The sequence below is a fragment of the Enterobacter cloacae complex sp. S3 genome, assembly GCF_014930495.1.
GTDB classification, from domain to species: Bacteria; Pseudomonadota; Gammaproteobacteria; order Enterobacterales; family Enterobacteriaceae; genus Enterobacter; species Enterobacter asburiae_B.
Window position 1 is genome coordinate 1 of record NZ_JADBRD010000011.1, and the last position, 57,397, is coordinate 57,397.

A 57,397-nucleotide genomic window follows, 5' to 3' on the forward strand; every position below is an offset into this window, starting at 1 on the left:
GTCCGTTCCGCCACTTATTAAGACATTAAGCCTGCCTTGTTGGCAGGCTTAATGGCAAAAAACTTTAGGGGCGTAGCTCAGTTGGTAGAGCACCGGTCTCCAAAACCGGGTGTCGCGAGTTCGAGTCTCTCCGCCCCTGCCATATAGAATCCTTTGCTTCGGCAAAGGATTTTTTTTGCCTGAAACACGGCAGATAATTCTCTTCTTAATTTCAGCCAGCATCCCTGCTGGCTGATGCATCAATCCATTACATTGATTTTTAAAAGATCTTTTATCTGAGATTGCTTATCACTGTTTTGCAGCCAAATTGCATACAGCGGCCTGGTAAGCGTGGTGGAATCCATCACGGTGTGCAGCCCTGCTTTAGTGTCTGCCCAGCGAACAGGTAACCAGGTACAACCTTTTAGCAGAGGCAGCTGCTGACAGGCGATCTCTGCCGAGCTGGTCGTTAACTGCGGAACATCATCAGGTGCAATCAGTCCCGTCTCGTGCTGCTGAAAATCCGGTCCCCATTCCAGGCGTAAATAGGTCAGGTCTGCCTTCATCATCGAAGGTTCGGACGCATAAAGTGCCAGGCCAAACTGGCCCACAATCTGGCTGCTAAATTCGTCCATCTTGGGGGCTTCGGTTGTGATCAGAAGATCAAGCTGGCGTTCATGAAGTTGCTTAACCAGCGACTGCCGTTGCGCAATCCTGGCTTCAAATTGCAGGTGGCCATGTGAATGATACAGCCGGGTAAGCCACTGACTTAGCATGCATTCCCACAGAGAAGCGCTGGCTCCTATCGAGAACTCATTATGCCTCGAAGTATGTGCCACCTCTTTACGTGCCGCCTGCCAGGTATTCATGAGCGTTTCTGCGTACGGCAGCAGTTTCTCACCGGCAGGCGTTAAGCGAATATTGTTGCGATGGCGGGTAAAAAGATTCACACCCAGTTGATTTTCCAGCTGTCGAATACGAAAACTGACTGCTGACTGCGTCAGGTAAAGGGCTTCAGCTGCTCGCCCAAAGTGACGTGTTCTGCTCACTTCAAGGAAAGTTTTAAGCAATTCCGTATCCACATCTTTCTCCGCAAAATTATTTGTCGTTATGATTTAAATGTTTTGTTTTACGCTCTGTCAAGCGTAACTAATACTCCGCGCCATAAATAGCTCGGCCAAAGAATTAGGAGCGTGTAGGATGGCGGAAAGCTTTACGACGACTAATCGTTTTTTCGACAATAAACATTATCCGCGCGGGTTCTCTCGTCACGGCGATTTCACCATCAAAGAAGCTCAACTGCTTGAGCGCCATGGTTATGCCTTTAACGAGCTGGATCTGGGTAAGCGTGAACCTGCAACCGAAGACGAAAAACAGTTTGTTTCTGTTTGCCGTGGTGAGCGTGAGCCGGAGTCAGAAGCGGAACGTGTATGGATCAAGTACATGGCGCGAATTAAGCGTCCAAAGCGCTTCCATACGCTGTCTGGCGGCAAGCCGCAGATGGAAGGTGCAGAAGACTACACCGAGTCTGATGACTAAAATGAAGAGAAGGGGCTACGGCCCCTTTTTTTATGCCAGCAATTTCTGCAAATGCAGCAGCAAACGATCGATAGCGCGGTAGCTCAGCGCCTCCTGCAAATGTTTCCTCTCAATGTCATTGCACCCCTCTACGTCAGCAATGGTTCTGGCCACCTTCAGCAAACGCTGCCACGCACGTATGGACAGCCCGAACCGCGTTAACGTCTCCTCCAGCCATCCCGCATCCTCAACATTAAGTGAACAAAACTGCCGGATCCCGGCATTATCCAGCCGTGCATTCAGCCTGTTCTGACGAGCGTACTGCCGTGTCTGGGCTGCAATCACCCGTTCGCGTACCTCCGCTGAGCTTTCACCCGTTATGCCCGTTTGCCTGAGCAGACCCGGCGGGGGAAGGGGAATTTCGAGGGATAAATCGAAACGGTCGAGGAACGGGCCGGATAACTTACCCAGATAGCGCAACGTTTGCTCTGGTGTACAGCGGTTATGGTTGCCCTGGTAGTGACCCGTCGGGCTGGGATTCATCGCCGCGACCAGCTGAAACTGTGCGGGATAGCTTATTTTGGCTCTGGTGCGTGAGATATGTATCTCACCGGATTCAATGGGCTCCCTCAGTGCATCCAGCACACGGCGCTCAAATTCAGGCAGTTCATCAAGAAACAGAATGCCATTGTGTGCCAGCGAGATCTCTCCCGGCCCCGGAATCGCCCCGCCGCCGACCATTGCCGTCAGTGAAGCGCTATGATGCGGGGAACGAAAAGGACGACGGCGCCACTGTTTTTGCAACGACGTCGAATTGATAAGGCTATATATGGCGGCACTTTCCAGCGCTTCATGATTATTGAGCGGTGGAAGTAACCCACTCAACCTGCTTGCCAGCATGGTTTTACCCGTACCTGGCGGCCCAATTAACAGAAGATTGTGTCCACCTGCAGCCGTAATCTCCAGCGCCCGTTTCCCTTGCTCCTGTCCCATAATCTCGCTGAGATCCTCTGGTGCATCCGCTATAACATCATCACACTCCTCCGGCTCGGACAGTTCATGCCGCCCTTCCAGCCAGGCACAAACTTCCTGTAAATGCCCGGCGATGAGACACCCCTTCTCGGCGATAAGACTCACTTCTGATGCGTTTTCATTGGCGACAATGATTTGCCGCCCTGCTCGTATGGCTTCAAGGGCTCCCGATATCGCACCGGGAACGCCTCTTAACGCGCCTGTGAGCGCGAGTTCGCCAACGAACTCATACGAGCCTAGCCGTGTCGTATTAAGCTGCTCAGAAGCCGCGAGAAGGGCAATTGCGATAGGTAAATCGTATCGTCCCCCCTCTTTAGGCAAATCGGCGGGGGCAAGGTTGATGGTGATCTTCTTCGCGGGGAAGGTATAACCGCTATTTATTATTGCGCTGCGAACGCGATCCCTGGCCTCTTTAACCGTCGTTTCAGGTAACCCGACAAGCGTGAGTCCGGGTAGCCCATTGCTCAAATGAACCTCGACGGAAATAAGCGGTGCCTTTACCCCGAGAGCCGCACGCGTATAAACAACTGACAGTGACATTTGCACTACCTCCTGGTGTGACTATGCCAGCGCCTGTTTTGTCTGTTTAGCGTCATTTTGCGAATTTACGCCGCCTGTTCAGAGATTTTAAACACACAATGAAACCCTTGCATAACCGTGGAAGCCTTCTCGTAGAATGTAAAAAGCCCCGTTTTGACGCTAAGACCGACAGTAAAAAATGAAAAATATTCATTTTCTAATTTCCGTATATAAAACAACGGTTTTAAGAAATATGATTCGCGGCCTAATCAAATCCGTCATAAATAAATCTTGTGTTTGATTTAAAAACTGTGATAACTCTTTAGGTATTCCTTCGAACAAGATGCAAAAAGAACTGAAAATGACAGCCCTTCTACGAGTGATTAGCCTGGTCGTGATTAGCGTGGTGGTGATTATTATCCCACCGTGCGGGGCTGCACTTGGACGAGGAAAGGCTTAGAAATCAAGCCTTAACGAACTAAGACCCCCGCACCGAAAGGTCCGGGGGTTTTTTTATGACTAAAAAACGTAAATGAGGAGCAGAGAATGACGACTAGCACAAAATTCTGTTTCTCCCGATTTATGACGGGGAACTAACTATGAATGGGGCACAGTGGGTAGTACATGCGTTGCGCGCGCAGGGAGTCGAAACCGTATTCGGTTATCCGGGTGGCGCAATTATGCCGATTTACGATGCACTGTATGACGGCGGCGTGGAACATCTCTTGTGCCGACACGAGCAGGGCGCAGCGATGGCAGCCATTGGCTACGCCCGCGCGACCGGTAAAACCGGCGTGTGTATGGCGACTTCAGGCCCGGGCGCAACGAACCTGATCACCGGCCTGGCTGACGCGCTGCTGGATTCCGTTCCCGTTGTCGCCATCACCGGGCAGGTGGCGTCGCCGTTCATCGGTACCGATGCTTTCCAGGAAGTTGACGTCCTCGGTTTATCGCTGGCCTGCACCAAACACAGCTTCCTCGTCCAGTCTCTGGAAGAGCTGCCGCGCGTAATGGCAGAAGCGTTCGACGTGGCAAACTCCGGTCGTCCCGGTCCGGTTCTGGTTGATATCCCGAAAGATATCCAGGTGGCTCTCGGCGATCTGGAACCGCACTTCTCTACCGTTGAAAGCGACGATGCCTTTCCGGAAGCGGAAGTTGAAGAGGCCCGTCAGATGCTGGCCCAGGCGAAACAGCCGATGATGTACGTCGGCGGTGGCGTAGGCATGGCGCAGGCCGTTCCAGCCCTGCGCGAATTTATCGCAACAACGCAGATGCCAGCGACCTGCACGTTGAAAGGTCTCGGTGCTGTCGACGCGGATTACCCCTACTATCTGGGCATGCTGGGGATGCACGGCACCAAAGCGGCAAACCTGGCGGTGCAGGAGTGCGATCTGCTCATCGCCGTAGGTGCCCGTTTTGACGACCGCGTCACCGGCAAGCTGAATACCTTTGCGCCGAACGCCAAAGTCATCCATATGGATATCGACCCTGCGGAGATGAACAAGCTGCGTCAGGCGCACGTCGCCTTGCAGGGCGATCTCAACGCGCTGTTACCGGCATTGCAGCAGCCGCTGGATATCAACGCATGGCGTCAGCATACCGCTGATATGCGCGCCGAGCACGCCTGGCGTTACGACCACCCCGGCGAGGCCATCTACGCGCCGCTGCTGTTGAAGCAGTTGTCCGACCGTAAACCGGCTGACAGCGTCGTCACCACCGACGTAGGCCAGCACCAGATGTGGTCCGCGCAGCACATGACCTACACCCGTCCGGAAAACTTCATCACCTCCAGCGGGTTAGGGACGATGGGCTTCGGTCTGCCGGCAGCCGTTGGCGCGCAGGTTGCCCGCCCGAACGATACCGTTATCTGTATCTCCGGTGACGGCTCCTTCATGATGAACGTTCAGGAGCTCGGCACCGTTAAGCGCAAGCAGTTGCCGCTGAAGATCGTGTTGCTCGACAACCAGCGTTTAGGAATGGTTCGCCAGTGGCAACAGCTGTTCTTCCAGGAGCGCTACAGCGAAACGACTCTCACCGATAACCCCGATTTCCTCACCCTGGCCAGCGCCTTCGGCATCCCTGGTCAGCACATCACCCGTAAAGATCAGGTTGAAGCGGCGCTCGACACCATGCTGAACAGCGATGGGCCTTACCTGCTTCATGTCTCAATCGACGAACTCGAGAACGTCTGGCCGTTGGTACCGCCTGGTGCCAGTAACTCACAAATGATGGAGAAATTATCATGATGCAGCATCAGGTCGCCGTACAGGCTCGCTTCAACCCGGAAACCTTAGAACGCGTTTTGCGTGTGGTGCGTCATCGTGGTTTTCAGATTTGCTCTATGAATATGGAGACGGCCACTGACGCCCGGAATATCAGTATCGAATTAACCGTTGCCAGCCCAAGGTCGGTCGACTTACTGTTTAGTCAGTTATCAAAGCTGGTAGACGTTGCCCATGTTGCCATCTGCCAGAGCACAACCACATCACAACAAATCCGCGCTTAAGCGTGACAGGACGAAAAAATGACGACAAAAAAAGCTGATTACATTTGGTTCAACGGTGAGATGGTTCGCTGGGAGGACGCGAAGGTCCACGTGATGTCCCACGCGCTGCACTACGGTACCTCCGTATTTGAAGGCATCCGCTGCTACGATTCTCACAAAGGGCCAGTGGTGTTCCGCCATCGCGAACACATGCAGCGTCTGCATGACTCAGCCAAAATTTATCGTTTCCCGGTTTCTCAAAGCGTCGATGAGCTGATGGAAGCCTGCCGCGACGTTATCCGTAAAAACAACCTGACCAGCGCCTATATTCGTCCGCTGGTGTTCGTGGGCGACGTCGGCATGGGCGTGAACCCGCCAGCCGGCTATACCACAGATGTGATCATTGCCGCGTTCCCGTGGGGTGCCTACCTGGGTGCAGAAGCCCTGGAGCAGGGGATCGACGCAATGGTCTCTTCCTGGAACCGCGTGGCGCCAAACACTATTCCGACCGCCGCGAAAGCAGGCGGTAACTATCTCTCCTCATTGCTGGTCGGTAGCGAAGCGCGCCGCCACGGCTATCAGGAAGGTATCGCCCTCGACGTAAATGGCTACATCTCAGAAGGTGCGGGTGAAAACCTGTTTGAAGTGAAAGACGGCATTCTGTTCACGCCGCCGTTCACCTCGTCCGCACTGCCGGGCATCACCCGTGACGCCATCATCAAGCTGGCGAAAGATCTGGGTATCGAAGTGCGCGAGCAGGTGCTGTCCCGCGAATCCCTGTATCTGGCGGATGAAGTGTTCATGTCCGGTACGGCGGCTGAAATCACGCCGGTACGCAGCGTGGACGGTATCCAGGTGGGCGAAGGCCGCTGCGGTCCGGTCACCAAACGTATTCAGCAAGCGTTCTTCGGCCTCTTCACCGGCGAGACAGAAGATAAATACGGCTGGTTGGATCAGGTTAATCACTAAGCATAAATTTGGGACGGCACGCACCGTCCCATTAAATAGTCAGACGGGAGTCAATAAAGCATGCCTAAGTATCGTTCAGCCACCACCACCCACGGCCGTAATATGGCGGGAGCCCGCGCGCTGTGGCGCGCCACCGGAATGACCGACGCCGATTTCGGCAAGCCGATTATCGCCGTGGTGAACTCCTTCACCCAGTTTGTACCGGGCCACGTGCACCTGCGCGATCTCGGTAAGCTGGTTGCCGAGCAAATCGAAGCCTCCGGCGGCGTGGCGAAAGAGTTCAACACCATTGCGGTGGATGACGGTATCGCGATGGGGCACGGGGGCATGCTCTATTCACTGCCGTCGCGCGAGCTGATCGCCGACTCCGTAGAGTATATGGTTAACGCCCACTGCGCCGATGCGATGGTCTGCATCTCCAACTGCGACAAAATCACCCCGGGGATGCTGATGGCCTCCCTGCGCCTGAACATTCCGGTGATCTTCGTCTCCGGCGGCCCGATGGAAGCGGGGAAAACCAAGCTCTCCGACAAAATCATCAAGCTCGACCTGGTTGATGCGATGATCCAGGGCGCGGACCCGAAAGTCTCTGACGAGCAGAGCGACCAGGTGGAACGCTCCGCGTGTCCGACCTGCGGCTCCTGTTCCGGTATGTTCACCGCCAACTCCATGAACTGCCTGACCGAAGCGCTGGGCCTTTCTCAGCCGGGCAACGGTTCGCTGCTGGCGACCCACGCCGACCGTAAGCAGCTGTTCCTCAACGCCGGTAAGCGCATCGTTGAGCTGACCAAACGCTACTACGAGCAGGACGACGCCAGCGCGCTGCCGCGCAACATTGCCAGTAAAGCCGCGTTCGAAAACGCCATGACGCTGGATATCGCCATGGGCGGCTCTACCAACACCGTTCTGCACCTGCTGGCTGCCGCGCAGGAAGCCGAAATCGACTTCACCATGAGCGACATCGACAAGCTGTCCCGCAAAGTCCCGCAGCTGTGTAAGGTCGCGCCGAGTACCCAGAAGTACCATATGGAAGACGTACACCGCGCGGGCGGCGTGCTGGGCATTTTGGGCGAGCTGGATCGCGCCGGGCTGCTGAACCGTGACGTGAAAAACGTGCTTGGCCTGACGCTGCCTGAGTCGCTGGACCAGTACGACGTCATGCTGACCAAAGACGACGCGGTGAAAAAGATGTTCCGCGCCGGCCCTGCCGGGATTCGCACCACCCAGGCGTTCTCGCAGGATTGCCGCTGGGACACTCTGGACGACGACCGCGCCGAAGGCTGCATCCGCTCGCTGGAACATGCCTATAGCAAAGACGGCGGTCTGGCCGTGCTGTACGGTAACTTCGCGGAAAACGGCTGCATCGTGAAAACCGCAGGCGTGGACGACAGCATCCTGAAATTCACCGGTCCGGCGAAGGTATACGAAAGCCAGGATGAAGCGGTAGACGCCATCCTCGGCGGCAAAGTGGTGGAAGGCGACGTGGTTGTTATTCGCTACGAAGGACCGAAAGGCGGTCCCGGCATGCAGGAGATGCTCTACCCAACCACCTTCCTGAAATCTATGGGACTCGGTAAAGCGTGTGCGCTGATCACCGACGGGCGTTTCTCCGGCGGTACTTCCGGCCTCTCTATCGGCCACGTTTCGCCGGAAGCGGCAAGCGGCGGCAACATCGCCATCATCGAAGACGGCGACCTGATCGAAATCGACATTCCGAATCGCGGCATTCAGCTGAAGCTGAGCGACCAGGAAATTGCGGCCCGTCGTGAAGCGCAGGAAGCCCGCGGCGATAAAGCCTGGACGCCGAAAGACCGCCAGCGTGAAGTCTCCTTCGCCCTGCGCGCCTACGCGAGCCTTGCCACCAGTGCAGATAAAGGCGCGGTGCGCGATAAATCTAAACTTGGGGGCTAATGATGGCCGAGTCACAACCCTTATCCGCCGCCCCTGAGGGGGCGGAATACCTGAGAGCGGTGCTACGCGCGCCGGTCTATGAAGCCGTGCAGGTCACGCCCCTGCAGAAAATGGAAAAACTCTCTTCGCGCCTCGACAACGTCATTCTGGTGAAGCGCGAAGATCGTCAGCCGGTGCACAGCTTTAAGCTGCGCGGCGCCTACGCGATGATGGCCGGGCTGACCGATGAGCAGAAAGCGCGCGGCGTCATTACCGCGTCTGCGGGCAACCACGCCCAGGGCGTGGCGTTCTCGTCTGCTCGTCTGGGGCTGAAAGCGCTGATCGTGATGCCGGTTGCTACCGCAGATATCAAAGTCGACGCGGTGCGCGGTTTCGGCGGCGAAGTGCTGCTCCACGGGGCTAACTTTGACGAAGCCAAAGCCAAAGCGATCGAGCTGGCGCAGCAGCAGGGTTTCACCTGGGTGCCGCCGTTCGACCACCCGATGGTGATTGCCGGGCAGGGCACGCTGGCGCTGGAACTGCTGCAGCAGGATGCCCATCTCGACCGCGTCTTCGTCCCGGTAGGCGGCGGTGGCCTGGCCGCAGGCGTGGCGGTGCTGATCAAACAGCTGATGCCGCAGATCAAAGTCATTGCCGTTGAAGCGGAAGACTCTGCCTGCCTGAAAGCGGCGCTGGATGCGGGTCATCCGGTAGATCTGCCGCGCGTCGGGCTGTTTGCCGAGGGCGTGGCGGTGAAGCGCATTGGGGATGAAACCTTCCGCCTGTGTCAGGAGTATCTCGACGATATCGTCACGGTTGATAGCGACGCCATCTGCGCGGCGATGAAGGATCTGTTCGAGGATGTGCGTGCGGTGGCGGAACCGTCAGGCGCGCTGGCGCTGGCGGGAATGAAGAAATACATCGCGCAGCACAACATTCGCGGCGAGCGGCTGGCGCACGTGCTGTCTGGTGCGAACGTGAACTTCCACGGTCTGCGCTACGTTTCCGAGCGCTGCGAGCTGGGTGAACAGCGGGAAGCGCTGCTGGCGGTGACGATTCCTGAAGAGAAGGGCAGCTTCCTGAAGTTCTGCCAGCTGCTGGGTGGCCGTTCGGTGACGGAGTTCAACTACCGTTTTGCCGATGCCAAAGACGCCTGCATTTTTGTCGGCGTGCGTCTGAGCCGCGGCGTGGAGGAGCGCAAAGAGATCCTCAGCCTGCTGCATGAGGGCGGCTACAGCGTGGTCGATCTCTCTGACGACGAGATGGCGAAGCTGCACGTGCGCTACATGGTCGGCGGGCGTCCATCGAAGCCGCTCAGGGAACGTCTGTTCAGCTTCGAGTTCCCGGAATCGCCGGGCGCGCTGCTCAAGTTCCTGCACACGCTGGGCACGCACTGGAACATCTCTCTGTTCCACTACCGCAGCCACGGCACCGACTATGGCCGTGTGCTGGCGGCGTTCGAACTGGGCGAGCACGAGCCGGATTTCGAAACGCGGCTGAACGAGCTGGGCTATGAGTGTCACGACGAAACCCATAACCCGGCCTTCCGCTTCTTCCTGGCGGGCTAAGGGCTAAGCTGCGGGTAGGCTGGGTAAGCGCAGCGCCACCCGGCTTTAGTGGTTCGGCAATATCTGCCAGAACGCATCAATAAGCGGCTCATGCAGCCGCTTTTTTTGTGCGCACACGCCAAGCTCAAACGGCGTCTTCTCGTCGCTGCGCTCCAGAATCATCACGCGATTGCGCACCGGTTCGGGGCTGTTTTCCAGCACCACTTCCGGCAGCAGCGCCACGCCGCAGCCCAGCGCCACCATCGACACCATCGCCTCATGGCCGCTGACCGTGGCGTAAATCGACGGGTTGCTGATTTTCTGACGGCGGAACCACAGCTCGATACGGCGGCGCACCGGCCCCTGATCGGCCATGATAAACGGCACCGTCGACCAGTCCGGTTTTTCCACCGACACCTGGTTACGCACCGGGCAGGGCAGCGCCGGGGCAATCAGCACCACCGCCAGATTCTCCAGCATTGAGAATGCCACCGCGCCCGGCAGGGTTTCGGGTTTCCCGGCAATGGCGAGATCCGCTTCGCCCGTCACCACTTTTTCCATTGCGTCGGAGGCGTCGCCGGTGGTGAGCTTAATTTCAACCGACGGATGCGCCGCGCGGAAGCGGTCGAGAATCGGCGGCAAATGGCTATAGGCGGCGGTGACGGAGCAGAAAATATGCAGTTCGCCGGAAAGTGACGGCCCCTGCTGGTCAATCGAGTGCCGCAGCTGCTGGTACTGCAACAGCGTCTGCTGGGCAAAAATGCGCAGTTCTTCACCCGCTTCCGTGAGGGTGACGGTGCGGTTGTCGCGCACGAACAGCGGCTGGCCGAGGTCTTCCTCAAGGCGCTGGATCTGGCGTGAAAGCGTGGAGGGGCTAACGTGCATCGCCCGAGCGCTGCGGCCAAAATGGCGGCTTTCCGCCAGGTGCAGGAACATTTTCAGATCGCGTAAATCCACCGATTCCACTCCCTCTTTTTACATTGCTAAAATTGCAACATGACGTTGTGAATATATCAATTTCCGCAATAAATTTCCTGTTGTAATGTGGGTACATTCTCGCTGAAACGCGAACCGAACAATAAGACACACAACATCACGAGGTATCACCCATGGCTAACTACTTTAATACACTGAACTTGCGCCAGCAGCTGGCGCAGCTGGGCAAATGCCGCTTCATGGCGCGCGATGAATTTGCCGATGGCGCGAGCTACCTTCAGGGTAAAAAAGTGGTCATCGTCGGCTGTGGCGCACAGGGTCTGAACCAGGGCCTGAACATGCGTGACTCCGGTCTGGATATCTCCTACGCCCTGCGCAAAGAAGCGATTGCCGAGAAGCGTGCTTCCTGGCGTAAAGCGACCGAAAACGGCTTCAAAGTGGGCACCTACGAAGAGCTGATCCCGCAGGCGGATCTGGTGGTTAACCTGACCCCGGACAAACAGCACTCTGACGTAGTGCGTTCCGTACAGCCGCTGATGAAAGACGGCGCCGCGCTGGGTTACTCCCACGGCTTCAACATCGTTGAAGTGGGCGAGCAGATCCGCAAAGACATCACCGTGGTGATGGTGGCACCGAAATGTCCGGGTACGGAAGTACGCGAAGAGTACAAACGTGGCTTCGGCGTGCCGACGCTTATCGCAGTTCACCCGGAAAACGATCCGAAAGGCGAAGGCATGGCGATTGCCAAAGCGTGGGCAGCGGCGACCGGCGGCCACCGTGCGGGCGTTCTGGAATCGTCCTTCGTTGCCGAAGTGAAATCTGACCTGATGGGCGAGCAGACCATTCTGTGCGGCATGCTGCAGGCCGGTTCTCTGCTGTGCTTTGACAAGCTGGTGGAAGAAGGCACCGACCCGGCCTACGCGGAAAAACTGATCCAGTTCGGCTGGGAAACCATCACCGAAGCGCTGAAGCAGGGCGGTATTACGCTGATGATGGACCGTCTGTCCAACCCGGCAAAACTGCGTGCTTACGCGCTGTCTGAACAGCTGAAAACCATCATGGCACCGCTTTTCCAGAAACACATGGACGACATCATCTCCGGCGAATTCTCTTCCGGCATGATGGCGGACTGGGCGAACGACGATAAAAACCTGCTGACCTGGCGTGAAGAGACCGGTAAAACCGCGTTCGAAACCGCGCCACAGTACGAAGGTAAAATCGGCGAGCAGGAGTACTTCGATAAAGGCGTATTGATGATCGCGATGGTGAAAGCAGGCGTTGAGCTGGCGTTCGAAACCATGGTGGATTCCGGCATCATCGAAGAGTCCGCGTACTACGAATCTCTGCACGAGCTGCCGCTGATCGCGAACACCATCGCCCGTAAGCGTCTGTACGAAATGAACGTGGTGATCTCTGATACCGCAGAATACGGTAACTACCTGTTCTCTTACGCCTGCGTACCGCTGCTGAAAGAGTTTATGACCACTCTGCAGACGGGCGATCTGGGTAAAGCGATTGCGGAAGGTGCCGTGGATAACGCGCAGCTGCGTGATGTGAACGAAGCGATTCGCAGCCACCAGATCGAGAAAGTGGGTCACAAACTGCGTGGCTACATGACCGATATGAAGCGTATCGCGGTAGCGGGTTAACACCTGGTGCGGGCTGATGCCCTCACCCCGCCCCTCTCCCACTGGGAGAGGGTGAAACATTCAAGGCCTTCTCTTAGAGAAGGCCTTGCTGTTTATTTCCGATACAGTACTTTAATAATGTGGTAGCCGAACTGCGTGTGCAGCGGGCCGGTTGGCTCCAGCACCGGGCAGGAGAACACCACTTTATCGAACGCCGGAACCATCTGGCCCTGGCGGAACTCACCCAGATCGCCGCCGCGTTTGCCTGACGGGCAGATGGAGTGCTTCTTCGCCAGCTTGCCGAAGTCGGCACCGTTTTTAATCTGCTCCAGAAGATCTAAAGCCAGTTTCTCTTCTTTAACGAGGATGTGCACTGCTGCTGCTGTTTTTGCCATGATCGTGCCTTGAATAGGTTGAAATAAATCGGGGCGCAATATACCACGCGTCAGCGGCGATAAAGCACCTTAATGATATGGTAGCCAAATTTGGTTTTTACCGGGCCGTAGGGCTTCAGGAGAGGGCAGCTAAAGACCGCCCGATCGAACGGGCCGACCATCGCACCTTGTTGAAACTCGCCGAGATCCCCGCCATTGCGCCCGGACGGGCATTTAGAGTAACGCTTCGCCAGATGATCAAAGCTGATGCCGCGCTCCAGCTTGGCCAGGATCTCCTGGGCCAGTTTCTCTTCTTTTACCAGAATATGCAGGGCTGCTGCGGTCTTTTTCATGGTTCTGCTCTACGGGTTAAACGCGATTTCTCCACTTTATCATTAGCCGGTAAATCTGCGCCCGGCTTTCTGCTACAATCCACACCCCGTTCGAAGATTGAGCAACACTCCCATGCGTTTAAACCCTGGACAACAACAAGCGGTCGAATTCGTTACTGGACCATGCCTGGTGCTGGCAGGGGCCGGTTCGGGTAAAACCCGCGTGATCACCAACAAAATCGCCCATTTGATCCACAATTGCGGATATCAGGCGCGACACATTGCGGCGGTCACCTTTACCAATAAAGCGGCGCGCGAGATGAAAGAGCGCGTCGGCCAGACGCTGGGCCGTAAAGAGGCGCGCGGCCTGATGATCTCCACCTTCCACACGCTGGGGCTGGATATCATCAAACGCGAGTATGCGGCGCTGGGAATGAAGTCCAACTTCTCGCTTTTTGACGATACCGATCAGGTGGCGCTGCTCAAAGAGCTCACCGAGGGGCTGATCGAAGATGACAAAGTGCTGTTGCAGCAGCTGATCTCGACGATCTCGAACTGGAAAAACGATCTGATGACGCCGGCCCAGGCCGCGGCGATCGCCAAAGGCGAACGGGATCGGATTTTCGCCCACTGCTACGGTCTGTACGATGCGCATATGAAAGCGTGCAACGTGCTGGACTTTGACGATCTGATCCTGCTGCCCACGCTGCTGCTGCAGCGCAATGAAGAGGTGCGCGAGCGCTGGCAGAATAAAATCCGCTACCTGCTGGTGGATGAATATCAGGACACCAACACCAGCCAGTACGAGCTGGTGAAGCTGCTGGTGGGGCAGCGCGCGCGTTTCACCGTGGTAGGCGATGACGACCAGTCAATTTACTCCTGGCGCGGTGCACGCCCACAAAACCTGGTGCTGCTGAGCAAAGATTTCCCTGCCCTGCAGGTGATTAAGCTGGAGCAGAACTACCGCTCCTCCGGGCGTATCCTGAAGGCGGCAAACATCCTGATTGCCAATAACCCGCACGTATTTGAGAAGCGTCTCTTCTCCGAACTGGGCTACGGCACGGAGCTGAAAGTGCTCAGCGCCAACAATGAGGATCATGAAGCGGAGCGCGTGACGGGCGAACTCATCGCTCACCACTTCGTCAACAAAACCGAATATAAGGATTACGCGATCCTCTATCGCGGCAATCACCAGTCGCGCGTCTTTGAAAAGATGCTGATGCAGAACCGCATTCCGTACAAAATTTCGGGCGGCACGTCGTTCTTCTCACGGCCAGAAATCAAAGATCTGCTGGCCTATCTGCGGGTGCTAACTAACCCGGATGACGACAGCGCGTTTCTGCGCATCGTGAATACGCCTAAACGCGAGATTGGTCCGGCGACGCTGCAAAAGCTCGGCGAGTGGGCGATGACCCGCAACAAAAGTATGTTTACCGCCAGCTTCGACATGGGGCTGAGCCAGACGTTAACCGGACGCGGGTATGACTCGTTAACCCGCTTCACCCACTGGCTTGGCGAAGTGCAGCGTCTTGCGGAGCGCGAGCCGGTGGCGGCAGTGCGCGATCTCATTCACGGCATCGACTATGAGTCCTGGCTGTATGAAACCTCAGCCAGCCCGAAGGCGGCTGAGATGCGCATGAAAAACGTTAACCAGCTCTTCAGCTGGATGACCGAAATGCTGGAGGGCTCTGAAATCGACGAGCCGATGACCCTGACGCAGGTGGTCACTCGCTTTACCCTGCGCGACATGATGGAGCGCGGCGAGAGCGAAGAAGAGGCCGATCAGGTTCAGCTGATGACGCTGCATGCGTCAAAAGGGCTGGAGTTCCCGTATGTGTATCTGGTCGGCATGGAAGAGGGATTGTTGCCGCACCAGAGCAGCATTGATGAAGACAACGTCGACGAGGAGCGCCGTCTGGCCTACGTGGGGATCACCCGCGCGCAGAAAGAGCTGACGTTCACGCTGTGTAAAGAGCGCCGCCAGTACGGTGAACTGGTTCGCCCGGAGCCGAGTCGTTTCCTGCTGGAACTTCCGCAGGATGACGTGATCTGGGAACAGGAGCGCAAAGTGATTACCGCAGAAGAGCGGATGCACAAGGGTCAGGCTAACGTGGCGAACATCCGCGCTATGCTGGCAAAAGCCAAAGAGAAAGGATGAGTTCGAAGGGGTTGTAGGCCGGGTAAGGCGAAGCCGCCACCCGGCACTGTTCAGCGTATTACTTTACCTCAAGCACCCAGTGCACGTAGCTCTGCCACTGGCACTCCTGCTCGATCATCTCTGCCCCTAACGGGTGACGATCAATCCATTTCTCCGGCAGCGCCAGCGAAAGCTTCTCGTCATCGGCCACCAGATTAATGGCAGGCAGCAAATCATCGCGGCGGCGGCTGGCAAACAGGATCGCCAGACGCAGCAGGCGGCACAGATGCTCGGCCACGCGAGGCGGTACGGCGTTTTGCTGATGCAATGAGGAGAGATCGACGGCGTTGGTCTGGTTCAGCAGCAGCGTGGCCAGCAATTTTTTCTGCGCAGGCGTATAGCCCGGTAAATCCAGGTTTCGCACCAGATACGCTGCATGAGCCGGTGCCTGCTTAAAATCAATGCTCAGCCCCACTTCATGTAGCGCACAGGCGCTCAGCAGTAAATCCCGGCTCAGATGGTCAAGATCCCAGACGTTAGCAACCTGATCGGCGAAGCGTGACGCCAGCTGCGATACGCGTCCTGCCTGATCGATATCAACCAGAAAACGACGCTGAACGTTGCGCAGGGTACGGCTGCGGATATCCTGATCGACCGACAGATGTAACATCCCGTAGACCAGACCTTCGCGCAGCGCGCCGCCGGCCAGGGTCATACACTGGATGTTCAGCTCGGTGAAAATGGCGATAAGAATGGCCAGCCCGCTCGGGAAGACCAGCGCGCGTTCCAGCGTCAGGCCTTCAATTTCCAGCTCTTCCAGGCGTCCGCACTGAATGGCGCGCTGTTTCAGCTGCTGAAGTTTGGCAAGCGTAATCCGCTCGTCCATTCCCTGCGCCATCATGATTTCCTGCAGAGCCTGCACGGTACCCGAGGCACCCACGCAGACTTTCCAGCCGTGATAGCGCAGCTCGTCCATCACCGGGCGTAACACCTCGCGCGCGGCGTTTTCTGCCTCGTCGAAGTTCTCTTTCGCCAGGTTCCGATCGGTAAAGTAGCGCTCAAGCCAGGTCACGCAGCCCATCGACAGGCTGAACAGCGACGTTGCCTGCGCGCCGGTGCCGGTCACAAGCTCGGTACTGGCACCGCCGATATCCACCACCAGACGGCGATCGTCACCTCCCGTGGTGTGCGCAACGCCCTGGTAAATCAGGCGAGCTTCTTCTTCACCGCTGATAACCTGTACCGGACAACCCAGAATTTCCTGCGCTCTGGCAATGAAATCCACGGCGTTAACCGCCAGGCGGAGTGTCGCAGTGGCGACCACGGTGATTTGGGCGTGCGGGATATCCTGCAGACGTTCGGCAAAGAGCCGCAGACACTGCCAGCCACGTTCCATGGCTTCAGGGGAGAGGTGATTATCGCTGCTCAGGCCCGCCGCGAGGCGGACCTTGCGCTTGATGCGCGTCAGCGTTTGTATGCTTCCCGCCACCTCGCGCACAACCAGCATATGAAAACTATTCGAACCGAGATCAATTGCCGCATAAAGCGAGGTGGAGCTGAGCATATTTTCTTAACCTGAACGACGACGATTACGCGGCGCGCCACCTGAACGACGCGGACCATTGCCGGAGCGTGGGCGGGTTAGACGCTTAGGCGGCGGCAGTTCGCTTAACAGCGCTTCCGGATTGTATTTGCTCTGCGGGATAGAGTGACCGATATACGTCTCAATGGCTGGAAGATTCAGCGCATACTCTTCACACGCAAGGCTAATCGAGTGACCGCTTGCGCCCGCACGACCGGTACGACCGATGCGGTGTACGTAGTCTTCGCAGTCGTCTGGCAGATCATAGTTAAAGACGTGCGTCACGGCCGGAATGTGCAGACCACGAGCGGCAACGTCGGTTGCGACCAGAATATCGAGATCGCCACGGGTAAACTCTTCAAGAATACGCAGGCGTTTTTTCTGCGCCACGTCGCCGGTCAGCAGACCAACACGGTGACCGTCTGCAGCCAGATGGCCCCAGATGTCTTCACAACGGTGTTTGGTGTTCGCGAAGATAATGGCGCGATCTGGCCACTCTTCTTCGATCAGCGTTTGCAGCAGACGCATTTTCTCTTCATTGGAAGGGTAGAAGAGCTCTTCTTTAATGCGGTGACCCGTTTTCTGCTCCGGTTCCACTTCTACATATTCGGCGTTGTTCATCTGTTCGAACGCCAGCTCGCGTACGCGATAAGAAAGGGTAGCGGAGAACAGCATGTTCAGACGCTGATTGGCCGGCGGCATGCGGCGGAACAGCCAGCGAATGTCTTTAATGAAGCCCAGATCGTACATGCGGTCAGCTTCATCGAGCACCACAACCTGGATTGCGCCGAGGTTAATGTGGTTCTGTTTGGCGTAATCGATAAGACGGCCGGTGGTACCGATCAGGATATCCACACCGCTTTCCAGCACTTTCAGCTGCTTTTCGTAGCCGTCGCCGCCATAGGCCAGGCCAAGCTTAAGTCCGGTAGACTGCGCCAGGGGTTCAGCGTCTGCGTGGATCTGTACCGCCAGTTCTCGCGTCGGTGCCATAATTAGCGCGCGCGGCTGGTTAACTTTGCGGTCTGCAATCGCTGGGTGAGAAAGTAAATAATGAAACGTTGACGTTAAAAACGCCATCGTTTTGCCGGTACCGGTTTGCGCCTGCCCGGCAACATCGCGACCGGCCAGCGTCAGCGGCAGCGCGAGGGCCTGAATGGGCGTGCAGTTATGAAACCCTTTATTTTCAAGGGCTTCAATCACCTTCGGGTGCAGCGCGAAGTCGGAAAACTTCTGTTCTGTTAAATGTGTTTTGCTCATAGTGTGGTAGAATATCAGCTTACTATTGCTTTACGAAAGCGTATCCGGTGAAATAAAGTCAACCTTTAGTTGGTTAATGCGACATCAACACGTCGTTGGTGGAGACAAAACCAACGTACCAGGCTTATTCCTGTGGAGTTATATATGAGCGATAAAATTATTCACCTGACTGACGACAGTTTTGACACGGACGTACTTAAGGCTGACGGGCTGATCCTCGTCGATTTCTGGGCTGAATGGTGTGGTCCTTGCAAAATGATCGCCCCGATTCTGGATGAGATCGCTGACGAATATCAGGGCAAACTGACCGTTGCCAAGCTGAACATCGACCAGAACCCGGGCACCGCACCAAAATACGGTATCCGTGGCATCCCAACCCTTCTGCTGTTCAAAAACGGCGAAGTGGCAGCGACCAAAGTGGGCGCGCTGTCCAAAGGTCAACTGAAAGAGTTCCTGGACGCTAATCTGGCGTAAGGTTTCTCCGCTGTGCGTTCAGGGCTCCCGGCTAAATGATGTGGAACTCTGGACGCCCGGCTGAAGTCGTGCTAAGTTAGCTATGACTTCGTTTTAAACATATCTTGTTGTTTGAATCTTGTTTTACCCGATACTTCCCGTTGTTAACATGAACAGTGCGTGAAGTGGCTAAATTCCGGGCTTGTCACTCAATCCGTCTTGTCGTTTCAGTTCTGCGTTCTTTCCCTGTGACCAGACAGCGAACAGACATGAGTTGATGGCCGCTAAACAGGCATGGATGACCCTGCCATACCATTCACAACATTAAGTTCGAGAATCACCCCGAGTTTAAGAACCCACACCATTATGAATCTTACCGAATTAAAGAATACGCCGGTTTCTGAGCTGATCACTCTCGGCGAAAATATGGGACTGGAAAACCAGGCCCGTATGCGCAAGCAGGACATCATTTTCGCCATCCTGAAGCAGCACGCTAAGAGTGGCGAAGATATCTTTGGCGACGGTGTGCTGGAGATATTGCAAGACGGATTTGGTTTCCTCCGCTCTGCAGACAGCTCCTACCTCGCCGGCCCTGACGACATCTATGTATCCCCCAGCCAAATCCGCCGTTTCAACCTCCGCACTGGTGACACCATTTCAGGTAAGATTCGTCCTCCTAAAGAGGGTGAACGCTACTTTGCGCTGTTGAAAGTCAATGAAGTTAACTTCGACAAACCGGAAAACTCGCGTAATAAGATCCTCTTTGAGAACTTAACGCCGCTGCACGCGAACTCTCGCCTGCGCATGGAGCGTGGTAACGGTTCAACTGAAGACTTAACCGCGCGTGTTCTGGATCTGGCATCACCAATTGGTCGCGGCCAGCGTGGTCTGATTGTGGCACCGCCGAAGGCGGGTAAAACCATGCTACTGCAGAACATCGCGCAGAGCATCGCTTATAACCACCCAGACTGCGTGCTGATGGTGCTGCTGATCGACGAACGTCCGGAAGAAGTGACCGAGATGCAGCGTCTGGTTAAAGGTGAAGTGGTTGCTTCTACCTTCGACGAACCGGCATCTCGCCACGTTCAGGTTGCGGAAATGGTTATCGAGAAGGCGAAACGCCTGGTTGAGCACAAGAAAGACGTGATCATCCTGCTTGACTCCATCACCCGTCTGGCGCGTGCCTACAACACCGTCGTTCCGGCGTCAGGTAAAGTACTGACCGGTGGTGTGGATGCTAACGCCCTGCATCGCCCGAAACGCTTCTTCGGTGCCGCACGTAACGTGGAAGAGGGCGGCAGCCTGACCATCATCGCCACGGCGCTGATCGATACCGGTTCTAAAATGGACGAAGTAATTTACGAAGAATTTAAAGGTACAGGTAACATGGAACTGCACCTTTCTCGTAAAATCGCTGAAAAACGCGTCTTCCCGGCTATCGACTACAACCGTTCCGGTACCCGTAAAGAAGAGCTGCTCACCACGCAGGAAGAGCTGCAGAAAATGTGGATCCTGCGCAAAATCATCCATCCAATGGGTGAAATTGACGCGATGGAGTTCCTCATTAACAAACTGGCGATGACCAAAACCAACGACGATTTCTTCGACATGATGAAACGCTCGTAACGCAAATAAAGCCAGCGAACGCCACGTTTTTACGTGGCGTTTTTCTTTTATGGACTATACGCTAGTACCATCTACTCCCAATTTTGACCGGTCGGTGCGACAATAGGGTCGTTTGTGCAGCTAAAGAAATAATTGATTGAAAAATATACAAAGGGAGTAGTGAGAAGCCATCTTTATTACTTCTGAGGCTGTGGCTTCATGGTTATACTTCCGGGACTAACATTTGTTGAGAGCAATCCATTGTGAATCTATTCACCGCCGTTACTGAACTGATCAGTATTTTTTTATTCACAACCTGTTTTTTGTTCATTGCGCGCAAGGTGGCAAAACGAATAGGGTTGGTGGATAAGCCAAATTTTCGTAAACGCCATCAGGGACTTATTCCTTTAGTCGGCGGGATTTCTGTTTACGCAGGGATTTGCTTCACGTTTGGTATTGCCGATTATTATATCCCGCATGCCGCCCTCTACATCGCCTGCGCCGGTGTTCTGGTGTTAGTCGGGGCCCTTGATGACCGGTTCGATATTGCGGTGAAAATACGCGCTACCGTTCAGGCGGCGATTGGCGTGGTGATGATGGTAGTGGGCGGACTGTATCTGCGAAGCCTCGGCTATGTATTTGGCCCCTGGGAGCTAGTCCTGGGTCCATTTGGCTTCTTCCTGACGCTCTTTGCCGTCTGGGCGGCAATCAATGCTTTCAACATGGTGGATGGCATTGACGGCCTGCTCGGTGGGTTGTCATCCGTCTCGTTCGCCGCTATCGGCATTATTTTATGGTTTGATGGTCAGTACAGTCTGGCAATGTGGTGTTTTGCCATGATTGCCGCCATTCTGCCTTATATTCTCTTAAATCTCGGTGTGCTGGGCCGTCGCTATAAAGTCTTTATGGGTGACGCGGGCAGTACGCTGATTGGTTTTACGGTTATCTGGATCCTGCTTGAAACCACACAGGGCCAAACCCATCCGATAAGCCCCGTAACCGCGCTGTGGATTATTGCCATTCCATTAATGGATATGGTGGCGATTATGTATCGCCGCCTGCGCAAGGGGATGAGTCCTTTCTCTCCTGACCGCCAACATATTCATCATCTCATCATGCGTGCGGGTTTTACTTCTCGTCAGGCGTTTGTGCTGATTACTCTGGCCGCCGCTATTTTGGCCGCGATTGGTGTAGCTGCAGAATATTCTCATATTATTCCTGAGTGGGTTATGTTGGCATTATTCTTGCTGGCATTTTTCCTGTACGGCTACTGCATTAAGCGCGCATGGAAAGTAGCGCGATTTATTAAACGTCTTAAACGCAGGATGCGTCGTAACAGTGGCAAAAACACAACATTAACTAAGTAAAACCGGGACTATGATGACTCAACCGTTGGCGGGAGCGAAATCAGTGGTAACTGAGAATGAACTGGATATTCGGGGTTTGTTTCGCGTGTTATGGGCAGGCAAACTTTGGATTGCGGGGATCGCGCTGGGGTTTGCACTGTTAGCGCTGGCCTATACGTTCTTTGCAAAACAAGAGTGGAGCGCCACGGCAATCACAGACAAGCCAACGGTTAACATGCTCGGGGGATACTATTCCCAGCAGCAATTCCTGCGTAACCTGGACATCAAAGCCAGTCTTGCAACGCCAGACCAGGCTTCCGTTATGGATGAAGCCTATAAAGAGTTTGTGATGCAGCTGGCTTCGTGGGATACCCGCCGCGATTTCTGGTCCCAGACGGATTACTACAAGCAGCGCCGGGTTGATAATACAAAAGCCGACGCCGCCCTGCTGGACGATCTGATTAACAATATTCAGTTTATGCCGGGCGACGCGCTGCGTAACGTGAATGACAGCGTCAAGCTGATTGCAGAAACCGCGCCGGATGCCAACAACCTGTTGCGTCAGTACGTCGCGTTTGCCAGCCAGCGTGCCGCAAGCCATCTTAACGAAGAGCTTAAAGGTGCCTGGGCGGCTCGTACCATCCAGATGAAAGCCCAGGTGAAACGTCAGGAAGAGGTGGCGAATACCATTTTCGGTCGCCGTGTGCATAACATTGAGCAGGCGCTGAAAATTGCAGAACAGCGCAATATTTCCCGTACTGAGACTGACGTGCCGGCCGATGAGCTGCCTGATTCAGAGATGTTCCTCCTTGGTCGCCCTATGTTGCAGGCGCGTCTGGAAAACCTCCAGGCCGTCGGTCCTGATTTTGACCTCGATTACGATCAAAATCGCGCGATGCTCAATACGCTTAATGTCGGTCCATCTCTGGACCCGCGTTTTCAGACCTATCGTTATTTGCGAACGCCTGAAGAACCTGTAAAACGCGATAGTCCGCGTCGTGCATTCCTGATGATTATGTGGGGGATTGTAGGCGCACTGACGGGCGCTGGCGTGGCGTTAACGCGTCGTCGCAAAAACTAAGAACGCCGTCTACGATGAAGGCTGCGGCCTTCATCGCCTAATCGAAGAGAATCGATGTGAAAGTACTAACCGTATTTGGCACCAGGCCGGAGGCCATTAAGATGGCACCTCTGGTTCATGCGCTGGCCTGCGATCCTGATATTGAAGCGAAAGTGTGCGTCACTGCCCAACACCGTGAGATGCTCGATCAGGTTTTAACGCTCTTCTCCATCGTCCCGGATTACGACCTTAATATTATGAAACCGGGGCAAGGATTAACGGAAATAACCTGTCGCATTCTGCAAGAGCTAAAGCCGATCCTGGAGTCATTCAAGCCTGACGTGGTGCTGGTTCACGGTGACACCACCACAACCGTGGCGACAAGCCTGGCCGCGTTTTACCAGCGAATTCCCGTGGGGCATGTTGAGGCGGGTCTGCGTACCGGCAATCTTTATTCGCCGTGGCCGGAGGAGGCCAACCGCACGTTAACGGGTCATCTGGCGATGTACCACTTTGCGCCAACGGAAAACTCCCGTCAGAACCTGCTGCGTGAAAATATCGCCGATAACAAAATCTTTGTGACCGGCAATACGGTCATTGACGCGTTAATTTGGGTACGTGACCGCGTCCTGGCAAATAGCGAGCTTCAGAAAGAGCTCGCTGCCCGCTATCCGTTCCTTCACAACGGTAAAAAAACCATTCTGGTTACTGGCCACCGTCGCGAAAGCTTTGGCCGGGGTTTCGAGCAAATCTGTCACGCGCTGGCTGAAATCGCCGCGCAGAACGATGATGTGCAAATTGTCTATCCAGTACACCTTAACCCTAACGTCAGCGAGCCGGTTAACCGGATCCTGGGCCATGTCGAAAATGTCCTTCTGATTGAACCTCAGGACTACATGCCGTTTGTCTGGCTGATGAACCACGCCTGGCTGATCCTCACCGATTCCGGCGGAATTCAGGAAGAAGCGCCATCCCTCGGCAAACCGGTGCTGGTGATGCGTGAAACGACCGAACGTCCGGAAGCCGTCAAAGCCGGTACGGTGCGGCTGGTCGGCACCAACGCGCAGCTCATCGTCGAAGAGGTCACGCGCCTGCTGCATGACGATGAAGCGTATCAGGCGATGAGCCGGGCCCATAATCCGTACGGAGACGGGCAGGCTTGTGGCCGTATTTTGCAAGCACTTAAACACAATCGGGTATCGCTATGAGTTTTACTACCATCTCGGTCATTGGTCTTGGCTACATTGGCTTGCCTACTGCGGCCGCGTTTGCCTCTCGTCAGAAACAGGTTGTCGGTGTGGATATCAACGCACGGGCGGTAGAAACCATTAACCGTGGCGAGATTCATATTGTGGAGCCCGATCTTGACCGCGTGGTGAAAGAGGCGGTGGAGGGGGGCTTCCTGCGTGCCAGCACGACGCCAGTTGAAGCGGATGCCTACCTGATTGCCGTCCCCACTCCATTTAAAGGCGACCACGAGCCCGACATGGCGTTCGTCGAGGCGGCGGCAAAATCCATCGCGCCTGTGCTGAAGAAAGGGGCGCTGGTGATCCTGGAATCAACATCTCCGGTCGGCGCTACCGAGCAGATGGCACAGTGGCTGGCCGACGCGCGCCCTGATTTAAGCTTCCCGCAGCAGGCGGGTGAACAGGCGGATATCAACATCGCTTACTGTCCGGAGCGCGTGTTACCGGGTCAGGTGATGGTCGAACTGATTAAAAACGACCGCGTCATTGGCGGTATGACGCCCGTCTGTTCCGAACGTGCCAGCGCGCTGTACAAGATTTTCCTGGAAGGTGAATGCGTGGTGACCAACTCCCGCACCGCCGAGATGTGCAAGCTGACGGAGAACAGCTTCCGCGACGTCAATATCGCCTTTGCGAACGAACTGTCGCTGATCTGTGCCGATCAGGGGATTAACGTCTGGGAGCTGATTAGTCTGGCGAATCGCCATCCGCGCGTGAACATTCTCCAGCCAGGTCCGGGCGTGGGCGGACACTGTATCGCCGTCGACCCGTGGTTTATCGTGGCGCAAAATCCGGCGCAGGCGCGTCTGATTCGCACCGCGCGTGAAGTGAACGACAGCAAGCCTCACTGGGTGCTCAATCAGGTTAAAGCGACGGTAGCGGATTGTCTGGCAGAGAGCGGCAAGCGCGCCAGCGAGCTGAAAATTGCCTGCTTTGGTCTGGCATTCAAACCCAATATTGACGATCTGCGTGAAAGCCCGGCGATGGAAATTGCCGAGATGATTGCCGAATGGCACAAGGGTGAAACGCTGGTGGTTGAGCCGAATATCCATGAATTACCGGCAAAACTGGCGGGGCACTGCACGCTGACGGCGCTGGACGACGCGCTGGCGACGGCGGACGTGCTGGTGCTGCTGGTAGATCATAAAGAGTTTAAAGCGACGTCCGGCGATGCCGTTCGTCAGCAGTATATTGTGGATACCAAAGGTGTCTGGCGTTGAACAGCCTGAATGGGGTGCTCGAGTCCCTGCAGTGGGAGAGTGCCTTTTTCGGCCTGCCGTCGGCCATCGTGCGTCTGCGCGATGACGCGCCGGTGCTGGCTGAACCGGATTTTATCGCCTGGCAACGGGTGCAGGCTAAGATCCCGACGGAGCGTGCCGATCTGCTTGATGCGCTGCAGCAACACGGCTTTCAGCTGGTTGAAGGTGAGGTAGACCTTTCCATTACCCTTACCCGGCACGATGCGTCCGGCGCGGAAATTGCAACAGAGCAGGACATCCCCGCGCTGCGTCAGATGGCGGCCCAGGCATTTGCTCAGAGCCGCTTTCGTGCGCCCTGGTATGCACCTGACGATAGCGGACGTTTCTATGCCCAGTGGATAGAAAATGCGGTCAAAGGCACCTTTGACCACGTCTGCCTGGTTTTTCGTGCAGGGGACGGTCAAATCCAGGGGTTCGTCTCGCTGCGTAAGCTCAACGAGCGCGAGGCGCGTATCGGCTTATTAGCCGGGCGCGGCATGGGTGAGAAACTCATGCAGGCGGCGCTGCACTGGGCGCAACAGCAACAGCTTGTGACGCTGCGGGTCGCGACCCAACTGGGCAACACCGCCGCGCTTAAACGTTATATTGCGAGTGGTGCCAACATCGACGCCACCGCCTACTGGTTATACAGGTGACAAGATGATTCCATTTAACGCACCACCCGTTGTCGGAACTGAACTCGACTATATGCAGTCTGCCATGGGCAGCGGCAAACTCTGTGGTGACGGCGGTTTTACCCGTCGCTGTCAGCAGTGGATGGAACAGCGTTTTCGCAGCGCCAAAGTGCTGCTGACCCCATCCTGTACGGCATCGCTGGAAATGGCGGCACTGTTGCTGGATATCCAGCCCGGTGATGAAGTGATTATGCCGAGCTATACCTTCGTTTCCACCGCGAACGCCTTTGTCCTACGCGGAGCGAAAATCGTCTTTGTGGATATCCGTCCGGATACCATGAACATTGATGAGACGCTGATTGAAGCGGCGATCACCGACAAAACGCGCGCGATCGTGCCGGTTCACTACGCGGGCGTGGCCTGTGAAATGGACACCATCATGGCCATCGCCAAAAAACATAATCTGTTCGTGGTGGAAGATGCCGCGCAGGGCGTGATGTCCACCTACAAGGGACGCGCGCTGGGCACGATCGGCCACATTGGCTGCTTTAGCTTCCACGAAACCAAAAACTACACGGCGGGTGGAGAAGGTGGCGCGACGCTGATTAACGACCGGGCTCTCGTGGAGCGTGCGGAAGTGATCCGCGAAAAAGGCACCAACCGCAGCCAGTTCTTCCGGGGACAGGTAGATAAATACACCTGGCGCGATATCGGCTCCAGCTATCTGATGGCGGATCTGCAGGCGGCGTATCTGTGGGCGCAGCTGGAAGCGGCGGAACGTATCAACCTTCAGCGTCTTTCCCTGTGGCAAACGTATTACGATGCGCTTGAGCCTCTGGCCAAAGCCGGGCGTATTGAGCTGCCGACCATCCCGGCAGATTGCGTCCACAACGCGCATATGTTCTACATCAAGCTGCGCGATAACGACGACCGCAGCGAGCTCATCGCCTGGCTGAAAGAGGCCGAAATTATGGCGGTGTTCCACTACATCCCGCTGCACTCCAGCCCGGCCGGCGAAGCGTTTGGCACGTTCGCGGGTGAAGATCGTTACACCACCAAAGAAAGTGAGCGTTTGCTTCGCCTGCCACTGTTCTACAACCTCGCGCCTGTTAACCAGCGTACGGTAATTAATACCCTTCTGAGTTATTTCGGCTGATATGTCTCTGGCAAAAGCATCGGTGTGGACCGCCGCGTCCACGCTTGTAAAAATTGGCGCCGGGCTGCTGGTCGTCAAGCTGTTGGCCGTCTCATTTGGCCCCTCTGGTGTCGGGCTGGCAGGTAATTTCCGCCAGCTCGTTACCGTCCTTGGCGTGCTGGCCGGTGCCGGTATCTTCAACGGCGTCACCAAATACGTTGCGCAGTATCATGATGATGCGGCTCAGCTGCGCAGAGTGGTGGGTACCTCTTCGGCGATGGTCACGGGTTTTTCGACCCTGATGGCGATTGTCTTTCTGCTGGCGGCGGCGCCCATCAGCCAGGGATTGTTCGGTCATACCCATTATCAGGGGCTGGTGCGTCTGGTCGCGTTGGTTCAGATGGGTATTGCCTGGGCTAACCTGCTGCTGGCGCTGATGAAAGGTTTTCGTGATGCCGCCGGGAACGCGCTTGCCTTAATCCTGGGCAGCGTCATCGGCGTGATTGCCTATTACTTTTGCTATCGCCTGGGCGGCTATGAGGGCGCACTGCTGGGGCTGGCCCTGGTCCCGGCACTGGTTGTTGTGCCTGCGGCATTTATGCTGATGCGTCGGGGCGTCATCCCTCTGAGCTTCCTGAAACCGCAATGGGACACGATGCTTGCCAGCCAGCTGGGTAAATTTACCCTGATGGCGCTCATCACCTCCGTTACGCTGCCGGTAGCCTACGTGATGATGCGAAATTTGCTGGCGGCGCATTATAGCTGGGATGAAGTGGGGATCTGGCAGGGCGTAAGCAGTATTTCCGACGCCTATCTCCAGTTTATTACGGCTTCCTTTAGCGTTTACCTGCTGCCAACCTTATCGCGTCTGACGTCCAGACAGGATATTACCCGTGAGATTTTCCGATCGCTGCGCTTTGTGCTGCCAGCCGTCGCGGCGGCCAGCTTTACCGTCTGGTTACTGCGCGATGTCGCCATCTGGCTGCTGTTCTCGGCGAAGTTCACCGCCATGCGCGATCTCTTTGCCTGGCAGCTGGTGGGTGATGTGCTGAAAGTGGGTGCTTACGTTTTTGGCTATCTGGTGATTGCAAAAGCGTCCCTGCGGATGTATATCCTGGCGGAAATTAGCCAGTTTGCGTTACTGACAGCATTTTCACACTGGCTGATACCCGCGCACGGTGCGCTGGGGGCGGCTCAGGCCTACATGGCAACCTATATCGTTTATTTCGCCGCCTGTTGCGGCGTATTTTTATTGTGGCGTAAACGCGCATGACTGCACTGATTCACATCCTGGGATCGGATATCCCACACCATAACCAGACCGTTTTGCGGTTCTTCAACGACGAGCTCGCATCGGGTAATCCTGATGCGCGTGAGTTTATGGTTGCAGGTCAGGATAAGGGCCTGAGCGAGGCGTTTCCGGCGCTGACGATTCGCTTCTGGCCGGATAAGGCCGCGCTGGCGAAGGCGGTCGTTGCCAGAGCCAAGGCGGATCGTAAGCAACGTTTCTTTTTCCACGGGCAGTTCAATACCGGCCTGTGGCTGGCACTGCTCAGCGGGGGGATTAAACCCTCCCAGTGCAGCTGGCATATCTGGGGAGCCGATCTCTACGAAGTCTCCCGCGGCTGGAAATTCCGTCTTTTCTATCCACTGCGCCGCATGGCGCAGGGGCGCGTGGGCTGTGTGTTTGCCACCCGTGGCGATCTCAACTATTTTGCTAAACAGCACCCGAACGTGCGCGGAGAACTGCTCTATTTCCCAACCCGCATGGATCCGGCGCTGAACGCCATGGCGAATGACGCGGTGCGTGAAGGCAAGCTAACGATCCTGGTGGGGAATTCCGGCGATCGCAGTAACGAACACGTCGCAGCGCTCAGGGCGGTGCATCAGCAGTTCGGCGACACGGTGAACGTGGTGGTGCCGATGGGCTATCCCGCCAACAACGACGCCTATATTGCTGAGGTTCGCCAGCAGGGACTTGCGCTGTTTAGCGCAGAAAATTTGCACATCCTCAGCGATAGGCTGGAATTTGATGAGTATCTTGCGCTGCTGAGAAAATGCGATCTTGGCTATTTCATCTTCGCCCGACAGCAGGGAATCGGCACGCTGTGTCTGCTGATTCAGGCGGGTGTACCGTGCGTGCTCAACCGCGACAACCCGTTCTGGCAGGACATGGCCGAGCAGCATATTCCGGTGCTGTTTACCTCAGACACGCTGAATGTCGAGGTGGTACGGGAAGCCCAACGCCAGCTCACGCTGGTGGATAAAAATAGCATCGATTTTTTCAGCCCGAATTACCTCACGCCGTGGCATCGCGCGCTGCGTATCGCTTCAGGAGACAAAGCATGAGTCAGTTGCAATTCAGCGGCTTACTGGTTGTCTGGCTTCTGAGCGCCCTGTTTATCGCCACGCTTACCTGGTTTGAATTCCGCCGGGTGCGGTTCAACTTTAACGTATTCTTCTCGTTACTGTTTCTGCTGACCTTCTTTTTCGGCTTCCCGCTGACCAGCATTCTGGTCTTCCGTTTTGACGTGAGCGTCGCACCGCCGGAAATCCTGCTCCAGGCGCTTCTGGCGGCGACCTGCTTCTATGCCGTCTACTACGTCACCTATAAAACGCGTCTGCGTTCAGCGCAGGCTGCAGTCCCGCGTCGGCCGCTTTTTACCATGAATCGGGTGGAAACCCACCTGACGTGGGTGATGCTGATGACCATCGCCCTGGTCAGCGTCGGTATCTTCTTCATGCATAACGGCTTTCTGCTGTTTAAGCTCCACTCCTACAGCCAGATTTTTTCGGCCGAAGTCTCGGGCGTGGCGCTTAAGCGTTTCTTCTATTTCTTCATCCCGGCGATGCTGGTGGTCTTTTTCCTGCGTCAGGACAGCAAAGCGTGGCTGTTCTTTCTGGTCAGCACCGTCGCGTTTGGCATTCTGACCTACATGATTGTTGGCGGCACGCGCGCGAACATCATCATCGCCTTCGCCATCTTCCTGTTTATCGGCATCATCCGCGGCTGGATCTCGCTGTGGATGCTGGTTGCAGCAGGCGTGTTTGGCATTGTCGGGATGTTCTGGCTGGCGCTGAAGCGCTACGGGATGAACGTGGCGGGCGATGAGGCGTTTTACACGTTCCTCTACCTGACGCGCGATACGTTCTCGCCGTGGGAAAACCTGGCATTGCTGCTGCAAAACTACGACAAGATTGATTTCCAGGGGCTGGCGCCGATTGTTCGAGACTTCTACGTCTTTATCCCTTCCTGGCTATGGCCGGACCGGCCCGGCGTGGTGCTTAACACGGCGAATTACTTTACCTGGGAAGTGCTGAACAACCATTCCGGTCTGGCAATCTCGCCAACGCTGATTGGTTCCCTGGTGGTGATGGGGGGGGCGTGGTTCATTCTGCCCGGGGCGGTTGCCGTGGGGCTGATTATCAAGTGGTTCGACTGGCTTTACCTGCGCGGCAACGAAGAGACCAACCGCTATAAAGCCGCCATTTTGCACAGTTTCTGCTTTGGTGCCATTTTCAATATGATCGTTCTGGCGCGCGAAGGGCTGGACTCGTTCGTTTCGCGCGTGGTGTTCTTCATGGTCGTTTTCGGCCTCTGCCTGTTGCTGGCCAAACTGTTGTACTGGCTGTTTGACAGCGCAGGTCTTGTGCACAAGCGCGAACGGCAGGGCAGCACAACGCTGTCGCAAGTCTGAGTAAGGATAGTAATGACTGATAAAATTTCTGCACCGCGCTACGCGCTACGTGGCCTGCAGCTTATTGGCTGGCGCGACATGCAGCACGCGCTGGACTTTCTGTTCGCCGACGGCCAGATGAAATCCGGTACGCTGGTGGCCATCAACGCGGAAAAAATGCTGGCGGTTGAGGATAATGCGGAAGTCAAAAGCCTGATTGAAGCGGCTGAATTTAAATACGCGGACGGGATCAGCGTGGTCCGCTCTATCCGTAAAAAGTATCCTGACGCTAATGTATCCCGCGTGGCGGGGGCCGATCTCTGGGAGCAGCTTATGGCCCGCGCAGGTGCGCAGGGTACGCCCGTGTTCCTGATTGGCGGAAAGCCGGAGATACTGGCCCAGACGGAGGAGAAACTGCGTCGTCAATGGATTGTTAATATTGTCGGCAGCCAGGATGGTTACTTCAAACCGGAAGATCGGCAGGCTCTGTTTGAGCGCGTTCGTGACAGCGGGGCGAAAATTGTCACCGTGGCGATGGGCTCCCCGCGCCAGGAGATCCTGATGCGCGACTGCCGTCTGGTCTGTCCTGATGCCCTCTACATGGGCGTCGGCGGCACGTACGACGTCTTTACCGGCCACGTTAAGCGTGCGCCAAAGGTCTGGCAAAATCTGGGGCTGGAGTGGCTGTACCGCCTGCTATCGCAACCGACGCGCATTAAACGACAGATCCGTCTGCTTCGCTACCTCGCCTGGCATTACACCGGGAAAATGTAATCAAAATGTAGCGCGATATGCTATTCGCGCTGCAACTCGCCTGCAAAACTGCTGATAATCTGTGCAATGCATTCATTTTTTTAATGCATCGTTTGCCATTTGGCAGATTTTAGGAAACCATTCGCTCCGTATTTTAGTACCCCTAAAAAACAATACCCGGTATTAAGCCGGGAAACAGCAAACACAATCGAGGATCTATGGCAGAGAAACAACCGGAGCTACAGCGTGGGCTGGAAGCTCGTCATATTGAACTGATAGCGCTGGGCGGCACTATCGGCGTGGGCCTGTTTATGGGCTCCGCAAGCACGCTCAAATGGGCAGGCCCTTCCGTATTACTGGCGTATATTATCGCCGGGCTGTTTGTTTTCTTCATTATGCGTTCCATGGGCGAAATGCTCTTCCTGGAGCCGGTAACCGGCTCGTTCGCCGTTTACGCGCATCGCTATATGAGCCCCTTCTTCGGCTACCTGACGGCCTGGTCATACTGGTTTATGTGGATGGCGGTGGGCATCTCAGAGATCACCGCGATAGGGGTCTACGTCCAGTTCTGGTTCCCGGACATGGTCCAGTGGATACCCGCGCTCATTGCCGTGGGGCTGGTGGCGCTGGCAAACCTGGCCGCCGTGCGCCTTTACGGTGAAATTGAGTTCTGGTTCGCAATGATCAAAGTCACCACGATTATCGTGATGATTGTCGTCGGCCTGGGCGTGATTTTCTTCGGCTTTGGCAACGGTGGACACGCTATCGGCTTTGGCAACCTGACCGAAAACGGCGGCTTCTTCGCCGGCGGCTGGAAGGGCTTCCTGACGGCGCTGTGTATCGTTGTGGCCTCGTATCAGGGCGTGGAGCTGATCGGTATTACCGCCGGTGAAGCGAAAAACCCGCAGGTCACGCTGCGTAGCGCGGTGGGCAAAGTGCTGTGGCGTATCCTGATTTTCTATGTGGGCGCGATCTTCGTCATCGTGACCATCTTCCCGTGGAACGAAATTGGCACGACGGGTAGCCCGTTTGTATTAACCTTCGCCAAAATTGGTATCACGGCGGCGGCGGGTATCATCAACTTTGTGGTCCTGACGGCAGCGCTGTCAGGCTGTAACAGCGGGATGTACAGCTGCGGGCGTATGCTCTATGCGCTTTCGAAGAATAACCAGCTGCCTGCGGCGATGAGTAAAGTTTCACGTGCCGGCGTACCGGTGGCGGGTGTGGCGGTCTCCATTGTAATCCTGCTGATTGGCTCTTGCCTGAATTACATCATTCCTAACCCGCAGCGCGTGTTCGTTTACGTCTACAGCGCCAGCGTACTGCCGGGCATGGTGCCGTGGTTTGTTATCCTCATCAGCCAGCTGCGTTTCCGTCATGCGCATAAAAAAGCGATTGAAAGCCATCCGTTCCGCTCAATTCTGTTCCCCTATGCGAACTATTTGACGATGGCGTTCCTGATTTGCGTATTAATCGGCATGTACTTTAATGAAGATACCCGCATGTCGCTGTTTGTCGGGATGATCTTCCTGGCGGCTGTAACGGCTGCATATAAGCTTTTTGGCCTGGGTCGCCGCGGCACCACGCAGAAAGTGGAGGAATAAGCGGCAAAATGTGCAAACCATAACCAAACGCGCATTTTTTTCAAAAAAGCACTAGACAGCGGGGACGGAGGTACGTAATATCCAGCCCCGCAACGGCGCTAAGCGCCCGTAGCTCAGCTGGATAGAGCGCTGCCCTCCGGAGGCAGAGGTCTCAGGTTCGAATCCTGTCGGGCGCGCCATTTTAGTCCCGGCGCTAGAGCTGCGGTGGTCTGAGAAGTAGTCAGTACCGCGTGAAAGAATACAGTGGTGGCTATAGCTCAGTTGGTAGAGCCCTGGATTGTGATTCCAGTTGTCGTGGGTTCGAATCCCATTAGCCACCCCATTATTTGAAAGAGTTGTGAATTGCGAAGGTGGCGGAATTGGTAGACGCGCTAGCTTCAGGTGTTAGTGTCCTTTGGATGTGGGGGTTCGAGTCCCCCCCCTCGCACCACGACTTTTTAAATGAATTGAACTAAAAATTCAAAAAGCAGTACATCGGCGAGTAGCGCAGCTTGGTAGCGCAACTGGTTTGGGACCAGTGGGTCGGAGGTTCGAATCCTCTCTCGCCGACCAATTTTGAACCCCGCTTCGGCGGGGTTTTTTGTTTTCTGCGAGCTCTCATTCCTGTAGTCATGCCCCGACAGCGCCCTTTTTCTTTGTCGCAATTCAGCGACATGCAACTCATTGAAAATTAAATAAATAACTATTTATGGGTTTTGCTGTCTCCTCCTGGCGACATATTCCCGCCTTTTCCCGATACGTTGTAGAGCCTAAGACGGTGCCAGGCAGCATAATTTCCTTTTATCTTAAAATGTTGCGTCATGTAAAAGTTCTGGGTGTCATGTTGGCACGTTACGTGCAATAATATGCGTGTAGATGCTCATTCCATCTCTTATGTTCGCCTTAGTGCCTCATAAACTCAGGAATGACGCAGAGCCATTTACGGTGCTTATCGTCCACTGACAGATGTCGCTTCGGCCTCATCAGACACCATGGACACAACGTTGAGTGAAGCACCAAATATGTTGTCTTACAGACCTGTTTTAACGCCTGCTTTTATAGCAGGCGTTTTTTTATGCCTTATTCCCGATACAGGCGCATGATCAGGGCAACCATCAGCAGGGCCGATGCCGAGACAGCATAGAGCGCCTGTACGGAGCCAAACCCTGAAGCTACCGCCGCTGCAATGCCGGTGAAAAGAGAGGCGCTGAGCGTTTGCCAGCGCCAGGCTTTACCGCTGGCCGAAGCGGTTTGCGTGAGAGGAAAACTACTGAGTACCCCAAACGTGCCCGCTGCGAAGAGAACATTCGAGGCCAGATGCGCGATAAAGATCATCCCCAGCGCGCATATCGTCCACCCGGACAAAAAAGGCAGCATGCCATAAGCGGCCAGAAAGATGCTCAGGCAAACGATTATTCGCGGCGTGTGGGCCGCAAAGCGCGTCAGGCTCTCTTTTTTTAGCAGCAGGGGGCCACAAAGCTGCCCCAGACTCCTCGCGAAAAGCAGAGGCAAAGCAAGGCCCGCCGCATCCTGAGGACGGAGCTGCTGGGCCAGTGCCGGAAGCAGCGCCATCGCCGGTGAGCCGACGGCGGCCAGCGCCGGCAGGATGAGCAGGCTGCGTTTCTGCCGAACGGTCAACGCCTGCCAGCGTAATGTTGCAGAAACTCCCCTTTCCATAGCGGTGGGATGTGGTGCCGGAGAAAACCGGCGCCCAGCCAGCCATAGCAGTACCACTGACCCGAGAAAGCTGGCGGCATCAATGGCCAGCAGGGTAAACACGGACGTCTTCTGAAACAGCACCACGCCCAGGCCGGTCCCTAACAACACCTGAGAAGCAAAAATCACATTTTCCAGACAGGTTGCAGCGGGCAGCTCCGCTTCGCTAAGTCCGCGCTTAAAGAGCAAAGTCAGCGCGGGCCAGCTCATCCCGCTGAGCAGGGCTTCGGTGGATTGCACGGCGAGCAATGCGGCAACGCTGTGGTAACCCACACCAAGCAGGGGAAAGAGCAGGGCGAGCAGGCCCAGCCCCTCGGTCAGTATCAGCAGGGATATCGGCGAAAAGCGCGAGCACAGCTTTTCGCCGAAGATACTGCCGATGAACCCTGGTACCGTAGCGAAAAGAAAAGCGAGAGTAAGCAGAGCGGGCGGGGCTGACCACGCCAGCAGCAAACCGAAGACCACGACCTGGGTTAAGCCATTCCCCAGTGAAGAAAAGATAAAAGCACAGGCAAGCAGGCGCAGCCAGCGGTGGCAGCGCAGCGCCTGGATAAGCGCATACAAAAGCGAGTTCATTGAGATTTCCTTTCAAAAACGATTTAGTCCACGCTGCAAAATGTGCGCGTGTGTGAAAAAAGGTTAATGAAAAGACATCGTTACATTGGCGGATTCGTTTGCGGATGTGGGTGTAAAGAATGTAGCAGGAGAAAGGCGATAAAAAAAGGAGACCCTCTGGCCTCCTTTTTATTTACTGCTGCGTACCGTTATTTTGCAGCGTTAGCAGCAATCCGTCACGCCGCATGGCGGCTGCCTCTTCCGGCTTGTGCTGCTTGTCCAGCGTATCGGCAAGCCACGCGTAGTCAAACGCGTCCGGACGCTGCTTCAGCGCCGCGCGGAAGGCGAGGCTCGCCTCCTGCCATTCTCCGTGCTTCATCAGCGACTGACCGAGCGTGCTCCACAGCAGCGGTCGGTCACCGACGGTTTTAATCTGCTGACGCAGCACTTTTTCGATTTGCTCAGGATTATTGGTTTTCAGACGCGGGATCACCATCACCAGACGATCGTCATACTGGCGCTTCAGGCCATCGAGGAGGATCTCCTGAGCCGTGTCATGATCGTCACATTCAATAAGATGTTCCGCCATGGCGACCTGCAGAGGAACCTGCTGGCGCGTCTTACGGCTCTGATTCTTCCACCACGTTTTCAGACCGTCGCTGCCCAGGTCGGCGCGCGCCTGATCCATCAGGCCAATCCATGCCAGACGCTGAAGCTCATCACGATGTTCATCGTCGCCCACCTCGGCCTTCGCCATCGACGGAATGATGTCCAGCAGCGAGCCCCAGGCGCCGGTACGAATATACGCCTGCTCGGCAAGACGCAGCACTTCCGGATGACGTGGCGCAACTTCCAGCAGGCGATCGATACCGTGACGCGCCGCGTGATTTTCATTGCGCGCCAGCTGCAGGCGAACGCGCGTGATTTCTACAGGAATCGGGTCGCCGTGGGCCAGCTCTGCCGCCCGCTCCAGATGCTGATTGGCGCGGGCTTCGTCACCGCGCTGCTGCGCCGCTTCGGCAGCGAGCAGATAATTCACCACCGGCTGTTCGGCATGGTCGGCGTTTTTCGACATCAGCTTTTCAACCTGCTGATAGTCACCCTCGGCAAGCTTAAGCAGCGCCTGTTCGGTCTGCTTGCGGGCGCGGCGGCGTTTACGGCCAACGAACCAGCCGCGCGTGTGGGCACCGGTGCGGAAAATACGGCGCAGGATCCACTCGATCGCAAACAGCACCACCACGCCGAGGATCAGAATGATCGTCAGGCCGGTTACGCTGGTTTCAATGTTGTAGTTATCCGTCTGGATCAGGACGTAACCCTGATGACCCGCAAGCATAGGTCCCAGCACGATCCCGGCGATCAGCAGGATGAAGAGTAAGAGAACTTTTAGCATCATTACTCTCCTTGCGGTGCGCTTTCAGGCGCCGGAGCCGGGGCAGGTGCCGCTCCGTCCGTCGGCTCTGCCGGTACGCCCGGCTGCGCCAGCAGGTTACGTACGCGCGTCTGCATCAGTTTCTCCAGAATCGGCTGGCTGGCCAGCTTATCCGGCACGTTCATGGTGATGTTCTGCTGGCTCAGCTTATCAATGTCTTCGAGGAAGGCGGTGGTCGTCGCATCATCGGTGTTGTAGTAGGCGCGTACCCACGTCGAGACGTTATCCAGCGCCTGTTTGTATGTCTCTTCCTGATGACGCGGCACGGCCTGAGCCGCCACCAGCAGGCGGGAACGAATGTTCTCGCGCAGATAGATATCCTGGTTCGGCGCCAGCAGCGGCACGGCGGTTTCGTCGCGACGGCGGATAGTGATGAAGCTGTCCATAAAGTTCTGCCAGCTTTTCTGCAGGTTTATGCGCCATTCGCTCAGGGAGCTGGAAAGCTCGGTACCGTCGGAATCCATCGGGGAATCGTCGTCGTTGTTATCCGCCAGCTGCAGGTTATCAATCTGATTCGACAGCTGGTTCACCTTGAGGATAATGCCGTCGTAATCCACCTGCGAGACGGCGGAGAGGCTGGCGATGTCCTCGGTGATCGCGCGTCGCGCGGTGATAAGGCTCGGGTCGTTCATGTCTGCCAGGCTCGCATCGGCGCTTTTCAGCAGCGCGGCGGCAGTGGTGACGTCCTGATCGCTCCAGAGCTTACGTCCGGCGAGCTTCACCAGGAAGTCAGCCTGCGAGAGCAGCCAGGTTTTGGCATCGGTACCGGAAATCGTGGCGACTTTCTGCTGCACGTCGCCCAGCTGTTTAGCCAGCTCTTCCTGTTTGCTGTTCGCCTCGGCAAGCGCGGCGGCCTGCTGCTTAATCACCGTTTCCAGCTCGGTTTTCTGCGTCTCCTGCGCTTTTTGCAGGGCAGTGAGCTGATTCACCAGCGCATCGCTGGTGGACGTCTGATTTGCACCCTGTTGCTTCACCAGACCGTACAGGCCAACCCCTGCTGCCAGCGCAATGGCGATGGCAATCGCGCTCAGCGCGAGGCTCGTTTTGTTGCTGCCGTTTTTCTTCTCAGCGGTTTTCTCAGTCGTCTCTGGCTGTGGCGTCGTCTCCACAGTCTCCCTGGTCTCTTCAACCACGGCGGAGGATTTGTCGTGTTCCGTCATTATGGCTTCCCATTTGAGAGTTATTGTAATGCGCGCAGCAGCGCATCGTTGTCGGCGTTATCAGCGATCCGAATATCCTGCCAGCCCAGTTCCCGGGCCTGGTTCGCCAGACGCTCACTGACGACCAGAAGCCGACAGCGGAGTAACCAGTTTTCGCGATACCAGAGCGGTATCAGCGACCAAAGCTGTTGTAACATTTCACCGCTGGTGACCACCAGCGTATTAATGCCGCGCGCGTGCCAGCGCATCGCCTCTTCCGCGCCATCGTAGTGTTTTGCACAGCGCTGATAGCACTCAACGAACGTTACGTCTGCACCGCGTTCACGCAGCGTTTCGCCCAGCAGCTCGCGACCACCGTTGCCGCGCAAAATGAGCGCACGCTTTCCGGCAATAGTTTGTAATTCAGGTAATTGTAGCAAGACTTCGCTGATTTCCCGATCTAACGGGTAACGAACGTCCGCGCTGCTTACGGTATGCAGCGCCAGTGCCGTTGTGCGGCCAATCGCGAAATAGCGGGGGGCAAGTGGCCAGGCTAAACCCTGCTGTTGCAGCTGCGCGTGGGCAAATTCCACGGCATGTTGCGACAGCGCAAACAGCAGGTCGCCTTCCTGAAGGGTATTCATCTGGTCGGCGAGCGCAGAGAGCTCCCGACCGGGGGAGAATTCAATGAGCGGAAAACTCCAGGCCACCTGCCCCAGTGTGCGCAGACGGCTCACTAACTGCTCTCCTGCGGGAGAAGGGCGGGTGACAAGAATACTCATGCAGGGGGCTCTCCATTATAAACGTCAGCCAGAATCTCGCGGGCGCCGTTATCCAGCAGCTCTTCCGCCAGCGACACGCCAAGCTGCTCGGCATCTTGCGCTTTACCGCGACGTTCGCCGCGTACCATCTGGGAACCGTCCGGAGCGCCCACCAGCGCGCGCAGCCACAGCTCACCTTCTGTTAATTCAGCATAGCTGCCAATCGGTACCTGACATCCTCCTTCGAGGCGGGTATTCATCGCACGCTCGGCTTTTACGCGGATAGCGGTCTCGTCATGGTTCAGCGGTGCGAGCAGTTCGCGGGTACGCGCATCGTCCAGACGGCACTCGATGCCGACGGCACCCTGGCCCACGGCCGGAAGCGACAGCTCTGGCGGCAAGGCCACGCGAATGCGCGACTCCAGCCCCAGACGCTTGAGGCCGGCAACGGCGAGGATAATGGCATCGTAATCGCCGTTATCCAGCTTGCCCAGACGCGTGCCGACGTTACCGCGCAGCGAGCGAATGATCAGGTCAGGACGGCGCTCTGCCAGCTGACACTGACGGCGTAAACTGGACGTGCCAACCACGCTACCCTCCGGCAGCGCGTCGAGCGAGTCATAGTGGTTAGAGACAAACGCATCGCGCGGATCTTCGCGCTCGCAGATGGTCACCAGCCCCAGCCCTTCCGGGAACTCGACGGGCACGTCTTTCATTGAATGTACGGCGATATCGGCGCGGTTCTCAAGCAATGCCAGTTCCAGTTCTTTGACAAACAGGCCTTTGCCGCCCACTTTCGCCAGGGGCGTATCGAGGATCACGTCACCGCGCGTGACCATCGGCACCAGCTCGACGCGCAATCCACTGTGGCAGGCTTCAAGGCGCTGCTTCACATAATGTGCCTGCCAGAGCGCGAGGGGGCTTTGGCGTGTGGCAATTCTCAAAACATTGTCTAACATGCTTGTTACCGTCATTATCAATCGCTAACCATCCTAACATTGTTGACTCTGGGATGGCAGTTTTACGGTTGATGAAGCGTGAGAGGGACAAGGCGGCGTATTCGTCAGCCATAGCCGTATTCAGGAATTTACACGTACAGAACGGTGCTACACTTGTATGTAGCGCATCTTTCTTTACGGTCAACCGGCAAGGTGTTAAATTGATCACGTTTTAGACCATTTTTTCGTCGCTACCGCCAAAAATGATAAGGGCGAAAAAGGGTAACGGTTATCTTTTTGAAATACTGCGGGTCCGCTATTATTCGTGTTTTGAATAGCTTGCGACACCCAGAAACATCAGGCGATACGTCTTGTACCTCTATATTGAGACTCTGAAACAGAGACTGGATGCCATTAATCAACTGCGTGTGGATCGCGCGCTTGCTGCCATGGGCCCTGCTTTCCAGCAGGTATACAGTCTGCTGCCGACATTATTGCACTATCACCATCCGCTGATGCCTGGCTACCTTGACGGTAACGTTCCCCAGGGCATTTGCCTTTTCACGCCTGATGAAACCCAACAGCATTACCTGAACGAGCTCGAACTCTACCGCGGCATGCCGCCACAGGAGTCTCCAAAAGGTGAACTGCCGATTACCGGCGTTTACTCTATGGGGAGCACCTCATCGGTAGGGCAAAGCTGTTCTTCGGACCTGGACATCTGGGTCTGCCATCAGTCCTGGCTCGATAACGACGAGCGTCAGCTGCTGCAACGCAAGTGCAGCCTGCTGGAGAGCTGGGCGGCCTCGCTCGGCGTGGAAGTAAGCTTCTTCCTGATTGATGAAAACCGTTTCCGCCATAACGAAAGCGGCAGTCTGGGTGGTGAGGACTGCGGCTCGACTCAGCACATCTTACTGCTGGATGAATTTTACCGTACTGCCGTGCGTCTGGCCGGGAAGCGTATTCTGTGGAATATGGTCCCTTGCGAAGAAGAAGAGCATTACGATGACTACGTCATGTCGCTTTACGCGCAGGGTGTACTGACGCCAAACGAATGGCTGGACCTCGGCGGCCTCAGCTCTCTGTCAGCCGAAGAGTACTTTGGCGCAAGCCTCTGGCAGCTCTATAAGAGTATCGACTCACCGTACAAAGCGGTGCTGAAAACGCTGCTGCTGGAAGCCTATTCCTGGGAATACCCTACGCCGCGCCTGCTGGCGAAAGATATCAAGCAGCGTCTGCACGACGGGGAGATCGTCTCCTTCGGGCTGGATGCTTACTGCATGATGCTGGAGCGCGTGACCGAATACCTGAAAGCCATTGATGACACCACGCGTCTTGACCTGGTGCGTCGATGTTTCTATCTCAAAGTCTGTGAGAAATTGAGCCGCGAGCGCGCCTGCGTGGGCTGGCGTCGTGAAGTGGTCAGTCAGTTAGTGAAAGAGTGGGGATGGGACGAAGCGCGTCTGTCCATGCTCGACAACCGGGCCAACTGGAAAATTGATCAGGTGCGTGAAGCGCACAACGAACTGCTCGATGCGATGATGCAAAGCTATCGTAACCTGATCCGCTTTGCGCGCCGTAACAACCTCAGCGTTTCCGCCAGCCCTCAGGATATCGGGGTCTTGACCCGCAAGCTGTACGCCGCGTTTGAAGCGCTGCCGGGTAAAGTCACCCTGGTTAACCCGCAGATTTCGCCAGACCTGTCAGAACCGAACCTGACCTTTATCTACGTGCCGCCGGGCCGCGCAAACCGCACCGGGTGGTATCTGTATAACCGTGCGCCAAGCATGGACTCAATCATCAGCCATCAGCCGCTGGAGTATAACCGCTACCTGAACAAGCTGGTGGCCTGGGCCTGGTTTAACGGCCTGCTGACCTCGCGCACGCGCCTGTTTATCAAAGGCAACGAGGTGGTTGATCTCGCTAAGCTGCAGGAGATGGTCGCGGATGTCTCGCACCACTTCCCGCTGCGTCTGCCTGCCCCAACGCCGAAAGCGCTCTACAGCCCGTGCGAAATTCGCCATCTGGCGATTATCGTCAACCTGGAATACGACCCGACGGCGGCCTTCCGCAATCAGGTGGTTCATTTTGACTTCCGCAAGCTGGACGTCTTCAGCTTTGGCGAGCAGCAAAACTGCCTGGTGGGCAGCGTCGATCTGCTGTACCGCAACTCGTGGAACGAAGTGCGTACCCTGCATTTCAACGGCGAGCAGGCGATGATCGAAGCGCTGAAAACGATTCTCGGCAAGATGCACCAGGATGCCGCACCGCCGGACAGCGTTGAGGTGTTCTGCTACAGCCAGCACCTGCGCGGTTTAATTCGTACCCGCGTGCAGCAGCTGGTTTCTGAGTGTATCGAACTGCGTCTCTCCAGCACCCGCCAGGAAACCGGGCGCTTTAAAGCGCTGCGCGTCTCCGGTCAGACCTGGGGCCTGTTCTTCGAACGCCTGAACGTGTCGGTACAGAAGCTGGAAAACGCCATCGAGTTCTACGGCGCGATTTCACACAACAAGCTGCATGGCCTGTCGGTGCAGGTGGAAACCAACCACGTTAAGCTCCCGCAGGTGGTGGACGGATTCGCCAGCGAAGGGATTATTCAGTTCTTCTTTGAAGAGTCGGGCGACGATGCCGGGTTCAACATCTACATTCTGGATGAAACCAACCGCGCCGAGGTGTATCACCACTGTGAAGGCAGTAAAGAGGAGCTGGTGCGCGACGTCAGCCGCTTCTACTCCTCTTCGCACGACCGTTTCACCTATGGCTCAAGCTTTATCAACTTTAACCTGCCGCAGTTCTACCAGATTGTGAACGTCGACGATCGTACGCAGGTGATCCCGTTCCGCACCCAGGCCGTAACGCCTGCCGCGCCTGCCAATCAGGACACCGCGCCGCTGTTGCAGCAGTATTTCTCCTGAGCCTTTTCGCTCGCCCGGTGGCGGCTACGCCTTACCGGGCCTACAACAGCTCGAACCCGTAGGCCGGGTAAGCGCAGCGCCACCCGGCAACAAAACTACCTGAAACTCACAGCCTCACCCGCCTGCGCGGTCGCCGCCTGTTCCAGCAGATCCCAGAACGGTACGCCGCTACGGTCGCAAACCCATTCCCCGTCCTTCAGATCGAAATGATAGCCGCCCTGTTTCGCGGCCAGCCACACCTGGTGAAGCGGCTCCTGGCGGTTAATAATAATTTTGCTGCCATTTTCGAAGCTCAGGGTCAGAATGCCGCCGTTGATTTCACAATCGATATCGCTGTCGCCATCCCAGTCGTCAAGACGCTCTTCGATGGTCATCCACAGGTTGTCGGCAAGGCGATGGAATTCACTGTCGTTCATGGTTTTGTTCCTGTTTTTCGTGATGCCGGCAGTATAACCCTAAATAATTCCCGTTGCAGGAAAGCGGCAAACTCTTGCTTTTGTGTCTTCTCCTGCGATGATAGAAACAGATTTGAACTTACGGGCAACTTTATAATGAAAAACGCTTTCCGAACGCTTGCCGTTCTCATCACGCTGTTTAGCCTGACTGGCTGCGGACTGAAGGGACCACTGTACTTCCCACCGGCGGATAAAACCGCGCCGCCGCCGACGAAACCCGTGCAAAGCGGCATTGAGTCCACCACGCCAAATACTAACGATCGTGGCGACAACGGTGGCCCGACTCAGGTTAATCTCTGACGACAACGTTCTGTACCCGCGCAATGGAGCAAATGATGCAGTTCTCTAAAATGCATGGCCTTGGCAACGATTTTATGGTCGTCGACGCGGTAACGCAGAATGTGTTTTTCTCCCCGGAACTGATCCGTCGCCTGGCGGATCGGCATCTGGGCGTGGGGTTCGATCAGCTGCTGGTGGTCGAGCCACCGTACGATCCCGACCTCGATTTCCACTACCGTATTTTTAACGCGGACGGCAGTGAAGTTAACCAGTGCGGCAACGGCGCGCGCTGTTTTGCCCGCTTTGTCCGCCTGAAAGGGCTGACCAACAAGCGTGATATTCGCGTCAGCACGGCCAATGGCCGCATGGTGCTCAGCGTCACCGATGATGAGCTGGTGCGCGTGAACATGGGCGAGCCTAACTTCGAGCCCTCCGTCGTGCCGTTTCGCGCAAACAAAGCGGAAAAGACCTATATTATGCGTGCGGCCGAGCAGACAGTATTGTGCGGCGTCGTCTCAATGGGTAACCCACACTGCGTGATTCAGGTTGATGATGTGGAAACCGCCGCGGTCGAAACGCTCGGCCCGGTGCTGGAAAGCCATGAACGTTTTCCGGAGCGCGCGAACATCGGCTTTATGCAGGTGGTGAAGCGCGAGCACATTCGCCTGCGGGTTTACGAGCGCGGCGCGGGCGAGACGCAGGCCTGCGGAAGCGGTGCCTGTGCTGCGGTGGCCGTGGGCATCTCTCAGGGGTTACTGGCAGAAGAGGTTCGCGTGGAGTTACCGGGCGGTCGGCTTGATATCGCCTGGAAAGGACCGGGTCATCCACTGTATATGACTGGCCCGGCGGCACATGTCTATGACGGGTTTATCCATCTATGAAACAACCAGGGGAAGAACTGCAGGAAACAGTGACGGAACTGGACGACAGAGCTGTTGTTGATTATCTGCTGCGCAATCCTGAGTTTTTTATTCGTAATGCACGCGTCGTCGAAGAGATGCGCGTGCCGCATCCGGTTCGCGGAACCGTGTCGCTGGTCGAATGGCACATGGCGCGCTCGCGCAACCACATCAATCAGCTTGAAGAGAATATGACGCTGCTGATGGAGCAGGCCAGCACCAACGAAAGCCTGTTCTATCGTCTGCTACACCTGCAGGCGCGTCTGGCGTCCGCGCACAGTCTTGACGAGTTCCTCAGCCGCTTCCACCGCTGGGCTCGCGAGCTGGGGCTGGCGGGCGCAACGATTCGGCTTTTCCCTGACCGCTGGCGCATTGGCGCACCGTCGGGGTTCACCCATCTGGCGCTCAGCCGTCAGGCGTTTGAACCGCTGCGCATTCAGCGTCTGGGCCATGAGCACCACTATCTGGGGCCGCTGAACGGGCCTGAGCTGCTGGTGGTGTTACCGGAAGCCAAAGCGATTGGCTCGGTGGCGATGTCGCTGATGGGGCGCGATGGCGATCTGGGTGTCATGTTATTTACCAGCCGCGATGCGCATCACTATGAGCAGGGGCAAGCCACGCACCTGCTGCAGGAGATCGCCCTGATGCTGCCCGAGCTGCTGGAGCGCTGGATTGAGCGCGTATGATGGACGGACTGCTCGCCACTGACGTCTCGCGCTTTCTGCGCTATTTGGGCGTGGAGCGTCAGCTTAGCCCCATTACCCTGCTCAACTACCAGCGTCAGCTTGATGCCATCATGCAGATCGCCGACGAAATCGGCCTGAAAAGCTGGCAACAATGTGACGCTGCGACGGTACGCGGGTTCGTCGTGCGTAGCCGTAAAAAAAATCTCAGCCCGGCGAGCCTGGCGCTCAGGCTCTCAGCGCTTCGCAGTTTCTTCGACTGGCTGGTCAGCCAGGGGGGCTTAAAAGCCAACCCGGCAAAGGGGATCGCCACGCCGAAAGCGCCGCGCCATCTGCCTAAAAATATCGACGTCGACGACGTAAACCGCCTGCTGGATATCGACCTTAACGATCCGCTCGCCGTGCGCGACCGCGCGATGCTGGAGGTGATGTACGGTGCCGGGCTGCGTCTGTCCGAGCTGGTTAATCTTGATATCAAACACCTCGATCTGGAGTCCGGTGAAGTGTGGGTAATGGGTAAGGGCAGCAAAGAGCGCCGCCTGCCGATTGGCCGCAATGCGGTTTCCTGGATTGAGCACTGGCTTGACCTGCGCGGGCTGTTTGGCAGCGAAGAGGATGCGCTGTTCCTGTCGAAGCTCGGCAAACGGATCTCGGCGCGTAACGTCCAGAAGCGCTTTGCGGAGTGGGGCATTAAGCAGGGGCTGAACAGCCACGTTCACCCGCACAAGCTGCGCCACTCCTTTGCGACACACATGCTTGAGTCGAGCGGCGATCTGCGCGGCGTGCAGGAACTGCTTGGCCACGCGAACCTGTCGACCACACAAATTTATACCCACTTAGACTTCCAACACCTTGCCTCGGTGTATGACGCGGCGCATCCACGCGCCAAACGGGGGAAATAATGCGTTTTTACCGCCCACTCGGTCAGATCTCAGCTCTGACGTTTGACCTTGATGACACCCTTTATGACAACCGCGAGGTGATCCTGCGTACCGAGCAGGAGTCGCTGGCGTTTGTGCAGAACTACCACCCCGCGCTGAAAGCGATACAGAACAAGGACTTTCAGAAGCTCCGTCAGTCCCTGCGGGAAACCGAGCCGGACATTTACCACGACGTGACCGAATGGCGTCGTCGTGCGGTCGAGCAGGCGATGCTCAATGCTGGCCTGAGCGCGCAGGACGCGGCCATCGGTGCCGAAGCGGCCATGGAAAACTTTGCCAAATGGCGCAGCCGTATCGACGTGCCGCAGGAGACCCACGACACGCTGGCGAAGCTTGCCGAAAAGTGGCCGCTGGTGGCCATCACCAACGGCAATGCCCAGCCCGAGCTGTTTGGCCTCAGCGATTACTTTGAATTTGTGCTGCGCGCGGGCCCGCACGGGCGCGCGAAGCCGTTTAATGATATGTACCATCTGGCGGCGGATAAGCTTAACCTGCCGCTGGGTAACATTCTGCACGTGGGGGATGACCTGACCACAGACGTGGCCGGTGCTATTCGCTGCGGGATGCAGGCCTGCTGGATCAAGCCGGAAAATGCGGAGCTGATGACCGCAACCGACAGCCGTCTTCTGCCGCACGTGGAAATTTCACGGTTGGCATCCCTCACGACGCTGATATAATCACCAGTAATATTGTATAAATTACCAGGGGTTTGCAGTTGTAGGCCCGGTAAGCGAAGCGCCACCGGGCGCTTCGCTGTGTTCCTGAATACTATGTGACGGTGCCAATGGACGTTTCTTACCTGCTCGACAGCCTTAATGACAAACAGCGTGATGCGGTTGCCGCCTCACGCACCAACATGCTGGTGCTGGCTGGGGCGGGCAGTGGTAAGACGCGCGTGCTGGTTCACCGTATCGCCTGGCTGCAGAGCGTGGAGAACTGCTCCCCGTACTCCATCATGGCGGTGACGTTCACCAACAAGGCGGCAGCAGAGATGCGCCACCGTATCGCCCAGCTGATGGGCACCAGCCAGGGCGGCATGTGGGTTGGCACCTTCCACGGCCTGGCGCACCGCCTGCTGCGCGCGCACCATATGGACGCCAACCTGCCGCAGGATTTCCAGATCCTCGACAGCGAAGACCAGCTCCGCTTGCTGAAGCGCCTGATCAAGGCGATGAACCTCGACGAGAAGCAGTGGCCGCCGCGTCAGGCGATGTGGTACATCAACGGCCAGAAGGACGAAGGGCTGCGCCCGCACCACATTCAGAGCTTCGGCAACCCGGTCGAGCAGACCTGGCAGAACGTCTACAAGGCCTACCAGGAAGCGTGCGATCGCGCCGGCCTGGTGGATTTCGCCGAGCTGCTGCTGCGCGCCCACGAGCTGTGGCTCAACAAGCCGCACATCCTGCAGCACTACCGCGAACGCTTCACCAATATCCTGGTGGACGAATTCCAGGATACCAACAACATCCAGTACGCGTGGATCCGCCTGCTGGCCGGTGATACCGGCAAGGTGATGATCGTGGGCGACGATGACCAGTCGATCTACGGCTGGCGCGGGGCGCAGGTGGAAAACATTCAGCGCTTCCTCAACGATTTCCCCGGCGCGGAAACCATCCGTCTGGAGCAGAACTACCGTTCAACCAGCAACATCCTGAGCGCGGCCAACGCCCTCATTGAGAACAACAACGGGCGTCTGGGTAAAAAGCTGTGGACCGACGGCGTCGACGGCGAACCGATTTCGATTTACTGCGCCTTCAACGAGCTCGACGAAGCCCGCTTCGTGGTGAACCGCATCAAAACCTGGCAGGACAACGGCGGCGCGCTGGAGCAGTGCGCCATTCTCTACCGCAGCAACGCCCAGTCGCGCGTGCTGGAAGAGGCGCTGCTGCAGGTGAGCATGCCGTACCGCATTTATGGCGGCATGCGCTTCTTCGAGCGCCAGGAAATCAAAGATGCGCTGTCGTATCTGCGCCTCATTGCGAACCGTAACGACGACGCGGCGTTTGAACGCGTGGTCAATACGCCGACCCGCGGGATTGGCGACCGCACGCTGGACGTTGTGCGTCAGGCCTCGCGCGATCGCCAGCTGACGCTGTGGCAGGCGTGCCGCGAGCTGCTGCAGGAAAAAGCGCTCGCCGGACGTGCCGCCAGCGCATTACAGCGCTTCCTTGAGCTGATTGACGCTCTGGCGCAGGAAACCGCCGACATGCCGCTGCACGTGCAGACCGACCGGGTGATTAAAGACTCCGGCCTGCGAACCATGTACGAGCAGGAGAAAGGCGAGAAGGGCCAGACCCGTATTGAGAACTTAGAGGAACTGGTCACGGCAACGCGCCAGTTCAGCTACAACGAAGAAGACGAAGACCTGATGCCGTTGCAGGCGTTCCTCTCCCACGCCGCGCTGGAAGCGGGTGAAGGGCAGGCGGACACCTGGCAGGATGCGGTTCAGCTGATGACCCTGCACTCCGCTAAAGGCCTGGAGTTCCCGCAGGTGTTTATTGTCGGGATGGAAGAGGGGATGTTCCCGAGCCAGATGTCGCTGGATGAAGGCGGACGTCTGGAAGAGGAACGTCGTCTGGCCTACGTGGGCGTGACGCGCGCAATGCAAAAGCTGACGCTAACCTACGCCGAAACCCGCCGTCTGTACGGCAAAGAGGTTTATCACCGTCCATCGCGCTTTATAGGCGAACTGCCGGAAGAGTGCGTGGAAGAGGTGCGTCTGCGGGCGAGCATCAGCCGTCCGGTCAGCCATCAGCGCATGGGCTCGCCGATTGCGGAAACCGACACCGGCTACAAGCTAGGCCAGCGCGTGCGCCATTCGAAGTTTGGCGAAGGCACCATTGTGAATCTGGAAGGCAGCGGCGAGCACAGCCGTCTGCAGGTGGCGTTCCAGGGGCAGGGGATCAAATGGCTGGTGGCGGCCTATGCGAAGCTGGAAACAGTCTAACATTCAGAAAAATATCATTATTTTGTAATAATCTGCTAGCCTTATACAGCGAAGGTCAATTAATGCCCTTCAGCGTTCCGTTGCGTGTTGACGCCATAGTTATAGCTGGCGTAACATGCGCGCACGATTACGCTAAGAGGACATTCGCCTTGGACACACCCAGTAGATACTGGCTCAATTCCCTGTCATCCAGGAACAACTCCTAAGGCTATCTCCTCTTGCTGATGGCCTTAGTGGTTGTCAGCGACCTGCATTATTCCCGTCGCGCTGAGTCAGGCTGTTTAATGGTCTGAAACCCAATTTGTTTCTGTGTGCCCACCGAACTGTCCGATATTTTTTGCATTGGGAGTCCCGGTCATGTTGAGCGCATTTCAACTCGAAAAAAACCGACTGACTCGGCTTGAAGCCGAAGAGTCACAGCCCCTCATTGATGCCGTATGGGTGGATCTGGTCGAGCCGGACGACGATGAACGCCTTCGCGTACAATCTGAACTGGGGCAAAGCCTGGCAACCCGCCCGGAACTGGAAGACATCGAAGCATCCGCGCGTTTTTTTGAAGACGAAGACGGTCTGCATATTCACTCCTTCTTCTTCTTTGAAGATGCGGAAGACCACGCGGGTAACTCCACCGTGGCGTTTACCATTCGCGACGGCCGTCTGTTTACCCTGCGCGAGCGCGAGCTGCCGGCATTCCGCCTCTACCGCATGCGCGCCCGCAGCCAGGCAATGGTGGACGGTAACGCTTACGAGCTGCTGCTCGATCTGTTCGAGACCAAAATTGAACAGCTGGCGGACGAAATTGAAAACATCTACAGCGATCTGGAAAAGCTGAGCCGCGTGATCATGGAAGGCCATCAGGGCGATGAATACGACGAAGCGCTCTCCACGCTGGCGGAGCTGGAAGATATCGGCTGGAAGGTGCGCTTGTGTCTGATGGATACCCAGCGCGCGCTGAACTTCCTGGTGCGCAAGGCGCGTCTGCCGGGCGGTCAGCTGGAGCAGGCGCGTGAGATCTTACGCGATATCGAATCCCTGCTGCCGCACAACGAATCTCTGTTCCAGAAGGTGAACTTCCTGATGCAGGCGGCGATGGGCTTTATCAACATCGAGCAGAACCGCATCATCAAGATCTTCTCGGTGGTGTCCGTGGTGTTCCTGCCGCCGACGCTGGTGGCGTCCAGCTACGGGATGAACTTTGAGTTTATGCCGGAGCTGAAGTGGAGCTTTGGCTACCCGGGGGCGATTATCTTCATGATCCTCGCGGGGCTGGCGCCGTATCTGTACTTTAAGCGCCGGAACTGGCTGTAAAAATCTGGCGGGTGGCGCTTCGCTAGCCCGCCCTACGATCGAATTCCCTCTCCCAGTGGGAGAGGGTTAGGGTGAGGGCAACATCACAACCCTTTGCGCACCCTGCGCTGGGTATAAATCGCATCCGCAACAAAGATTGCCAGCGCCACCCAGATAAAGGCGAACGTCACCATCTTATCCGCCCCCGGCACCTCACCGTAGAACACCACCGCCAGCAGGAACATCAGCGTCGGGCCAATGTACTGGAAGAAGCCCAGCGTGGAGAGACGCAGGCGCGTCGCGGCACCGGTGAAGCACAGCAGTGGAATGGTGGTCACCACGCCCGCCGCCATCAGCATCAGGTTCAGCGACCACGGGTTGCTGCCCATATGGCTGGTGGCGCTGTCGGCGATGCCGAAGAGATAAATCGCCGCCACGGGCAGCAGCCACAGGGTTTCAAACAGCATCCCCGTCTGCGCTTCCACCGCAATCTTCTTACGCACCAGGCCGTAGAACGCAAAGCTGAACGCCAGGCCGAGGGCAATAATCGGCAGCGAGCCGAAGGTCCAGAGCTGCACCAGTACGCCGCAGAAGGCCAGAATCACCGCCACCCACTGCATCCGGCGGAAGCGCTCACCGAGGAAAATCATCCCCAGCACGATATTCACCAGCGGGTTAATGAAGTACCCCAGGCTCGCTTCGAGCATGTGATGGTTATTCACCGCCCAGATAAACAGCAGCCAGTTGCCGCCAATCAGCACCGCGGAGAGCGCCAGCAGGAAAATCTTTTTCGGGGTTTGCAGCAGCGTTTTGACGCCCGACCACTGACGGCTGAGGCTCATCAGTGCAATCATAAAGAAGAATGACCAGATAACACGGTGAGTCAGGATCTCATCGGCCGGAACGTAGGCGATAAGCTTGAAATACGCCGGGGCGATACCCCAAATAAAATAAGCGGCAAGGGCGAGTAAAACGCCCTGCCGCGTCTGTTTAGCATCCATCGGGAAAATCCGTTACAAAAAAGTGAATTAATTTTACCCGATTTTGCCGCCTCAACCCACCATATAAGTGGCGGTTGCGCTGGCGATATATACCTGCTCTTCGTTGTGTAATTCAACGCGTGCCACGGCAACTTTATTTCCCGCGCGCAGTAGGCTGCTGGTACAGGTAAAGCGATTTCCGCGCCCCGGGCGAAGATAGTCGACGCGCAAATCAATGGTGCCCATGCGCGCCAGACGCTGGCGGAGTTCGTCTTCGTTGATGGTGTCATGGCGGGTCAGCGTGCTGCCCACGCAGACCAGACCTGCCGCCACGTCCAGCGCGGAGGCAATCACGCCGCCGTGCAAAATACTTTGCGCCCAGTTACCCACCATCATCGGCTGGTTGTTAAAGCTCAGCTGGGCAAAATCTTTCTCGTAACGCTCCAGCTCCAGTCCCAGCGCGCGGTTAAACGGCATATGGTAAACAAAAATCTCGCCCACGAGTTTTAACACTTCTTCGGCGGTAAGCATGGCAGACATGAGGCATCACATCCTTATTGTTAACGAAATGTTGATTTTATGCCTCGGCAACAAGGAATTCCACTTTCAGAAACGAGGATGCAGCAGTTGTCGCAGAAGTCTGTAGAATGTTCGCCACATAACTATTCAGCTAATTTTACTCTTTTGCAGGAGAACACCACCGATGCGGACGTATCTGGCCTGGTTACTGGCGGCGGTTGCGCTGCCCCTCACAGCATATGCGCAGGAAGCAACGATCAAAGAGGTGCATGATAAACCTGCCGTTCACGGTAGCATTATCGCGAACCTTCTTCAGGAGCATGACAATCCGTTCACGCTCTATCCGTATGACACCAACTATGTGATTTACACCCAGACCAGCGATCTTAACAAAGAGGCGATAAGCTCCTATAACTGGTCTGATAATGCGCGTAAAGATGAGGTGAAGTTCCAGCTCAGCCTGGCGTTCCCGTTCTGGCGCGGTATTCTGGGGCCGAACTCGGTGCTCGGGGCGTCTTACACGCAGAAATCCTGGTGGCAGCTCTCTAACAGCGGAGAGTCCTCGCCGTTCCGTGAAACCAACTATGAGCCGCAGCTGTTCCTCGGTTTTGCAACGGATTATGAGTTTGCGGGCTGGACGCTGCGTGACGTCGAAGTGGGCTTTAACCACGATTCCAACGGTCGCTCTGATCCTACCTCGCGCAGTTGGAACCGTGCCTATACGCGTCTGATGGCGCAGAACGGTAACTGGATGGTGGAAGTGAAGCCGTGGTATGTGGTGGGCGAAACCGATGACAACCCGGATATCACCAAATATATGGGCTACTACCAGCTCAAAGTCGGCTATCAGTTGGGTGATGCCGTGCTCAGCGCCAAAGGCCAGTACAACTGGAACACCGGCTACGGCGGTGCGGAAGTGGGCTTAAGCTATCCAATGACGAAGCATGTCCGTATCTATACGCAGGTGTACAGCGGTTACGGCGAGTCGCTTATCGATTACAACTTCAACCAGACCCGCGTCGGCGTGGGCGTGATGCTGAACGATATTCTCTAGGCTGTTCGAATGTTTTTGCGTTAAACGTTGAAGTTTCTCTCTCAGGCGCTGAAAATAGCGCCTGTTTCATTTCTGGCATATGGGGTTAACGTGGCGCAGGCGGAAGTATTGAATCAGGAGTCGCTGGCTAAACAGGTTTTGCATGAAACCTTTGGCTACCAGCAGTTCCGCCCCGGCCAGGAAACCATCATTGAAACGGTGCTGGAAGGTCGTGATTGCCTGGTGGTGATGCCGACCGGTGGCGGCAAGTCCCTTTGTTATCAGGTGCCCGCGCTGGTGCTTAACGGCCTGACGGTCGTGGTATCCCCCCTTATTTCTCTGATGAAAGACCAGGTTGACCAGCTGCTCGCCAACGGCGTGGCGGCGGCCTGTCTCAACTCGACCCAAACCCGGGATCAGCAGCAAGAGGTGATGGCCGGTTGTCGTACCGGGCAGATCCGCCTGCTGTATATCGCCCCGGAACGCCTGATGCTGGATAACTTCCTCGACCACCTGGCGCACTGGAACCCGGTCCTGCTGGCGGTGGACGAAGCGCACTGTATTTCCCAGTGGGGACACGATTTCCGCCCGGAATACGCCGCTCTTGGCCAGCTGCGTCAGCGCTTCCCCGAGCTGCCGTTTATGGCGCTTACCGCCACGGCGGATGACACCACCCGTCTGGACATCGTTCGTCTGCTCGGGCTGAACGACCCCTATATTCAGGTCAGCAGCTTCGACCGCCCTAACATCCGCTATATGCTGATGGAAAAATTCAAGCCGCTGGATCAGCTCCTGCGCTACGTCCAGGAGCAGCGCGGCAAGTCCGGCATCATCTACTGTAACAGCCGTGCGAAGGTGGAAGACACCGCCGCGCGTCTGCAAAACCGCGGCTTTAGCGCCGCCGCCTATCACGCCGGATTAGAGAACCACATCCGCGCCGACGTGCAGGAGAAATTCCAGCGTGACGACCTGCAGATCGTCGTCGCGACCGTGGCGTTCGGAATGGGCATCAACAAGCCAAACGTGCGCTTTGTGGTGCACTTTGACATCCCGCGCAATATCGAATCCTACTATCAGGAAACCGGCCGCGCCGGGCGTGACGGTCTGCCTGCGGAAGCGATGCTGTTTTACGATCCGGCCGATATGGCGTGGCTGCGCCGCTGTCTTGAAGAGAAGCCGCAGGGACAGCTGCAGGATATCGAGCGCCACAAGCTCAACGCGATGGGCGCGTTTGCCGAAGCGCAAACCTGTCGTCGTCTGGTTCTGCTCAACTACTTTGGTGAAGGGCGCCAGGAGCCGTGCGGCAACTGCGATATCTGCCTCGATCCGCCGAAACAGTACGATGGCCTGATGGACGCGCGTAAAGCGCTCTCGACCATTTACCGTGTGAATCAACGCTTCGGGATGGGCTACGTGGTGGAGGTGCTGCGCGGCGCCAATAACCAGCGTATCCGCGATATGGGCCACGACAAGCTGCCTGTCTACGGTATTGGCAAGGAGCAGAGCCACGAACACTGGGTGAGTATCATTCGTCAGCTGATCCACCTCGGCTTCGCCACGCAGAACATTGCCCAGCACTCCGCCCTGCAGCTGACTGAGGCGGCGCGTCCGGTCCTGCGCGGTGACGTTGAACTCAAGCTCGCCGTGCCGCGCGTCATCGCCCTGAAGCCACGCGTGATGCAGAAATCCTACGGCGGCAACTACGACCGCAAGCTGTTCGCCAAACTGCGCAAGCTGCGTAAGGCCATCGCCGACGAAGAAAACATCCCACCTTACGTGGTGTTTAACGACGCGACGCTGATCGAGATGGCCGAGCAGATGCCGCTTAGCGCCAGCGAAATGCTCAGCGTCAACGGCGTGGGAACGCGCAAGCTGGAGCGCTTCGGTAAAGAGTTTATGGCGCTCATCCGCTCTCACGCCGACGGTGATGATGAGGAGTAGTCAGCCGGGCGAAAAAGTGCCAGGATGATGACTCACTAAATTATTTCCCCGCGAGCTAATTATGTTAATGCTATTTCTCACCGTGGCGTTGGTGCACATCGTTGCGCTGATGAGCCCCGGCCCGGATTTTTTCTTCGTATCACAAACGGCCGTCAGCCGCTCCCGCAAAGAGGCGATGATGGGCGTGCTCGGTATCACCATGGGCGTTATGGTCTGGGCGGCCGTTGCGCTGCTCGGTCTGAACCTTATCCTGGCGAAGATGGCCTGGCTGCATAACATCATTATGGTCGGCGGCGGGCTGTACCTGTGCTGGATGGGCTACCAGATGCTGCGCGGGGCGCTGAAGAAAGAAGAGAAAAAACCGCAAGAGCCGAAGGTGGAGCTGGCAACGGGCGGCCGCAGCTTTGTAAAAGGGCTGCTGACCAATCTGGCGAACCCAAAAGCGATTATCTATTTCGGCTCGGTGTTCTCGCTGTTTGTCGGCGATAGCGTCGGCGCGGGCGCACGCTGGGGCATCTTCCTGCTGATCGTTGTTGAAACCTTTGCCTGGTTTACCATCGTGGCCAGCCTGTTCGCTTTACCGGCAATGCGCCGCGGCTACCAGCGTATCGCGAAGTGGATTGACGGCTTCGCCGGCGCGCTGTTCGCCGGCTTCGGCATTCATCTCATCATTTCTCGCTAAGCATGACGCGCTGACGCAAGCAGCGCGCCAACCAGCATAAACAGCGAACCAAAGACTTTATTCAGGGCCTTCATCTGCTTAGGCCCTTTAATCCATGCCGCAATTCGCTGCGCCAGCGTCGCGTAGCCAATCATCACGATGATATCGACGATAATGGTGGTCGCGCCCAGCACCACGTACTGCATCACCTGCGGCTGATGCGGAACGATAAACTGCGGGAACAGCGCGGCGAGGAAAACGATGCTCTTCGGGTTGGTCAGGTTGACGAACACCGCGCGCTTAAACAGATGGCCGCGGTTTTGCGTCTGAGCGAGCGTATTCAGGTTGATGGAGCCTGCCGCGCGCCACTGCTGGATGCCGAGCCAAATCAAATACGCTGCCCCGGCCCATTTCAGCACCTCAAAGGCCAGCACGGAGCGGGAGAACAGGGTCCCCAGACCGATCCCGACCAGCACAATATGAATGCCCAGCCCGGTCTGCAAACCGGCAATCGACGCCGCCGCACCGCGGTAGCCGTGGTTGATGGAGGTGGTCATGGTGTTAATAGCACCCGAACCCGGAGAAAGGCTGAGGATAATGGATGTCAGCAGGTAGGCGAACCACCATTCGAAGGTCATTTGAAACTCCCGAACCGTCTATTTTTATGCCACAATACGCTATTATTGAGTCATTTTGTGACCGGTGACGAAAAAAACGATATTCCCTGGATTACGTGAGTGGAAACCCAATGTTTCAGCAGAAAAAGGACTGGGAAACACGAGAAAACGCTTTTGCTGCTTTCTCTATGGGGCCGCTGACCGATTTCTGGCGGCAGCGTGAGGAAGATGAGTTTACGGGCATCGGGGGCGTCCCGGTGCGTTTCGTTCGTTTCCGAAATGAAAAAAATGACCGGGTGATAGTGGTCTGCCCTGGGCGTATTGAAAGCTACGTTAAATATGCCGAGCTGGCCTATGACCTGGTCCATATGGGGTTCGATGTCCTGATCATCGACCATCGTGGACAGGGGCTGTCCGGACGTATGCTGCCGGATACGCACCGCGGGCACGTCGATCGCTTCAGCGATTACGTCGACGATTTTGCCGCGTTCTGGCAGCAGGACGTTCAGCCCGGCCCCTGGCGCAAGCGGTATATTCTTGCGCACTCCATGGGCGGCGCCATTTCGACGCTGTTTTTGCAGCGTTACGCGCACCAGTGCGACGCCATTGCGCTCACCGCGCCGATGTACGGTATCGTGATCCGTTTTCCTGACTGGATGGTGCGCCATCTTCTTGACTGGGCTGAGGGCCATCAGCGCATTCGTGAAGGTTATGCCATTGGCACAGGACGCTGGCGCGCGCTGCCGTTTGCCATCAACGTCTTAACCCACAGCCGGCAGCGTTATCGCCGCAACCTGCGCTTTTATGCCGATGAACCGCGCTTGCGCGTCGGCGGCCCGACCTGGCACTGGGTGCGGGAGGGGATTCTGGCCGGTGAGCAGGTGCTGGCGGGCGTAGGCGATGATGACACGCCGACGCTTCTGATCCAGGCGGAAGAAGAGCGTGTGGTGGATAACCGCATGCATGACCGCTATTGTGAACTGCGCGCTGCAGCCGGTCACCCTTGTGAAGGGGGTAAACCGCTGGTCATTAACGGCGCGTTCCATGAGATCCTTTTTGAAAAGGACGCTATGCGCTCAGTCGCGCTTAACGCCATTGTTGAATTTTTCAACAGGCATAATTGATTCTTGTTTTCCACCAGAGGTTGAAATCCCTATGTACCAGGTTGTTGCATCTGATTTAGATGGCACGCTGCTTTCCCCCGACCACACCCTGTCGCCTTACGCGAAAGAGACCTTAAAACTCCTGACTGCCCGTGGCGTGAACTTTGTGTTCGCCACCGGCCGCCACCACGTGGACGTGGGGCAGATCCGCGATAATCTTGAGATCAAATCGTACATGATCACCTCCAACGGTGCGCGCGTGCATGATACCGACGGCAACCTGATCTTTACCCACAACCTGGATCGCGATATCGCCGCCGATCTGTTCGGCGTGGTGCATAACAACCCGGCTATCGTCACTAACGTTTACCGCGACGACGACTGGTTTATGAACCGCCATCGCCCGGATGAAATGCGTTTCTTCAAGGAAGCGGTATTCAACTACTCCCTCTACGAACCGGGCCTGCTGGAGCCGGAAGGGATCAGCAAGGTGTTCTTCACCTGTGACAGCCACGAAGAGCTGCTCCCGCTGGAACAGGCGATCAATGCCCGCTGGGGCGATCGCGTCAACGTGAGCTTCTCAACCCTGACCTGTCTGGAAGTGATGGCGGGCGGCGTCTCTAAAGGTCACGCGCTGGAATCGGTTGCGAAACGTCTGGGCTTCGGGCTGAAAGACTGT

Annotated in this window: 53 protein-coding genes and 5 tRNA genes (1 of these 58 cut by a window edge); 42 read left to right on the forward strand and 16 right to left on the reverse strand. The window is 56.5% G+C overall.

From position 1 onward, the window contains the following. Positions 1-66 precede the first annotated feature (66 nt). A tRNA-Trp gene (locus IM317_RS05915) sits at positions 67-142 on the forward strand. 97 nt (positions 143-239) lie between these two features. On the opposite strand, the gene hdfR is transcribed toward IM317_RS05915, so the two are convergent. After that, positions 240-1,061: an HTH-type transcriptional regulator HdfR gene (gene hdfR, locus IM317_RS05920; protein WP_023309659.1), complete on the reverse strand. Its 822-nt coding sequence runs from the start codon at positions 1,059-1,061 to the stop codon at positions 240-242. A gap of 118 nt (positions 1,062-1,179) precedes the next feature. On the opposite strand from hdfR, the gene IM317_RS05925 reads away from it, so the two are divergent. Next, positions 1,180-1,518, forward strand: a complete 339-nt coding sequence (locus IM317_RS05925; RefSeq protein WP_023309658.1) for a DUF413 domain-containing protein — start codon at positions 1,180-1,182, stop codon at positions 1,516-1,518. A 30-nt stretch (positions 1,519-1,548) separates the two neighbouring features. Here IM317_RS05925 and IM317_RS05930 read toward each other — a convergent pair whose 3' ends face one another. Then, positions 1,549-3,069 carry a YifB family Mg chelatase-like AAA ATPase gene (locus IM317_RS05930; protein ID WP_033146920.1) on the reverse strand — a complete coding sequence of 507 codons (1,521 nt, stop codon included), beginning with the start codon at positions 3,067-3,069 and terminating at the stop codon, positions 1,549-1,551. Positions 3,070-3,409: 340 nt separating this feature from the next. Between IM317_RS05930 and ilvL the strand changes: the two genes are divergently transcribed. The 7 genes from ilvL to ilvA all read left to right on the forward strand — a co-directional run bounded on the left by ilvL (position 3,410) and on the right by ilvA (position 9,960). Continuing rightward, on the forward strand, positions 3,410-3,508 hold the full coding sequence (gene ilvL, locus IM317_RS05935) for an ilv operon leader peptide (RefSeq protein ID WP_001311244.1): 99 nt from the start codon (positions 3,410-3,412) through the stop codon (positions 3,506-3,508). Between the two features lie 86 nt (positions 3,509-3,594). After that, positions 3,595-3,645 (forward strand): peptide IlvX, encoded by a 51-nt coding sequence (ilvX, locus tag IM317_RS05940; protein ID WP_166792073.1) that lies wholly within the window; start codon positions 3,595-3,597, stop codon positions 3,643-3,645. Positions 3,646-3,647: 2 nt separating this feature from the next. Then, positions 3,648-5,294: an acetolactate synthase 2 catalytic subunit gene (gene ilvG / locus IM317_RS05945; protein WP_033146919.1), complete on the forward strand. Its 1,647-nt coding sequence runs from the start codon at positions 3,648-3,650 to the stop codon at positions 5,292-5,294. Beyond that, on the forward strand, positions 5,291-5,554 hold the full coding sequence (gene ilvM / locus IM317_RS05950) for an acetolactate synthase 2 small subunit (RefSeq protein ID WP_024907956.1): 264 nt from the start codon (positions 5,291-5,293) through the stop codon (positions 5,552-5,554). Before ilvG ends, ilvM begins: the two co-directional genes overlap by 4 nt. Before the next feature lie 18 nt (positions 5,555-5,572). Then, complete coding sequence (gene ilvE, locus IM317_RS05955; RefSeq protein ID WP_023309654.1) at positions 5,573-6,502, forward strand: branched-chain-amino-acid transaminase; 930 nt, start codon at positions 5,573-5,575, stop codon at positions 6,500-6,502. 60 nt (positions 6,503-6,562) lie between these two features. Continuing rightward, positions 6,563-8,413: a dihydroxy-acid dehydratase gene (gene ilvD / locus IM317_RS05960; RefSeq protein WP_033146918.1), complete on the forward strand. Its 1,851-nt coding sequence runs from the start codon at positions 6,563-6,565 to the stop codon at positions 8,411-8,413. Positions 8,414-8,415: 2 nt separating this feature from the next. Continuing rightward, on the forward strand, positions 8,416-9,960 hold the full coding sequence (gene ilvA, locus IM317_RS05965) for a threonine ammonia-lyase, biosynthetic (protein ID WP_023315026.1): 1,545 nt from the start codon (positions 8,416-8,418) through the stop codon (positions 9,958-9,960). Between the two features lie 45 nt (positions 9,961-10,005). Here the strand turns inward: ilvA and ilvY are convergent, their stop codons facing one another. After that, the gene (gene ilvY, locus IM317_RS05970) at positions 10,006-10,896 is read right to left on the reverse strand and encodes an HTH-type transcriptional activator IlvY (RefSeq protein ID WP_032641403.1); all 891 of its coding nucleotides are present in this window, start codon (positions 10,894-10,896) and stop codon (positions 10,006-10,008) included. A gap of 152 nt (positions 10,897-11,048) precedes the next feature. On the opposite strand from ilvY, the gene ilvC reads away from it, so the two are divergent. Continuing rightward, the gene (gene ilvC, locus IM317_RS05975) at positions 11,049-12,524 is read left to right on the forward strand and encodes a ketol-acid reductoisomerase (RefSeq protein ID WP_023333828.1); all 1,476 of its coding nucleotides are present in this window, start codon (positions 11,049-11,051) and stop codon (positions 12,522-12,524) included. Between the two features lie 92 nt (positions 12,525-12,616). Here the strand turns inward: ilvC and ppiC (IM317_RS05980) are convergent, their stop codons facing one another. Together ppiC (IM317_RS05980) and ppiC (IM317_RS05985) are read right to left on the reverse strand one after the other, a co-directional pair. Further along, positions 12,617-12,898: a peptidylprolyl isomerase PpiC gene (ppiC, locus tag IM317_RS05980; RefSeq protein ID WP_023309650.1), complete on the reverse strand. Its 282-nt coding sequence runs from the start codon at positions 12,896-12,898 to the stop codon at positions 12,617-12,619. A gap of 50 nt (positions 12,899-12,948) precedes the next feature. Continuing rightward, complete coding sequence (gene ppiC / locus IM317_RS05985; protein ID WP_023309649.1) at positions 12,949-13,230, reverse strand: peptidylprolyl isomerase PpiC; 282 nt, start codon at positions 13,228-13,230, stop codon at positions 12,949-12,951. 112 nt (positions 13,231-13,342) lie between these two features. On the opposite strand from ppiC (IM317_RS05985), the gene rep reads away from it, so the two are divergent. Continuing rightward, positions 13,343-15,367: a DNA helicase Rep gene (gene rep / locus IM317_RS05990; protein WP_032646096.1), complete on the forward strand. Its 2,025-nt coding sequence runs from the start codon at positions 13,343-13,345 to the stop codon at positions 15,365-15,367. A 58-nt stretch (positions 15,368-15,425) separates the two neighbouring features. Here the strand turns inward: rep and gppA are convergent, their stop codons facing one another. After that, the gene (gene gppA, locus IM317_RS05995; protein WP_033146916.1) at positions 15,426-16,910 is read right to left on the reverse strand and encodes a guanosine-5'-triphosphate,3'-diphosphate diphosphatase; all 1,485 of its coding nucleotides are present in this window, start codon (positions 16,908-16,910) and stop codon (positions 15,426-15,428) included. 6 nt (positions 16,911-16,916) lie between these two features. Further along, complete coding sequence (rhlB, locus tag IM317_RS06000) at positions 16,917-18,185, reverse strand: ATP-dependent RNA helicase RhlB (RefSeq protein ID WP_033146915.1); 1,269 nt, start codon at positions 18,183-18,185, stop codon at positions 16,917-16,919. Between the two features lie 144 nt (positions 18,186-18,329). On the opposite strand from rhlB, the gene trxA reads away from it, so the two are divergent. The 17 genes from trxA to IM317_RS06085 all read left to right on the forward strand — a co-directional run bounded on the left by trxA (position 18,330) and on the right by IM317_RS06085 (position 33,490). Then, entirely contained in the window at positions 18,330-18,659 is a 330-nt protein-coding gene (trxA, locus tag IM317_RS06005; RefSeq protein WP_006179218.1) for a thioredoxin TrxA, read from the forward strand. Between the two features lie 345 nt (positions 18,660-19,004). Beyond that, complete coding sequence (gene rho / locus IM317_RS06010) at positions 19,005-20,264, forward strand: transcription termination factor Rho (RefSeq protein ID WP_008501566.1); 1,260 nt, start codon at positions 19,005-19,007, stop codon at positions 20,262-20,264. Positions 20,265-20,506: 242 nt separating this feature from the next. Next, positions 20,507-21,610: a UDP-N-acetylglucosamine--undecaprenyl-phosphate N-acetylglucosaminephosphotransferase gene (gene wecA, locus IM317_RS06015; protein ID WP_023309645.1), complete on the forward strand. Its 1,104-nt coding sequence runs from the start codon at positions 20,507-20,509 to the stop codon at positions 21,608-21,610. Between the two features lie 13 nt (positions 21,611-21,623). Then, positions 21,624-22,670 (forward strand): ECA polysaccharide chain length modulation protein, encoded by a 1,047-nt coding sequence (gene wzzE / locus IM317_RS06020; RefSeq protein WP_033146914.1) that lies wholly within the window; start codon positions 21,624-21,626, stop codon positions 22,668-22,670. Between the two features lie 56 nt (positions 22,671-22,726). Beyond that, positions 22,727-23,857: a non-hydrolyzing UDP-N-acetylglucosamine 2-epimerase gene (gene wecB, locus IM317_RS06025; RefSeq protein WP_033146913.1), complete on the forward strand. Its 1,131-nt coding sequence runs from the start codon at positions 22,727-22,729 to the stop codon at positions 23,855-23,857. Further along, complete coding sequence (gene wecC, locus IM317_RS06030) at positions 23,854-25,116, forward strand: UDP-N-acetyl-D-mannosamine dehydrogenase (RefSeq protein WP_033146912.1); 1,263 nt, start codon at positions 23,854-23,856, stop codon at positions 25,114-25,116. Before wecB ends, wecC begins: the two co-directional genes overlap by 4 nt. Next, positions 25,113-25,790 carry a dTDP-4-amino-4,6-dideoxy-D-galactose acyltransferase gene (gene rffC / locus IM317_RS06035; protein ID WP_033146911.1) on the forward strand — a complete coding sequence of 226 codons (678 nt, stop codon included), beginning with the start codon at positions 25,113-25,115 and terminating at the stop codon, positions 25,788-25,790. The genes wecC and rffC overlap by 4 nt, the downstream gene beginning before the upstream one ends. A gap of 4 nt (positions 25,791-25,794) precedes the next feature. Beyond that, entirely contained in the window at positions 25,795-26,925 is a 1,131-nt protein-coding gene (gene rffA / locus IM317_RS06040; protein ID WP_023309640.1) for a dTDP-4-amino-4,6-dideoxygalactose transaminase, read from the forward strand. Between the two features lies 1 nt (position 26,926). Continuing rightward, complete coding sequence (gene wzxE / locus IM317_RS06045; RefSeq protein ID WP_033146910.1) at positions 26,927-28,177, forward strand: lipid III flippase WzxE; 1,251 nt, start codon at positions 26,927-26,929, stop codon at positions 28,175-28,177. Then, a complete protein-coding gene (locus tag IM317_RS06050; protein WP_033146909.1) occupies positions 28,174-29,253 on the forward strand; it encodes a TDP-N-acetylfucosamine:lipid II N-acetylfucosaminyltransferase in 1,080 nt (359 codons plus the stop codon). The genes wzxE and IM317_RS06050 overlap by 4 nt, the downstream gene beginning before the upstream one ends. Next, the gene (gene wzyE / locus IM317_RS06055) at positions 29,250-30,602 is read left to right on the forward strand and encodes an ECA oligosaccharide polymerase (RefSeq protein WP_033146908.1); all 1,353 of its coding nucleotides are present in this window, start codon (positions 29,250-29,252) and stop codon (positions 30,600-30,602) included. Before IM317_RS06050 ends, wzyE begins: the two co-directional genes overlap by 4 nt. Positions 30,603-30,614: 12 nt before the next feature. Continuing rightward, a complete protein-coding gene (gene wecG, locus IM317_RS06060; RefSeq protein ID WP_033146907.1) occupies positions 30,615-31,355 on the forward strand; it encodes a lipopolysaccharide N-acetylmannosaminouronosyltransferase in 741 nt (246 codons plus the stop codon). Positions 31,356-31,552: 197 nt separating this feature from the next. Then, positions 31,553-32,938, forward strand: coding sequence for an amino acid permease (locus IM317_RS06065; protein WP_023309635.1), 1,386 nt, complete (start codon positions 31,553-31,555; stop codon positions 32,936-32,938). Positions 32,939-33,040: 102 nt separating this feature from the next. Next, positions 33,041-33,117, forward strand: a tRNA-Arg gene (locus tag IM317_RS06070). A 67-nt stretch (positions 33,118-33,184) separates the two neighbouring features. After that, positions 33,185-33,260, forward strand: a tRNA-His gene (locus tag IM317_RS06075). A gap of 22 nt (positions 33,261-33,282) precedes the next feature. Then, positions 33,283-33,368 (forward strand) — tRNA-Leu (locus IM317_RS06080). 45 nt (positions 33,369-33,413) lie between these two features. Then, positions 33,414-33,490, forward strand: a tRNA-Pro gene (locus IM317_RS06085). 507 nt (positions 33,491-33,997) lie between these two features. Here the strand turns inward: IM317_RS06085 and IM317_RS06090 are convergent. From IM317_RS06090 to hemC, 5 genes are all read right to left on the reverse strand, one after another. Further along, on the reverse strand, positions 33,998-35,209 hold the full coding sequence (locus IM317_RS06090; protein WP_033146906.1) for an MFS transporter: 1,212 nt from the start codon (positions 35,207-35,209) through the stop codon (positions 33,998-34,000). A 172-nt stretch (positions 35,210-35,381) separates the two neighbouring features. Continuing rightward, complete coding sequence (gene hemY, locus IM317_RS06095; protein WP_008501551.1) at positions 35,382-36,581, reverse strand: protoheme IX biogenesis protein HemY; 1,200 nt, start codon at positions 36,579-36,581, stop codon at positions 35,382-35,384. Between the two features lie 2 nt (positions 36,582-36,583). Next, entirely contained in the window at positions 36,584-37,780 is a 1,197-nt protein-coding gene (gene hemX, locus IM317_RS06100) for a uroporphyrinogen-III C-methyltransferase (protein WP_033146905.1), read from the reverse strand. A gap of 20 nt (positions 37,781-37,800) precedes the next feature. Then, positions 37,801-38,541: a uroporphyrinogen-III synthase gene (gene hemD, locus IM317_RS06105; RefSeq protein ID WP_033146904.1), complete on the reverse strand. Its 741-nt coding sequence runs from the start codon at positions 38,539-38,541 to the stop codon at positions 37,801-37,803. Beyond that, on the reverse strand, positions 38,538-39,479 hold the full coding sequence (gene hemC, locus IM317_RS06110; protein WP_033146903.1) for a hydroxymethylbilane synthase: 942 nt from the start codon (positions 39,477-39,479) through the stop codon (positions 38,538-38,540). The genes hemD and hemC overlap by 4 nt, the downstream gene beginning before the upstream one ends. Positions 39,480-39,829: 350 nt before the next feature. On the opposite strand from hemC, the gene cyaA reads away from it, so the two are divergent. Next, the gene (gene cyaA, locus IM317_RS06115; protein WP_033146902.1) at positions 39,830-42,373 is read left to right on the forward strand and encodes a class I adenylate cyclase; all 2,544 of its coding nucleotides are present in this window, start codon (positions 39,830-39,832) and stop codon (positions 42,371-42,373) included. A 95-nt stretch (positions 42,374-42,468) separates the two neighbouring features. Here cyaA and cyaY read toward each other — a convergent pair whose 3' ends face one another. After that, the gene (cyaY, locus tag IM317_RS06120) at positions 42,469-42,789 is read right to left on the reverse strand and encodes an iron donor protein CyaY (protein ID WP_023333807.1); all 321 of its coding nucleotides are present in this window, start codon (positions 42,787-42,789) and stop codon (positions 42,469-42,471) included. Positions 42,790-42,924: 135 nt separating this feature from the next. On the opposite strand from cyaY, the gene IM317_RS06125 reads away from it, so the two are divergent. The 8 genes from IM317_RS06125 (at position 42,925) to corA (ending at position 49,885) form a co-directional block, all read left to right on the forward strand. After that, positions 42,925-43,128 (forward strand): lipoprotein, encoded by a 204-nt coding sequence (locus tag IM317_RS06125; protein WP_014885650.1) that lies wholly within the window; start codon positions 42,925-42,927, stop codon positions 43,126-43,128. 35 nt (positions 43,129-43,163) lie between these two features. After that, positions 43,164-43,988, forward strand: coding sequence for a diaminopimelate epimerase (gene dapF, locus IM317_RS06130; RefSeq protein ID WP_008501545.1), 825 nt, complete (start codon positions 43,164-43,166; stop codon positions 43,986-43,988). Beyond that, positions 43,985-44,692: a DUF484 domain-containing protein gene (locus IM317_RS06135; protein WP_023309626.1), complete on the forward strand. Its 708-nt coding sequence runs from the start codon at positions 43,985-43,987 to the stop codon at positions 44,690-44,692. Before dapF ends, IM317_RS06135 begins: the two co-directional genes overlap by 4 nt. Continuing rightward, positions 44,689-45,591 carry a tyrosine recombinase XerC gene (gene xerC / locus IM317_RS06140; RefSeq protein ID WP_033146901.1) on the forward strand — a complete coding sequence of 301 codons (903 nt, stop codon included), beginning with the start codon at positions 44,689-44,691 and terminating at the stop codon, positions 45,589-45,591. The genes IM317_RS06135 and xerC overlap by 4 nt, the downstream gene beginning before the upstream one ends. Further along, on the forward strand, positions 45,591-46,307 hold the full coding sequence (yigB, locus tag IM317_RS06145; RefSeq protein WP_033146900.1) for a 5-amino-6-(5-phospho-D-ribitylamino)uracil phosphatase YigB: 717 nt from the start codon (positions 45,591-45,593) through the stop codon (positions 46,305-46,307). The genes xerC and yigB overlap by 1 nt, the downstream gene beginning before the upstream one ends. 107 nt (positions 46,308-46,414) lie before the next feature. Next, positions 46,415-48,577, forward strand: a complete 2,163-nt coding sequence (gene uvrD / locus IM317_RS06150) for a DNA helicase II (protein WP_033146899.1) — start codon at positions 46,415-46,417, stop codon at positions 48,575-48,577. A 149-nt stretch (positions 48,578-48,726) separates the two neighbouring features. Beyond that, positions 48,727-48,783 carry a YsgD/CorL family protein gene (gene ysgD, locus IM317_RS23905; RefSeq protein ID WP_212743980.1) on the forward strand — a complete coding sequence of 19 codons (57 nt, stop codon included), beginning with the start codon at positions 48,727-48,729 and terminating at the stop codon, positions 48,781-48,783. Positions 48,784-48,934: 151 nt separating this feature from the next. Next, positions 48,935-49,885 (forward strand): magnesium/cobalt transporter CorA, encoded by a 951-nt coding sequence (gene corA / locus IM317_RS06155; protein WP_033146898.1) that lies wholly within the window; start codon positions 48,935-48,937, stop codon positions 49,883-49,885. Between the two features lie 83 nt (positions 49,886-49,968). On the opposite strand, the gene rarD is transcribed toward corA, so the two are convergent. Both rarD and yigI read right to left on the reverse strand, forming a co-directional pair. After that, positions 49,969-50,865: an EamA family transporter RarD gene (rarD, locus tag IM317_RS06160; RefSeq protein WP_023309622.1), complete on the reverse strand. Its 897-nt coding sequence runs from the start codon at positions 50,863-50,865 to the stop codon at positions 49,969-49,971. Between the two features lie 51 nt (positions 50,866-50,916). Beyond that, a complete protein-coding gene (yigI, locus tag IM317_RS06165; RefSeq protein WP_008501538.1) occupies positions 50,917-51,384 on the reverse strand; it encodes an acyl-CoA thioesterase YigI in 468 nt (155 codons plus the stop codon). Positions 51,385-51,547: 163 nt separating this feature from the next. On the opposite strand from yigI, the gene pldA reads away from it, so the two are divergent. From pldA to rhtC, 3 genes are all read left to right on the forward strand, one after another. Further along, entirely contained in the window at positions 51,548-52,417 is an 870-nt protein-coding gene (gene pldA / locus IM317_RS06170; protein ID WP_023333803.1) for a phospholipase A, read from the forward strand. A gap of 90 nt (positions 52,418-52,507) precedes the next feature. Next, positions 52,508-54,337 (forward strand): ATP-dependent DNA helicase RecQ, encoded by a 1,830-nt coding sequence (gene recQ, locus IM317_RS06175; RefSeq protein WP_033146897.1) that lies wholly within the window; start codon positions 52,508-52,510, stop codon positions 54,335-54,337. Positions 54,338-54,398: 61 nt separating this feature from the next. Beyond that, positions 54,399-55,019 carry a threonine export protein RhtC gene (gene rhtC, locus IM317_RS06180; protein WP_025757538.1) on the forward strand — a complete coding sequence of 207 codons (621 nt, stop codon included), beginning with the start codon at positions 54,399-54,401 and terminating at the stop codon, positions 55,017-55,019. Here rhtC and rhtB read toward each other — a convergent pair. Beyond that, on the reverse strand, positions 55,016-55,636 hold the full coding sequence (gene rhtB, locus IM317_RS06185; protein ID WP_008501533.1) for a homoserine/homoserine lactone efflux protein: 621 nt from the start codon (positions 55,634-55,636) through the stop codon (positions 55,016-55,018). The genes rhtC and rhtB overlap by 4 nt on opposite strands. A 110-nt stretch (positions 55,637-55,746) precedes the next feature. Between rhtB and pldB the strand changes: the two genes are divergently transcribed. Then, on the forward strand, positions 55,747-56,739 hold the full coding sequence (pldB, locus tag IM317_RS06190) for a lysophospholipase L2 (RefSeq protein ID WP_033146896.1): 993 nt from the start codon (positions 55,747-55,749) through the stop codon (positions 56,737-56,739). Positions 56,740-56,770: 31 nt separating this feature from the next. Beyond that, on the forward strand, positions 56,771-57,397 hold the 5' portion of the coding sequence (gene yigL, locus IM317_RS06195) for a sugar/pyridoxal phosphate phosphatase YigL (protein ID WP_033146895.1). Its footprint extends 174 nt past the window's final position; the window shows 627 of its 801 coding nt (coding positions 1-627); the start codon lies at positions 56,771-56,773; its stop codon lies off the right edge, out of view.

Excerpts from the sequence above, each read along its gene's own strand:
- IM317_RS05925 (WP_023309658.1), top strand. The coding sequence starts at position 1,180 with ATGGCGGAAAGCTTTACGACGACTAATCGTTTTTTCGACAATAAACAT.
- IM317_RS05930 (WP_033146920.1), bottom strand. The coding sequence starts at position 3,069 with ATGTCACTGTCAGTTGTTTATACGCGTGCGGCTCTCGGGGTAAAGGCA.
- ilvL (WP_001311244.1), top strand. The coding sequence starts at position 3,410 with ATGACAGCCCTTCTACGAGTGATTAGCCTGGTCGTGATTAGCGTGGTG.
- ilvG (WP_033146919.1), top strand. The coding sequence starts at position 3,648 with ATGAATGGGGCACAGTGGGTAGTACATGCGTTGCGCGCGCAGGGAGTC.
- ilvM (WP_024907956.1), top strand. The coding sequence starts at position 5,291 with ATGATGCAGCATCAGGTCGCCGTACAGGCTCGCTTCAACCCGGAAACC.
- ilvE (WP_023309654.1), top strand. The coding sequence starts at position 5,573 with ATGACGACAAAAAAAGCTGATTACATTTGGTTCAACGGTGAGATGGTT.
- ilvD (WP_033146918.1), top strand. The coding sequence starts at position 6,563 with ATGCCTAAGTATCGTTCAGCCACCACCACCCACGGCCGTAATATGGCG.
- ilvA (WP_023315026.1), top strand. The coding sequence starts at position 8,416 with ATGGCCGAGTCACAACCCTTATCCGCCGCCCCTGAGGGGGCGGAATAC.
- ilvC (WP_023333828.1), top strand. The coding sequence starts at position 11,049 with ATGGCTAACTACTTTAATACACTGAACTTGCGCCAGCAGCTGGCGCAG.
- ppiC (WP_023309650.1), bottom strand. The coding sequence starts at position 12,898 with ATGGCAAAAACAGCAGCAGCAGTGCACATCCTCGTTAAAGAAGAGAAA.
- ppiC (WP_023309649.1), bottom strand. The coding sequence starts at position 13,230 with ATGAAAAAGACCGCAGCAGCCCTGCATATTCTGGTAAAAGAAGAGAAA.
- rep (WP_032646096.1), top strand. The coding sequence starts at position 13,343 with ATGCGTTTAAACCCTGGACAACAACAAGCGGTCGAATTCGTTACTGGA.
- gppA (WP_033146916.1), bottom strand. The coding sequence starts at position 16,910 with ATGCTCAGCTCCACCTCGCTTTATGCGGCAATTGATCTCGGTTCGAAT.
- rhlB (WP_033146915.1), bottom strand. The coding sequence starts at position 18,185 with ATGAGCAAAACACATTTAACAGAACAGAAGTTTTCCGACTTCGCGCTG.
- trxA (WP_006179218.1), top strand. The coding sequence starts at position 18,330 with ATGAGCGATAAAATTATTCACCTGACTGACGACAGTTTTGACACGGAC.
- rho (WP_008501566.1), top strand. The coding sequence starts at position 19,005 with ATGAATCTTACCGAATTAAAGAATACGCCGGTTTCTGAGCTGATCACT.
- wzzE (WP_033146914.1), top strand. The coding sequence starts at position 21,624 with ATGACTCAACCGTTGGCGGGAGCGAAATCAGTGGTAACTGAGAATGAA.
- wecC (WP_033146912.1), top strand. The coding sequence starts at position 23,854 with ATGAGTTTTACTACCATCTCGGTCATTGGTCTTGGCTACATTGGCTTG.
- rffA (WP_023309640.1), top strand. The coding sequence starts at position 25,795 with ATGATTCCATTTAACGCACCACCCGTTGTCGGAACTGAACTCGACTAT.
- wzxE (WP_033146910.1), top strand. The coding sequence starts at position 26,927 with ATGTCTCTGGCAAAAGCATCGGTGTGGACCGCCGCGTCCACGCTTGTA.
- IM317_RS06050 (WP_033146909.1), top strand. The coding sequence starts at position 28,174 with ATGACTGCACTGATTCACATCCTGGGATCGGATATCCCACACCATAAC.
- wzyE (WP_033146908.1), top strand. The coding sequence starts at position 29,250 with ATGAGTCAGTTGCAATTCAGCGGCTTACTGGTTGTCTGGCTTCTGAGC.
- wecG (WP_033146907.1), top strand. The coding sequence starts at position 30,615 with ATGACTGATAAAATTTCTGCACCGCGCTACGCGCTACGTGGCCTGCAG.
- IM317_RS06065 (WP_023309635.1), top strand. The coding sequence starts at position 31,553 with ATGGCAGAGAAACAACCGGAGCTACAGCGTGGGCTGGAAGCTCGTCAT.
- IM317_RS06090 (WP_033146906.1), bottom strand. The coding sequence starts at position 35,209 with ATGAACTCGCTTTTGTATGCGCTTATCCAGGCGCTGCGCTGCCACCGC.
- hemY (WP_008501551.1), bottom strand. The coding sequence starts at position 36,581 with ATGCTAAAAGTTCTCTTACTCTTCATCCTGCTGATCGCCGGGATCGTG.
- hemX (WP_033146905.1), bottom strand. The coding sequence starts at position 37,780 with ATGACGGAACACGACAAATCCTCCGCCGTGGTTGAAGAGACCAGGGAG.
- hemD (WP_033146904.1), bottom strand. The coding sequence starts at position 38,541 with ATGAGTATTCTTGTCACCCGCCCTTCTCCCGCAGGAGAGCAGTTAGTG.
- hemC (WP_033146903.1), bottom strand. The coding sequence starts at position 39,479 with ATGTTAGACAATGTTTTGAGAATTGCCACACGCCAAAGCCCCCTCGCG.
- cyaY (WP_023333807.1), bottom strand. The coding sequence starts at position 42,789 with ATGAACGACAGTGAATTCCATCGCCTTGCCGACAACCTGTGGATGACC.
- IM317_RS06125 (WP_014885650.1), top strand. The coding sequence starts at position 42,925 with ATGAAAAACGCTTTCCGAACGCTTGCCGTTCTCATCACGCTGTTTAGC.
- dapF (WP_008501545.1), top strand. The coding sequence starts at position 43,164 with ATGCAGTTCTCTAAAATGCATGGCCTTGGCAACGATTTTATGGTCGTC.
- IM317_RS06135 (WP_023309626.1), top strand. The coding sequence starts at position 43,985 with ATGAAACAACCAGGGGAAGAACTGCAGGAAACAGTGACGGAACTGGAC.
- xerC (WP_033146901.1), top strand. The coding sequence starts at position 44,689 with ATGATGGACGGACTGCTCGCCACTGACGTCTCGCGCTTTCTGCGCTAT.
- yigB (WP_033146900.1), top strand. The coding sequence starts at position 45,591 with ATGCGTTTTTACCGCCCACTCGGTCAGATCTCAGCTCTGACGTTTGAC.
- uvrD (WP_033146899.1), top strand. The coding sequence starts at position 46,415 with ATGGACGTTTCTTACCTGCTCGACAGCCTTAATGACAAACAGCGTGAT.
- corA (WP_033146898.1), top strand. The coding sequence starts at position 48,935 with ATGTTGAGCGCATTTCAACTCGAAAAAAACCGACTGACTCGGCTTGAA.
- rarD (WP_023309622.1), bottom strand. The coding sequence starts at position 50,865 with ATGGATGCTAAACAGACGCGGCAGGGCGTTTTACTCGCCCTTGCCGCT.
- yigI (WP_008501538.1), bottom strand. The coding sequence starts at position 51,384 with ATGTCTGCCATGCTTACCGCCGAAGAAGTGTTAAAACTCGTGGGCGAG.
- pldA (WP_023333803.1), top strand. The coding sequence starts at position 51,548 with ATGCGGACGTATCTGGCCTGGTTACTGGCGGCGGTTGCGCTGCCCCTC.
- rhtC (WP_025757538.1), top strand. The coding sequence starts at position 54,399 with ATGTTAATGCTATTTCTCACCGTGGCGTTGGTGCACATCGTTGCGCTG.
- rhtB (WP_008501533.1), bottom strand. The coding sequence starts at position 55,636 with ATGACCTTCGAATGGTGGTTCGCCTACCTGCTGACATCCATTATCCTC.
- pldB (WP_033146896.1), top strand. The coding sequence starts at position 55,747 with ATGTTTCAGCAGAAAAAGGACTGGGAAACACGAGAAAACGCTTTTGCT.